Below are 57,671 nucleotides of genomic sequence, written 5' to 3'. Positions count from 1 at the left end.
AACGTCGATCAACGCCTGGCGCACCTTGGTGCGGGAACGAACCACCATGCCATCATAGGCAGGCAGAACAGTGGGGAGTTCTTCGGGAGTGATATCATCACGCACGTCCACGGTGAGGCCTGCGGCGCGCATTTGTTCGATATATTCTTTTTCGGTCTTGTCGCAAATTAAGATTTTCATGGGGTTTCTCCTTGATTGAGGCTGAAATTAATAACAGGAACCCAACCGACGAATCGGCTGAATTCCTGTTTGGAAAGTCACATTTACCACGCCTGTCATTCTAACAATGAGAAAAATCTTTGTCAACGACATACATCAGTATGGAATCATGTATATTGTTCTTGTAGATTTGTCTGACAACCATTTATAATGAAATGAATGTAAAAGAAAACAGAACCAGTCAAACGGTCAGGAATGAACCGTAAAAACTTTCATAGCAAAACAGGAGTAACCATATGTCTGATCTCAAACGTGCATACAACTTCAATCCCGGTCCCGGTGCGCTACCTCTTGAGGTATTGCAACAGGCACAGGCAGAATTGCTCGACTTCAAAGGTACGGGCATGTCCGTCATGGAAATCAGTCATCGCTCGAAGGAATTCGAAGCGGTCATCCAGACAGCCGAAGCGGATCTGCGTGAACTGCTCGGCATTCCATCGAATTACAAGATCATGTTCCTGCAGGGCGGGGCCACTTTGCAATTTGCGATGCTGGCGATGAACCTGCGCCCTGCCGGCGCTTCTGCCGATTACATCGTGACAGGCACATGGAGCAAGACCGCGATCAAGGAAGCGAAGAAACTCGGCACAGCCCGCGCCGCCGCCAACACCGAAACGGACGGATTCAACTGCATCCCCGCCAAACTCGATCTTGACCCCAAAGCAGCCTATTTGCACTTCACCTCCAACGAGACCATCCACGGCGTGGAATTTTTCACCGAGCCGACCCCGCCCGATGGCGTGCCGCTGGTCTGCGATACTTCATCCAATTTCATCAGCCGCCCGATTGACGTTTCGAAATATGCCTTCCTGTACGCTGGTGCACAGAAAAATGCTGGCCCCTCTGGCGTGACCGTGGTCATCGCCCGCGACGATATGATCGAACGCACTCCCGAAAACCTGCCTGTGATGTTGGATTACAAGACCCTCGCCGCAAGCGGATCCCTGCACAATACACCGCCCAGTTTCGCGATCTATATGGTGGGGCTCGTCTTCCAATGGGCTAAGAAGCAAGGCGGACTCGCCGCCATCGAAAAGACCAACCGCGTCAAGGCTGGCATGGTCTATGATGCCATTGATCAAAGCGGCGGTTTCTATCGCGGACACGCGAAAGTTGATGCCCGCTCGCTGATGAACATCCCCTTCCGCCTGCCCAGCGAAGAATTGGAAGATACCTTCGCCAAGGAAGCCAAGAAGAATAATCTGATCGGCCTCAAGGGACATCGCTCTGTCGGCGGTATGCGCGCATCTGTTTACAACGCCGTGACTATCGAAGGCGCAACGGCGCTGGTCGATTTCATGAAGGAATTCCAGAAGAAGAACGGATAAGCGATCAGTAAATAGTGGTCAGTAAAAAGTGAATAGTAAAAGCCTCCGGGTTTCCATTGGAAATCCGAAGGCTTTTTTGTTAACTCGACTTTGTACCGGTCAAACTAAGCGTCAGCGCTGGTTGATTTTCGAGCCTCTTCTGCCTGTTCTTTCAGGATTTCTTCCCACCACAATCCCATCCTCAGGAGTGTATCGCCGTGCTCGTATGTGTGCTGAAAAGTCTTGGTGACCACCATGGAAAGCGGCTTTTGTCCCCACAATGTCTCACGCGGCATATCCCAATCCGCATCCGTTAGTTGATTGAGGAGTTCGATCTGTTGCTGCCGAACGCGGCGGAAGTTTGCGATCAAGGTGTCAAATCCACGATCCTGCACTTTAGCCCAGGCCTCGTCATCGTCGGGCCAATCTTCGTCAATTTGCTCTATCTCCAGCCAATCGATCATTGAGGGTAATGCAAGGCATCTTTCATATTCGGTCACGTGCCAGACATGGCGCGCCGGTGACCAGGTGCCAAGGTAGGTGGGATCAGGCGGAAGCTGCTCGTGAAGATGTGAAGGGATTCGAGAAAGCGCCCACTCAAAACCATCTGCACTGGCTTTGAGTTGATAACGAAACCAGGGTATCCAGTCTGTCATTTTTGGCCTCTGAAATTCATGTTGGATTCCCATTGAAGTTCGGGATTCTTCTGTAATAGCACAAACCTGTTTTACACCCAATCTTTTTAAAAACCACAACCAAGTTTATGCTTCATCCATTGCAAAGGCGATGGCCTGATCGATATTCATAGCCGCGCCGGTCTTTTGCGCTTTTGCAAATTCATCCGGGCCAAGCGCAGATTGCATCATCGCGCGGTTGCGTTCCACTTCCACGCGGTCGGCGGGCCACCAGGCGCCGCCCGTGATCTTCAACACAGACTCTGCCGCACTGAGCATAATCGCTCCCCATTCGGTTTGTCCTTGCTGCGCTTTCAAACCAGCCAGCCCAGCAAGACATTCAGCGATTCCGCGCCGATTGCCCAAACGGCGGAACATCGTCAGGCTTTTTCTGAATTGTGATTCAGCCAGCTCGAGATCTTCTTCGTGCTGGGCGATGTATCCGAGGTTGTGCACGAAGCGTGCTACATCGCCGCGGTCACCCGTGGCGCGCAATAAAGCCTCGCTCTCTTCGTAATATTTCCGTGCAGCATCAAACTGACCTTGTGTGCGTGCAACTTCACCGAGATTGTTAAGCGCGAAGGCAATTAACCAATTTTCGCTAATTACACGGGCTTCAGCAAGAGCTTCCTCATGATAGGCACGCGCCTTTTCGGGGTTTCCCAATCCGAGCTCAGCATTTCCAAGATGGACTAGTGTAATCGCATGGAATGGGGCAACGCCCTGTTCCTTAAACAAGGCGACGGCTTGCTCGAAGAAGGGTTGTGCATCTCTATCCCGCCCCATATTGATTAACACCACTCCATTCCCCATGAGGATAGGTGCAAGCCATTGTTTATCTCCAAGTTTTTGTTCAAGCGCCAGGCCTTCCTGTAATCGCGCCAAGCCAATATCCTGTTTGCCCTGCCAGACCGCCAGCATGCCGCTGGACATCAGCGCCATCACGCGGGGAAGCGATTCCGCCTGCATGAAGGGCGACGTCAATAATCGATCTGCCCACATAACGCCCTCAATAAAGTAGCCGCGACGGTACCAAAACCAGAATAATATAGAGACCAAACCAGCGCCAAATTCAACTCCACGACGATTGGTCAGGCACCATGCCAGAGTAACCCGAATATTATCGTGCTCGCGTTCGAGCCAATTCAGCCATTGCGTGGCATTGGCAGTATATAACTGCATGAAACCCATTTTGTTGGCAATGGCATCGCCATAATACATGGCATGTTGGGCTCGCAATGCTTCCATCTCCCCACCTGCAGAGAGACGTTCAAGCGCATACGCACGAATGGTCTCAAGCATTCCAAAGCGCGGCTCGCCATCAGCGGTCTCCTCCTGCCGCACGAGACTGTTATTAACAAGAGAGGTAAGGCTTTCCAATATATCGAGCTTGCCATCTGGGTTACATACTGCTTCAACTGCATCGAATGTGAAGCCGCCGACGAAGACGCTCAGTCGGGCGTATAAAATTTTCTCATCCTGATTTAGCAGGTCGTAACTCCACTCGAGCGTGTTGCGCAGAGTCTGATGACGCGTGGGCAGGTCACGTGCGCCGCCTGTCAGCAGTTTGAGTTTGTCGTCCAGGCGCGCAAGGATCGCCTGCGGTTGCAGGAGTTTGATGCGGGCGGCAGCAAGCTCAAGGGCAAGTGGAAGCCCATCGAGACGGCGGCAAATTTCGGCGACAGCAGAGGCGTTGTTTTCCGTCAAAACAAAATTCGGATGCGCTGTCCGCGCCCGTTCAACAAAAAGGATGACTGATTCGTTTTCGAGTAAATTTTCCCACGCTGATTCATCGTCAGCTTGCGGCAGATCCAACGGCGGAACGGGGAACTCGCGTTCGCCAAGCAGGTTGAGCGCAATGCGGCTACTGGTGATAACTTTTAACTGTGCAGCCGCGATCAACAGTTCTGCCACGACGGGCGCGACGGAAACAAGTTGCTCAAAATTATCCATCACCAACAGCATGCGTTTGTCGCGCAAATAATCTTTGACATTTTCAAGCAGGGGACGCCCGCCCTCACGAACGGCGAGCTGTTGGGCAACGCGCGAGACAAATTGATTGGTATCGGTATCATCGGCGAGCGGGACGAAATAAACCCCGTCAGGAAATTGATCGAGCAATTCCTGCGCCACTTGCAAACTCAAACGAGTCTTGCCCGTGCCACCAGGCCCCAAGAGGGTGACGATGCGCGTGTCTGGGTTGAGCAACGATTCTTTGATCACTTTGATCTGTTTTGTGCGCCCGATGAAGGGCGTGGGTTGAGCGGGAAGATTATTTTTTAGCCGCTTCGTTTTGTTGCGCTTTGCGAATCGTCGCTCTTTGATTTTCATCGTAAAGCAATTCCACATTCGTAGGCATGGGCAGTTTAAAGATTGTGGCATAACGTTTCAGGTTGGCAGCGGCATACATCAATCCAGCAAGTCGCTGTTCATCGGGTTGACCTGCTTTATGAGTATATGCCAACCCAGCCGCGACACCCGCCAGCCAGTACTGTCCCCATAAATCATCATGCAGACTTGGATGATTCGCTTCGACCCACGCTGAAAACGCGCTTCGCGCCGACCCGATCACTGCACTCACGCCCGACACTTCGATCGGCACCTTGTACGGGTCAGGCACATCTGCGACTGCCAACAACATAAGAAAATTGGAAAGCTTCGCAAAAGAGACCTGCGACATCGCATGCATTAGATAGGACATTTCCAAATAGCGCTGGTCATACAAAAGCGGCATGCCCTCTTTGAAGAGGGCGAAGTCAATCAGATAGTAGCCTTCAAGTGATTCTTTGTCGTCTGCAAATTTGACCAAAATATTATTCGTGTTCAAGTCGCCGTGGATGAAACCAGTAGTGATATCGATGGAACGTGCCTTGCCCCACGCCTCGGGCTTGCGCGCATACAACAATGGATTTGGAAATACGTGTCCGTTGATGAGCAAGCCTGCAATATCGGGATCAACCTTGCAGGTCTCCTGCAAAAAACGTTCCGTATTACCGCCCGCATCCAATCGAAAGCCGAGCCAGTTTTTCAATACCATCTGAGGATGAACGGCCTGCTCAAAGGCCGAATCTTTATTCCACTCTGAAAGCAGAACCGTATTTGTTTGTGCAAACAGGGTTTTAAGCTGACTTTGTCGTTCATACTTCGATAGGGGTAAATAATTGAGCAAGGACTGGCCCGCAATGCGGTAAAAAATCGCAACAGCGCCTTCAAGCTCAACCCGGTCGTATACCAACTCGGCAATATGCTCACGTGCAAACTCAGGTGTGGATTTTGTCAATACAGTGTTATGCCGAGTTACTTCATCCGACTTTGCATTTTTCCCCTTGCGATCCAGCTTCAGAATGCAATGCTCGACGCGTTTGGTCTCACCAAATGAAACGCTGACAAGATAGACGACGGCACCCGACCAGCCTCCAACCAATAATTGAAGTGGTGCAACGGTGATCTTGTAGGTGCCCTCTGCCAGCCGAATCACATGCTGATATTCTTCTGGCAGGGATTGAAAATCGGTTGTCAATTCAGGCATGGCTGGCCTCTGCAATCAATTAATTTATAAGTTTCCTGGAAATTAAACGAATCCTGCACAAACTCACAATAAAAGGAACACAAATCGTATTTTACTAAAACACTGAACACTTCCCAAAGACGCTGGATAATGTATATTTTACTTCAAGGCATAAACAGGTGGTGTAATCGGTGAGGCAGTACGAAGCGATAGCCATAAGGATGACCAGGCTGAGGGGATTTCTTTTCAACCGCAAAGAACAGATATCCAACGGTCTGCGTTCACAAGCGGGCGCATAGGATTCCCCGCCCAAGCAAGAAGGCTTGGAAAACTCTTGGGATGTGCGCATACCCGAGTCGGCAATCCCAGCAGCCTGTGTACGCTTTGCCAGGTTGAAAAGACCCAATTGCCGATGGGGTTTTCTAATAGCTGACCAGCGGTAATTTATTGAGCCATTTTTTCTCTGTCAATTCCTTCAATACAAAATCAGCCCCATCTGCACGGGAGAGTTGTGTACCCGACTCTTTACTGACAAAACCGATTTGATATTTGCGCGTATGTTCGCCATCCATCAAGCGCGGATAACGCACAACTGTCCATTCCAAGTCAGAAGCCTGAATCACTTTTACATTCGCAGCAGAATCTAATACTACATCCTTTGCCAGAAGATTAAGCAGGAAGCCAATAAAATGGTCAATCAGTTTGGGCTGATCTTCGGGCTGACGAACACCTGCGCCCGTTGTTGAAACCAGACGACGTATCCTATGCTTTTTCATCCCTGCCACGATATTCTTTGCAGAAATCTCCATCATATGGGGAACTGGCGGGCGCGACGGTCCTAATGCGCTGATTACCGCTTCCTGCCCTGCAATTGCATTTTCGACTGCAATGGCGTCCATCGAATCGCCTTTGAACACGGTTAAATTTGCATGTTTGACCCCAAATTTTTCTGGTGAACGGACAAAGGCAGTCACAGTATGTCCTGCTTCCAACGCTTGCTCCACAACTTTCAACCCCACTCCGCGAGATGCTCCAAATACAACGATTTTCATTTTTCTCCTTTAAAATTTATTGTGACAATAACACTTTGAGATGTTTCGCTACTGTGCGTAAGGGATCACCTGAATGATGCGTGCGGCTCAATATGATTCCGCCTTCAACTGCGGCAGTGATAAATGTTCCCAATTCTTCCGCTTTTATCTTTGTAAGCCCGCTTTCAAGTAGTTTTTCTTTGAATGCTGTTTGCAGCAAGGTGTATGCCTCTCGGCAGGCCACATTAATGCGTTCGGATTTGGTAGCGGTTTCCATGGCTACTGATGTTAGGGGGCTACCTGCCGCGAATCCCGATGATTCCACATGGTCAGCGATATTCAAAATGAAGTCATGGATTGCCTTTGCTGCGTTGCTATTACCGCTTAATCCGTTTTGTATCCGCTCGGCAGTCGCTTTGCCTGATTGCAAAACCGCTTCAGATGCAATTTGCTCCTTGCCTTCAGGAAAATAATGATACAACGACCCTTTTGGAGCGCCGCTTTCTTTAACGATCTCATTTAAACCAGTCCCGTGATAACCCTGTTTTTCCATCAAATCACAAGTAGTCTGTAGAATATGCTCGCGGACATTGCTCATTTCAGCCTCAATCTCCTGTTTGAATAAATCATGTCATTTGTCATCTTTTCAAAACTGCACAACGACGCTATTATAACGACTGGTCTATATATAGTCAAGTACAGGAGAACAAAAAAATGACATCCCCAATTTTAGTGACTGGTGCGCTTGGTAACGTGGGCGCGGAAGTAGTAAAGCAGGTTTTAGCCAGAGGTGGTAAGGTGCGTGCAGCGGATATGGACGTAAAAAAACTCAGGGAGAGATTTGGCAATTCGGTGGAATCGGTTCGCTTTGACTTTACTGATTCCACTACCTATGCGGCGACCTTCAAAGATGTGAAGAAGATGTTCTATATGCGTCCGCCGCATTTGACTAATGTCCAGCGCGACATGAATCCGTCTATGGATGCGGCAAAACAGGCGGGTGTAACGCACGTTGTTTTTCTTTCGTTGATTGGAATTGAGAATGCGAAATACGTCCCCCATTACAAAGTAGAAACTTATCTTCATAAAATCAACATGCAGACCACCTTCCTGCGTTGTAGTTTCTTTATGCAGAACCTTAATACCACGCATCGCAAGGAAATCAAGGAGCGCAATGAGATTTTTGTCCCTGTGGGGAATGCGAAAACCAGTTTCATTGACGCCCGCGATATTGGCGCAGTTGCGGCTTTGGCATTGACCGAGGAGGGACTCGCGGGAAAAAATTACGATTTGACTGGAATCGAGGCTCTCGATTATTGGGAAGCAGCGAGGATTATGAGCGAGGTATTAGGGCGCAAGATCATTTATCGCAATCCGAATCCTTTTTATTTTCTTTCTGAAACGATTCGAAGAGGAACACCTTTTATGTTCGCTCTCGTACAGATGGGGTTATACACATCCACAAGATTTGGGATGGCAAAAAACGTAACCAGTGAAGTGGAAAAACTGACAGGGCGCAAACCGATCCCATTCCTACAATACGTGATCGATTACAGAGACAATTGGCTTTAGTACCCATCGGTTTGCGTTCGCGAAGCATGATACTGGGGCGGGCGTGGACAATACTTGTAAATCGTGCAGCGCACGCTTTGTTGGGCGGCTTGGGACTAGAAGCCACTTTTTCTATGCTGCTCAACAATCGCCATTATCGCATCAACCACATCTTCAGCATGGCTACCCAGAATATTGTAATGATTTGTGTCCTTTACAAATATCTGTTTGCCTTGCTCTGAGAGCATGACTAATTCGGATTGTGTATTCTGCCATGCTTTCATCGCCTCTTCAGAAGAAATGTTTGGGGGTTTAGGCAGCATGTATTCTTGAGTATCTACGGTAATTACAGCAAGTGGCAAGTTGCCAAGTGGGGGAAGCCTGCCCGTATCGGGAAGAGTAAGCGGTGTTTCGTTGGCATAACTGTTCAAGATTGCCTCAGTCGGGCTTTCAACTAAAACCAATCCTGCCATGCGATCCAAATGCTGGTGCGCGTATCGCAATACAATCGCGCCGCCAAACGAGTACCCCACCATGACGTAAGGTGGTTCAATGGGTGCAAATTCCAATAATTTCTCTAAATCCTGTGTACGTGGCGGAATCGTTGGGGTGTTTAATTCCGCACCAGTACTTTTACCTGTCCCTGCGCGGTCATAGCGACAAGTGCATGTTCTCTGCGCTAACTGAGCTTGAATTGCAATCCATGGTGAACTGTCAACACCTGGCCCTGGAGATTCTAAGATAATCGAAGGGCTACCTTGTCCCATACAGTTTACCCAAAGCCCAATGCCGCCTCCAATATCAACCATTTCCTCTTGATTTGTCAAAGCAACCTCCTTGACAGACTCTTTTTTAGAACACATAAGTAATACGATTGAACCACCCAACGGCTCGCGTTAGCGGTTGGCGGGCTAGAATCTGTCCAAAAAGCTGCACGCTGTGTTGTGTGGCATTTACGGAAAAGCCCTCTTGTAGAAACTAAGATAGAAACTACAAAAAATCGTTTCGTTAAAAAATCCCGCAAAAATCAGGGCAGTCACATAATCTAGAACAGACTCTGATACTAACGTTATTCCACAACTCATCAGCTGGCATTTTCAAGAATTGTGTCCACGACGTTTGAGAGGGGTGCCGTTGCATCGATTATGATTGCGTTCTTGGGAAGACCCTCTTTTGTCTCATGTTGTAATCGCGCAAAGGATTCTCCTTCACTTGCCGTTCCTCCCCACTCGTTTTCAGGTCGGGCGGCAAGACGCCGGTTCAGCGTATCCAGATCGATCTCAAGAACAAAAACTTCATCGAACAGACCGATGAAGCGGTCGGAATTCCTGGAGCCACCGCAAAAGAATGTTACCGCATGGTTTTGATCGGCCACCAAAGCTCTGACCTTCTCAACGTCCCATATCCAAGTACGATGCTCGTCAGAGCTACCATCCACAGGCCCCTCAGTTTTTAGATCGCCCCAATAGGCCAACTCCTCATCGCCGTGGATGGCGTGGTAGCCGCGCCTTTGCAGCTCGTCGCAGACCGTAGTTTTACCGGCACAGGAAACGCCGTCGATTAAGTAGTTCTTCACACCCATGTTTCGTTTCCAATAAATAAGAGAGTCAAAGATACCCAACGGTTTGCGTTACCTGCGCTGGGGCAGGGACGGCGAAGCCGTCCAACCAGAAAAATGCTGCGGCGTAGAAAACTGCTTGGGATTACCGCAGAATCCCCAGCGTCAGGTATACGCTTTGTTGGGCGCTGCCAACTTGTGCAACATACATTATGGGTCTCTAGCCCATTGAATAACAGGCGTTATCCACTCATCTAAAGGTTTGTAAAGGATGCCGTGTCCTGTTCCTATGTTTAGAACAATTTCATCGTATCTGGAAAGTCCTTTATTGCCTTCGGAAAGCATAAATACTTCTTCGCATGAGCCACCATATTGATAATCAGCAGAGTCGTAAATTGATAGGACTTTCCCGTAAAGAAAGATACGGTTTTGTTTGAGGTCTGCAACAATCTCAGAGTTACAAATTCCCATAATGACAAATTTTATTTCTTGGTTCTCAAGGAAGTGAGAAACATAAATTGCAATGAACGCTCCTTTTGATGCGCCCACAACTGTAATGTTTGTTGCAGGAACACCAGCATTCAGTAAAGTCGTGACTTGTTCTTGAATCCTTTTTGCATACTCAATGGGGTCAGTGTTTTTGACCCGCTGCTCACTAATGACAACAACTCCATAACTGCTAAATCTCTCTAAAATGGGCTGATATTCATATTCGCCAAAAACAGGATCCATTGCTGGAATACCTTGTTCTTCAATAATTCTCCCATGAATGTAGAAAAGATAATGTTTTGTCGTGTCAATCGATTTTGGAAAAGAAAATTTTGATAAATCAAAGACAGGTGATGGTTGTTCTGAAGTTGAAGTGAGGACTACTGAGTTTGTTGGTCGGATTGATGCTAAAGTGGCAGTTGGCATTGGTGTTTCTGTTGAAGTTGCTGTTGCAAGTGGTACGCAAGAAACAAAAACGATAGCAAGCAAGACCATGAGTAGTTTTTGCATTTTCATTATTGTCTCATCGTTGTTTGCGAGAAAGCGCCGAACGGTTTGCGTTACCTGCGCTGGGGCGTCCAGCCAGAAAAATGAAAAGGCGTAGAAAACTGCTTGAGATTGGCGCACGCGAAGCGCCCCAGCGCCAGGTGCACGCTTTGTTGGGCAGGCGGCTTTTAGATAGGCTTCAAGATAACTACTCGCCGCTTTCCTATTTGAAATTGCTCAACACGTTGAAAACCTTTATGCGATACCTTTTGCTGCTTATCGGAAACTATTGCCACAATGCTTGATGTGGAAAGGATGTCAATAAGTGCATTAAGCATTAACCATAGCGGGTCTACTAACTCACTCGAATTCAAGCCGTGCCAATGAGAGTGTTGTCCATAAGGAATATCTGTAAAAACAATATCTACCGATTTGGCTTTTACGTTTTTGATAATCGCTTTACTGTCTGTGGCGCTTGCCTGAAATACCCTTGTGATTAATGGGTGTTCTTGAGCAAAAGCAGAGATTCTGTTTTTCAAAATATATCCACTTGCTAAAGCGTCTTTGTGAGAATCTTTATTGTACAACTCGAGCATTTTAGAGATTTCGCTGATGCGTTTATCCAAACCAGCGACACCAAGCAACCCGAGATTCTGGCTTGCCAAAGCGACTGCTTTTTCATCTATATCCGAACCAATTACTTCTTGAATATGCTCTCTGTGCAAATAAGCCAAAACACTAAGATGATAGGCTGCGCCACAACAGGGGTCGTACAGGGTGCATGGCGTTGAAATATTATATATTGTTTTTCGATTTGCTACACAACGTTGGAATATTTCACTTGCCAGCCTGACAGGAAAAGCAGGATGTCCCGACAAACTGTAAAACACTCGCCCACTGGAGAAATCTGAATAGTCCAGTTGTTCTTTTACATATTTATATTGCATAAGTTTTTACCGATTGCTCAATACGATAGCCTGCCCAACGGTTTGCGTTACCTGCGCTGGGGTGGGGACGGCGAAGCCGTCCCCACGAAAAATGCTAAGGCGTGTAAAACTGCTGGAGATGCCCGCAGCATCCCCCGGCCCCGGTGCACGCTTTGTTAGGCGCATTTTTGCTGCAAAGATTTGTTTTTCTATTTTCAATTTCTTTAGCCATTCAAGGTGAAGCTTGTAGTAATTGTACTGTCAATCGTTCATCAAAGAAGTCTGCGCCAAGTGGATTGCAGGCAATTTTGCAATTTGGCGGACAATATTTTCCGAACCTTTGCCCTATTTTATCAGTCCAATATTTAGGATAAAGCCATCTCCATTCTTTATTAATTGAAACCTGAATTGATTTCGGATAACCCAAATTAGAGTCGTAATCTGCTTCAATGCGAGTTCGCCCTTCACAACCACATTCAAAAATGCAATCAGGCTGAGAGATGGATTCTTTGATATTTGCAAATAAATCAGTTATTGTTTCTCTCGATGATTCAGATGGGCAAGTGTCTGTTGAATTTATTTTTATGACCATTTCATTTTGTATTTCGACATCGTATATGCAACCCATAAGTTTGCTGGATACAACCAAGCGATAATTTGAAAAAGTGCGATTTTCCCATTTTTGCTTTGCCACTTGGTATTTCGTGAAATCCTTATAAGTTTGCGATTGAAATAGAAATAATCCAAACATCAAAAGAATAACCCAAACACCCACCAACCTGAGGAATTTTTTTATTTGGGTTTAATCACTCATTCACGACGCGGCCTAACTATGTTTTATACAGCTTCGCGCTGTAAAATACCCTCGTGCGGGGTGTTATACAGACTCAAGCTGTATAACACCTTATATATTGCATAACAGCATTATACAGTCACGGCCAGAAAGGGACAAGAAAAGGGATTTCACGAACGCACTCCATAAAACAAACTGTGAATAGACAAGTCTTGGACTTGTCTATTCAGCAAACAACGCCTCCCAAGCCCTCTCATCCCCCGCCAGCAGGCCCAGGCCGCTGCGCACGGGCATCTCGCACGGCTCCGCACCCACCGCCCGAGCAGCCTCCGCCGCCGCAGGCGAAAAATAAGCCACCACCTCACAATGCAATCGCCCCTCCGACTCATGCCGCGTAAACACCGCCATATCCGCAGGCATCCCAGCATCCCGAAACAAAGGTAGAAAAAACTCCTCGATCTCAGCCGCAGGCATCGCCGCCATGATCCCATCTCCGAGCCCCTTTGCAAACCATTGTTTCATAGAATCCCGCTCCCAATGCCTGTCTGGCGCATCGCGATCCGCACAATATCTTCAGTCACCGTTTTTGAATTCATAATGAACGTATGCAGTGCCGGCACCGTCTGCACTGGGATATTCGGCAAAAGCGTCTCATTCACCATCAGCAGACCATCGTTCGGCTCCTCCCCGAAAGGCGAAAACCGCCCCCGTGGACCAGCCACCCCTGCGTAAATTTTCGTCGGCACATCGGGAACAGGCAGCGAGGTCATGAACGAATCGCTCGTCAGCACCCGCCCCATCCTCCCCATAAAGAAACGCGCCACCCCACGGCGGCCAAAAGTCCGCGCCGCCTTGCAAACCCGCGTTGGAGGAGCCAGAAAAAAACACGCCTTCGGCTTATGCATCAGCCTCGGCAAAACAGCCCGCGTCAAAACCGTACCGAGAGAATGTCCCACAATAATATAATCCCCCGCCCCCGCGCGCCTGTTGATAAACCGCTCATACCGCAAAACACAATGCTCCCAACTCTCCAGCGCCACCATATACCCAAAAAAATGCGGACGAATCCCCGCCGCCAACAGCCTCGCCCCCAAAATAGACATCGCCATCGGCTTCCGCCCCATTCCATGAATCAAGATCGCATCCATAATTAGATCTCCTTCCTAAATTATAAGCCCATCACCACCGTCACTCGCACGTTCACATTGCAAACACACCGGCAATATCACCTACGAACCCTGGGCCAAAATCCACAAAAATTCGCGCCAACCCCCCCGAAAAATTTCCACCCATCCTCATCCCTGTATTGCTCCACACAACCTTCGTGACCCTTGGTGCCCATTGTGGTAGAGCCTTCAACCCATATCAAAAAATCAAAACTAATGAAACTGTAATCCAAATCTCATCCACCGCAAAGACCCGCCCCCTCTTTTCTGGTTATAATACCCAAATGGACTTTTTCTTTCCCGAAGACAACCTCACCCGCGCCGTCCCCGAAGAAACAAAGATCAACTCGCTTTCCGCCCAACCCTACCCCGATGGCCGCCGACTGCGCGTCAACCTCGAAGTCACCCCCTTTCAAAAACGCCCCTACATTGAAATCATCCTCACCGACGCAAATGGCAGCGAAGTCTCATCCACCAGCATCGTCGAACCGCTTTCATGGAAGCTCGAATTCACCATGCACATTCGCGGCGAACTCAACAACCCCTACAAACTCAACGCAAGACTCTACTACCCAGACGGACCCTCCAACGAACCCATCACCTATTCATTCGATGTGGAACCGCATCCTGACGACCCCCAGCCTGCTTCAACTTAATTAAAATTATCCATGCCTGTGCATCACACCACATCACCCGCAAAAGTATTCTTTGCTTTAACGATTCTCAGCGCCCTCTTGCTCGGCTGCGCTCAACCCACACAGGCCACCCCCGCCCCCGATTCCACCCTCGAACTCATTCTCGATATCACCAGCACACCCAGCGTCATCCGCTACAGCGGCGAAGGCAACCTCGTCTTCCTCTCCATCGAAGAAAACGGCTACGCCCACCTCTTCGTACAAAGCAACCCGCCGCAAGACCTGCCCCTCACCCGCATCACCACAGGCAACTGGAACGACATCGCCCCCGCCCTCAGCCCCGACCGCACCCAGCTCGCCTTCGCCTCCGACCGAAACGGCTTCTGGGATCTCTACGTCATGGATCTCCAAAGCGGCAGCGTCAACCAGATCACCAACTCACCCGAATACGACTCAGCCCCATCCTGGTCGCCCGATTCGCAATGGCTCGTCTTCGAAACCTACACCAGCGAAAACCTCGAAGTCTCCGTCGTATCCGTCAACGACCGCACACAACCCATCCTTCCCATCACCCAGCACCCCGCATCAGATCACTCGCCCGTCTGGGCTCCTGATGGCCGTCACGTCGCCTTCATCTCCACCCGCGGCGGCGATAGTGACGTCTGGCTCGCCAACCTCGACCTCACCGGCGAAGACCGATTCCAAAACCTCAGCAACACTCCCTTCGCCTCAGAAAATTATCCCGTCTGGAATTTTGACGGCTCGCAATTATTATGGGCATCCATCTCACAAACCATCGGCTACAGCGGACTTTACATCTGGAACGCAGCCGACCCCGAGCGCACCGCCTACTGGGTCGGCGACGGCATCTGGGGCTCATGGAATGAAACCGCCGAAAAGATCGTCGCTGTTACCAACGGCTCCAATCAACAATACATCACCTCATACGATATCAAAGGCACATTATTGCTTGCGCCTACACCGCTCCCCGGCCGCGCGCGCGGATTGACCTGGGGCTTCGCCGATCTATCGAATCCGCTTCCCGCTACTTTTACACAAGCCGCCGAATCAACTCCGCCCGCGTTATGGTCGCCGCAGATCACCCCCGAAGCCGATGTGCCCAATCAACGCTGGCATGTAGTCGAGATCACAGATGTGCAGGCGCCTTATCCGCAGTTACACGACCTCGTGGATGAATCCTTCAACAGCCTGCGCAATCGCGTCATCATCGAAACAGGCTGGGACGTACTCTCCAGCCTTGAAAATGTCTTCATCCCGCTCACCACCAGTCTCGACCCCGGCCTCGAAGAAGATTGGCTCTACACCGGCCGCGCCTTCGCCATCAACCCGCTCATGGCCGATACAGGCTGGATGGTCACCCTGCGCGAAGACATCGGCGCACAAACCTACTGGCGGGTCTACGTCCGCGCCACCATTCAAGATGGCTCACTCGGCGAACCGATTCACAACGCCCCGTGGAATCTCAGCGCGCGCTACGAACTTAATCCGCGCACCTATGAACAAGGCGGAGAATATGCCGCCGTCCCATCAGGCTACTGGATCGATATGACCGCACTCAGCAATGCCTACAACTGGGAACGCTTACCCGCCCTCCCCAACTGGCGCACCTATTACGCGGGCGCCCGCTTCACTGAATTCGCCCTCACCAACGGATTAACCTGGTACAACGCCATGCTCGAGTTATATCCAACCGACGCGCTCGTCACACCCACCCGCGTGCTCGCCCCCAGCCTCACACCCACCCGCACCCCAACCCCCACCGAAACGCCGCGCCCCACGCGTACACCGCGTCCAACCCGCACACCCACCTTATCGCCCACGCCAACATTATCGCTGACCCCCACGCTATCCCCCACGGTGACAGAGACTCCCACTCCCACCCAAACCCCGCCGACGATCATCCCCTAAGCGGAGCCGCACGCACTTTGCGGCGAAGTCGAAGGGCAATTTCGCTCGGCGAGAAGATCATTCAAATTGAAAATCAAAACCTTACTGACCGCTATTCTATTTCTACTGCTCTCCGCCTGTGCGGGTTCGAGTAGTGCGGCACCCAGCCCAACACCGGTAATTGCCGAAGTGGCCGACCTGCCTCAGGTCACGTTTGAAGCGCCGCAAACCCCTTCACCGGAACCCTTTCAATTCAACCTCCCAACCCCGGGCGCAGAACCGATCTCAGGCTGGCGTCCTCCGCTGTATCCTGTGCCGTGGGCCATGTCACCGTATGACCATTTTTATTTCATACGCCCCGTCGCCGCCGACCAGGTCAACTGGCCCATCGCAGATTATCGCTACGGCGGGATTTTCTTCGCGCAAGATATCATCCACACCGGCATCGACATCGATGCTGAAAAAGGCGCGCCCATCATGGCCGCCGGGCCTGGCACAGTGGTCTGGGCAGGCTGGGGGCTGTTCACCGAAACCCCGACAAATGACTCAGACCCATACGGGCTGGCCGTTGCCATCCGCCATGATTTTGGCTATCAGGGCCAGCAGCTTTACACCGTCTACGCCCACATGGACGAAGTCATCGCGGTCGTCGGTCAGCACGTGGAATCAGGCGACCTGATCGGGCTGGTTGGCGCAACTGGAGCAGTCACCGGGCCGCATGTCCATTTTGAAGTAAGGCTTGGCGAGAATTCGTTTCACTTCACACTCAACCCCGAATTGTGGACTGCTCCGCCGCAGGGCTGGGGTGTGCTCGTAGGCCGCGTGATGGATGAAAAGAAAGATACGATGCGCCACAAGGAAGTGCTTGTGATCTCCGAAGAAACGGGGAAGACCTATCTGGTGCGGACCTACGGCAGCGGCGGTGCAGCCAATGCCGATCCATACTACAACGAAAACCTCGTCCTCGGTGATCTGCCCGCCGGTATCTACAAACTCATCATCATCTACGATGAAGAGAAAAAGCCCGGCCAAACCTGGGTGGAGATCTTCCCCGGCCAGGTAACCTACTTCACCTTCGAAGGCGAAAACGGATTCGACTCCACCCGCCCGCCCGCCCCCACGCTGGAGTTTTTGCCCGCCTTACCCGCCACACCCACACCTGTTCGATAAACAACCTCTTCTCAAATTTGCTTTTATTCGTACTCAACTTTCTGCTTTAGCCGCCGTCCTCGGCGGCGTCTCACTACCATAAAAAAGCCCTCTCTCCACCTTGACGCACTGAACATCTGTGCTATACTCTCGCCACACAACAACCCTTAACCCTTTGCGGCACTTCGTGTCCTTTGTGGTTATAATTTTTTCACCTATAAAACTTGTATTGGAGACCTAACCCATGGCACGTAAATCCTCTCGCGCAACAGAAACACCCGCACAAACTCAAAACATCGATAACGCCAAACGCGCTGTCCTCGACAAGGCCGTTGGCGATATTTTAAAACGCTACGGTGATGGCTCGATCATGCGCCTCGGCGAAGCGCAGGGCATGGTGACCGAGGTGATCCCCACCGGTTCCCTCTCCCTCGATATTGCCCTCGGCGTCGGCGGCATTCCGCGCGGACGTGTCATCGAGATCTACGGCCCTGAATCATCCGGTAAAACCACACTCTGCCAGCACATCGTTGCAGAAGCCCAGCGCCTCGGCGGCACCGCCGCATTTATTGATATGGAACATGCGCTCGACCCAAGCTACGCCGCCAAAGTCGGTGTGGATATTGACAACCTGCTCGTCTCCCAGCCAGACACCGGCGAACAGGCGCTTGAAATTGCAGAAACCCTCGTGCGCTCCGGCGCCGTGGATGTGGTCGTCGTCGACTCGGTCGCCGCGCTCGTTCCACGCTCTGAAATCGAAGGCGACATGGGCGATGCCACCATGGGTGTGCAGGCCCGTCTCATGTCTCAGGCGCTGCGCAAACTCAGCGGCGCGATCAACCAGACCAAGACATCGGTCATCTTCACCAATCAACTTCGCCAGAAGATCGGCGTCATGTTCGGCAATCCTGAAACCACCACAGGCGGTCAGGCGCTCAAGTTCTACGCCTCCGTCCGCCTCGATGTCCGCCGCATTCAATCCATCAAGGTTGGTGAGGAAGTCATCGGTAACCGCACCCGCGTGAAGGTTGTCAAGAACAAAGTTGCGCCCCCGTTCCGCACCGCCGAGTTCGACATCATGTTCAACGAAGGCATCTCAAAGGCTGGCGATATTCTCGATCTGGCAACCAAGTTCGAGGTCCTCACGAAGCGCGGCGCGTTCTTCTCCTATGGAGATATCCGCATCGGTCAGGGACGCGAAAACGCCAAGGATTACCTCCGCGGCAATCTCGATATGATGACCGAGATCGAAGGCATCATCCGCCAGAAAGCGCTCAGCGGCGAAATCGCCCTCCCGCTTGATATCGGCGGTGCCGAAATCGGAGCCGAAGACGCAGGCGGCGCGGAAGAAGAAGCATAAATCACACAGAGACACGGCAGCCGCCGTGTCTCTTTTTTTGTTATGATGAAGCCCATGCGCATCTTTCTTAACCGAATCCTGATTCTGCTCCCGATCCTTTTTCTCCCCGCAGCCTGCGGACCCCAAACCACGTCCACGCCGTTTCGCCCACCCACGCAACCTCAACCGACACAGATCGTCATCCTCGCCACTACCACGCCCATCCCCTCATTCGTCACCTTCGTCCCAACCGACACCGCTGTGCCGACCGTCCCCGGCCCATGCATCAACAGCCTGAGCTTCCTCAACGACATCACCATCAATGACGGCACAACCGTGGCCCCCAACACCGCCATGGACAAACAATGGCTCGTCCAAAACAGCGGCACCTGTGACTGGGACTCTACCTACCGCCTGAAATGGATCGGCGGCGACCCCATGGGCGCAGCCCAGGAACAACCCCTCTACCCCGCCCGCGCAGGGACTCAAGCCACTCTCCGCATCCTCTTCACCGCCCCCGCAACCGAAGGCCCCTACGAAAGCGCCTGGCAAGCCTACGACCCAGAGGGAAATCCATTTGGCGACCCGATATTTATCAAGATTGTTGTCGTGCCTTGAGATAAAAAACGTCCGATAATATCATTTGGTCAAAAATGTTTGGTTCGCATTGAATTCGGAATATATGTTTTTATCGCATTAAATTACATAAACAAAGAGATTACGCCAAGGACATTGGGGCAAACAGGCTTTCCGTTGAAAGAAAATGGATACGCTAAACGAAACCCTCCGTTTTTTGTCAAACCACGAAAATTTTTGGACTATCCACTAAGACAGTTGATTTCCCAGATAGTGGCGACAGGTCATTATGAAGACATGAAAATCTATCGGCTTTACATAAAACAGGTCTCGGCGCCTATTCTTCTCAGGTCACTCCCAAGGCAAAAATTGCCCTGACATACAGTTTACTAGTAGATCGCTGCATACAAGCATCTGGGAATTTATTATGGAAATAACAAAGCAACAGGTAATGCATTTCAAAACATTCTTTATTACATGGAATATCTTGGAATGAAACCATTGACCTTGTTGCTTACACAAAAATCACCCCTCCAGCGCTTGATGTTAATGATTTCTAACCAACCAGTATTGTATATTAAATCCAGATGGAATTTACTGGAGTATCTGGTTTACTCGAGATGTACTTTCGTGGACATAAAATATATATTCTTAATCCTGCAGAAACAAGACAAGCGCTGGGCGCCCTTAGGTAAAATCAGCTCAAACTCAGCTTCTGTTCTAGGCAGTGAGACGCTCAAAAGAGTAAAAATGCCCAACCCATCCGAATTCCCCAATGTCTTCGAAAAACTAAAAGCCATTCTCAAACCTCGTGCTAAAATAGCTAATCGTCAAAGTGGATTCCCCCGCCGCATACTCGCTTGAAGGTCCATACAGTGAAAAATGGAAAAAAGAACTCTTCTTCGGCTCGGTACAGGTCAAAAAGAATTACGTCTCGTTTTACCTCATGCCCGTTTACATGTACCCCGACCTGCTCAAAAAAATCTCCCCTGAACTCAAAAAACACATGCAGGGAAAATCCTGCTTCAACTTCAAAACCGTCGAAAAATCCCTGTTCGAAGAGTTAAGTCAACTCACCAAACAGGGATTCGAACGATTTATGAAGGAAGAATATTCTTAATTCAATTCACACTCATAAACCCAAACAACCTCCACATCCCGCGCATGAACTTATGCCCGCCATCGGGATTCAAAAACTGATTCGGGCACGACCCCGGAATGACCGTGATCCCGTTCGCCTTGCACATCTCCACCGCCGACTGCGAAACGCTGGTCATGCCCGCCGCCAAACCTGGTTTTGTGCCCATCATGCAGTGCATCCACACATGCTTGATCCCCAGATCCACACACTGCTGCACCAGTTGCTCCGTCACCTTCGGGCTGGCGAGGATGAACACCGCATCGGGCTTCTCTGGAATCGACTTCAAATCCGCAAAACATGGATCGCCCTCAAAGGTCGAAATCCGCGGATTGACCGCGAAAACCTGATAGCCCGCACCCTTGAAGTTTTTATAACTCAAATTACAGCCCGTCTCGCGCTTGTCTGAAACACCCACCACCGCAATCTTCTTCTGCGCGAGGAAATCTTTTACAAGTTCGTCTATTTTTGCCATTTCAAAATTCTCCTTGATGGAACTTACGAAATTATAGGCACTCCGTTCCACAAAATGCAGGTGACAAAAATCACCTTTATCTCCTTCCAACCGAAGTTCAAAACACATCACCACAGAAATTGTAAAGCGCATTTCTCCGTGAACTCTGTGCGCTCTGTGGTGAAATCTCTCCACAATCCCACAAAAAACAGAAATCCAAAAATGGTATCATTGCGCCCATGACCTCCACCCAAAAACGTGTTTTCACCATCCTCATTTTGATCAGCATCGCCTATTTCGCCGCCTTTATCCTCCCCAACAACACCGGCGCCAAAGACCAGATGATGATCTCGCTCTTCGAGCCTGACGAATTCGCGCAATACCCCGTCATCATCAAAATGCTCAACCCCGGCGAAACCCTCACCGCCACCATCTTCAACTTCATCGCCTACGACCACTACTACTACGGCTCGCCCTTTTATTTCTCCAGCGCCCTGCTGCTCCTGCCCATCAAACTCTTCGACAGCCTGCGCAACACCACCCAACTCAACATGCTCCTGCTGCGGCAAGTCATCGGCGTACTGCCCATGCTCGGCGCGCTTCTGCTGCTCACCCACCTCCAAACCAAATTTAGTGACTACGCGAAGTCTATTGGCCTTTTTGTTTTTCTGCTCTCGGTCTCAGCCGTGGTCGAAAATAATCTATGGTGGCACGTGGATAGTCTTGCGGTCTTCTTCATCGTCCTGACTTTGTTCTTCCTCGATCGAGATGACCAGCGCTTCGGCATTAACTTTGCCCTCGCCGCCGCTTCCACCGGACTGGGAACTGGCACCAAAGTAATCGGCCTTTTCTTCGTTTTGACCATTCCCACCTACCTGCTCGTCGGCATCCTCTCCAAAAAATTGACCTGGCGAGACGCCTTCTTCAAAGGACTCGTGTTCGTCGGCATCATGGCCGCAGCCATCGTCATCTCTAATCCTTTCCTTTTATTGGCAGGCCAACGCGAAACGATGATCAACACTCTTTCACGTCAGGCCTCCTCCCAAACCGAAGGCTGGACTCTGGCGTATGCCAAAGGCCCCGCTTCATGGCTCCACATCATCGAAGAACTTTACGGCAGATTACTCTTCGTGGCGCTGTCGCTATTTGCGCTTGGGCTCGGCATCTGGCGCAGTCCGAATCGGGTTCGTCACCTTCTCATCGCAACCTGGGCATTTCCACTCGGCCTGTACATTCTCTTCACCACTGCCATCAAACCGACGCATTTTTTCCTGCCCATTTTGCTTCCCGTGTACAGTAGCCTGGTCGTATTCTTTGAATTCCCACCGTTCAATTCCGAGAAGCCACGCAGTTCTGCTTCGCTGGCTTGGGGTGTGGTCATTGCTGCAATTATTGTCTGGCAGTTTGGCATCTATCTCAACAAGGATGTGGAACTGTACCGCGAAGTGCTCACCCGCGAAGAAAATGAAGGCTCCCTCGTTTTTTACGACACCCTCGAACGCGACTACCTTCCACGCATCACCGCCACCGAGCCGCTGACCGTTTTCCGCGACGTGCGCATGTACTTCCCCGATAACTCCCGCTGGAACATCCGCACCTATTGGAACAGCAAATACAGCACCATCGAAAAGATCCGCCCCGATATCATGATCCTCTGGTCACAGCGCATCCTCGATTACACCCAGGAAGGCGCACTTGAAAACGCCGTTGACCCTGATTCATTTCAAGACACCTACACCTTTTATATGGATGTCAAAAACGAACAGGTCCGCGGCTATCACCTGATCTACCGCAATGCCGAAGGTCTGATGTTCGTCAGCGACGAGATATACGAACTATATTTCAAATAATGTCGAGTGCGTCGCACCAAACAGGTTGGATCATCCTTTTAAAGGGAAGAATCCAATCGGACAGGATTATCCTGTTCAATCTGGTGCGACGCACCCAGCCTTGGTTACTCCACCTTCAATTCTTGCAGCCTCGCCGCCAGCTCAGCTTGGATTTCCCTGTAATCCCGCTTCCCTGCCAGATTTTCCAATTCAAACGGATCATTGACCAGATCATACAATTCCACTTCACCGGTGCTGTATTCAGTGTATTTCCATTCGGCGGTTCGGATCGAATAAAACTCGGGAATCATCGAGCCGACACCTTCTTCCGTGGGCCAATGCTCGAACAAAATATCCTCCCGCCAACCCGTTGACGGGTCTTCAAGGATCGGCACCATGCTGATTCCGTCCACGTACCCAGGCGCAGAGATACCAGCCCAATCAGCAATTGTGGGAGCAAGATCAATGTTTGCGACGAGATGCGAATCCACGCGCGGCGCATACATCCCCGGGGCATGGACAATGAACGGAATTTTGACACAGGCTTCATACGGACAATTCTTCGCCGCGCCGAAACGATGGTCACCCAAAGTCAGGCCGTTATCAGAAACGTAAACGATGATGGTGTTTTCATCCAAGCCTGCCTTCTCAAGTGCAGACATAATGGAAGCGACGCCGTCATCCACGGAGAGCAGTGAGCGGAGAATCTGCTTGTGTGCAGTATCAACTTCATCGGGAGAAAGAGGCGAGAGATCCCCGATGTAGTCAGGCTTATCGCGGATGTCATCCTCATTGAAATTCGGCGGACGATATTGAACCCAATCCCAATATTCGCCAGCGTTGGCACGGAAGGTATCCTTGTGCCGCGGCGCGGCGATGTATGGGCGAATGCGGATTGTAGTAACCGACCATCATAAAAAATGGCGTATCGCGTTCATCGCGAATGAATTCCAAGGCATCGTTCGTGATGACATCGGCGCTGAAATTATCCTTCGAGCGTGGGTACTCCACAGCGGTTCCATTTTCTGAAAGACTGAAATCAAAAAAATACTGCGTGCTGCCTACGTCATCATCGGCGGTGAGGTTCTTGCTGAGAAAGGCCTTCCACACATCCCAGCCTGGAGGGACAACCCCATAAGGTTCGATATCTTCATAGCCATTCAGGTATTTTCCGAAATACGCGGTGCGATATCCCGCTTCTTGCAGCCAGACGGCCACACATTCTGAATCGTCATACTTTGGCGCGCCGCCCAACGGCATGCGGTCTGTATAGACTTCGTGATTGTGAACATACTGACCCGATAAAATACTCACGCGGCTCGGGCAGCACAACGGCGTGGTGACAAATCCATTTTCGAACACAACCCCGTTCTTCATCAATTGATTTTTCACGGCGGGCATGTAATCCACCGTATGATATGGCTGGTCATCGGTGAGCACCACAATGATATTCGGGCGCGGATCATTCAACCGCTCGGACGATGCAGGCGATTCAATCTCAATATCGAAGACCGTGGGAAGGTGGTCATTGATCGGCGTGGGCGGGGCATACATGGTCGGCGCCGTCGCAGGAGCGCAGGAGGTCAACACAGTGATGCAGATCAGGCCGATCAAAAGTGATTTTGTAATTCGCTTCATTCATTCTCCATGTAGGTGGATTGCGAAGTGAATTGTAACAAGAACTTATAAATTCAGTCTGCATCGTGATAAACTCGGACGATGGAATCAAAAATTCAAGTCTATAAAAATCTTCAAGAATTAAGCATCGCCGCTGCGGATTTATTCGCCGCATCGGCGGAGCAGGCTATCAATTCGCGCGGACGTTTTCTTGCGGCGCTTTCAGGCGGAGGCACACCTAAACCGCTGCATGAATTACTGGCGGGCGCGCCGTATCGCGACCAAATTGACTGGAAAAGAACGCACATCTTTTGGGGCGATGAACGCTGCGTGGCAAAAGACGATTCAGGGAATAATTATTATCAAGCGAAACAGGCATTCATGGATAGCGTCCACCTGCCTGCGGAAAATATTCACCGCGTCATCTCTGAACTGGAGCCTGATTCTGCCGCCGATGAATATGCCAGCCAGTTGAAAGCGTTCGCTGAAGCACCTCTCGATTGGCCGCGCCTTGACCTCATCATCCTCGGCATGGGCGATGACGGGCATACGGCTTCATTGTTCCCCGGCTCGCCAGTGGAGATCAATACTCCCACCGTTGCGGTCACAGCCAATTATCAAGACCGTCCTGCGATGCGGGTTTCGTTGACTCCGCTGGTGATCAATGCAGCGCGCCGCGCAGTGTTTCTGGTCAGTGGGCAAAGTAAGTCTGAGACGCTTGCCCGCATCTTACATGGGGAATACCAGCCAGAACAGCTTCCCGCCCAACGCATCCGCCCCACCGATGGAGAAGTCATCTGGCTGGTAGATGAAGCGGCAGCAGGCAAATTATAAAAAAATTTATCCTCTCCGAAATCAGGAATGCGGACCTTCGTCTGCGCTCGGTAGTGAGAAGGAAATAAACTTTAGGAGCAAAGAAAATGGAACTCGCAATTATCGGCTTGGGCAAGATGGGATTGAACATGGCAACACGACTCGTGCGTGGAGGTCATCGCGTGGTTGGGTTTGCGCGCAGCAAGGAAACCGTGGAAGAAGCGATCAAACACGGTGTGGATGGCGCATTTTCTTTGGAGGAATCGGTCAGCAAGTTGACCTCTTCTCCAAAAATCGTCTGGGTGATGGTTCCTTCGGGTAAAACCACCACAGAGACCATTGAAAAGGTTGCGTCGTTGTTGAAGCCAGGCGATATCATCATCGATGGCGGCAATTCGAATTACAAAGAAACGATCGCACATGCGGCCATGCTCGAAGCCAAAGGCATCGAATTCGCAGATTGCGGAACCAGCGGCGGCATTTGGGGTCTCACCGAAGGCTACAGCTTGATGATCGGCGGCAAGGTGGAAGTGACCGAAAAACTGAATCCGATCTTCGAAACCCTTGCACCAGCGAAAGACCTCGGCTGGGGTCGCGTCGGTCCGCATGGCGCGGGTCACTATGTGAAGATGATCCACAACGGAATCGAATACGGCATGATGCAGGCCTTCGCAGAAGGTTTTGGCATCTTGAAAAGCAAAAAGGAATTTGGATTGGATCTTTCGCAAGTCTCACATATCTGGCAGCATGGCAGCGTTGTCCGCTCGTGGCTGCTTGATCTCGCGGCAAATGCGCTCGATGAAGACACCGAATTGAAGGATATCAAACCCTGGGTGGCTGATTCTGGCGAAGGCCGCTGGACAGTCTTTGAATCCATTGACCTCGACGTCCCCGCGCCAGTCATCACCCTTGCGCTGCAAATGCGTTTCGCCAGCCGTGATGAAGAAAACTACCCCGCCCGTATGCTGGCCGCCCTACGAAATCAATTCGGCGGACATGCCATCAAGAAGGCTGAATAAATCAGACAACTGACGATAGACCATTGACCATGGGAACTTTTCCATCGTCTGTCGTCTGTTGTCCATGGTCAATTTATTATGAACAACCCATCCAGTAGTAATGGCTTAATCACAACGATCATCATCTTCGGTGCTTCGGGTGACCTGACGCAGCGTAAACTGATACCGTCTCTTTTTAATTTATTCCGCAAGCGACGCACACCGAAAAAATTTCAGGTCATTGGCTTCGGCGGAACCGCTTTTACCGATGAACAATTCCGCGAACATTTGCATACAGGACTGAAAGAATACGCTGGGTATTCCTTTACCGAGGAAGAATGGAATATCTTCGCGCCCAATTTATATTACCTGCAAGGAAAATACACGGAAGCAGGCGATTTTACAAAACTCGCCGAGCATCTCACCGCATTGGAAAACGGCGATGCCAACCGTCTGTTCTACATGGCGCTGCCGCCCACACTCTTCCCCGCTATCATTGACAACCTCGGCACGTCAGGTCAACTGCACGAGAATGGCGGCTGGCGGCGCGTGGTTTTGGAAAAACCCTTCGGCACCGATCTGCAATCGGCCCAGCAATTGAATCTGCAGGTTCATAAAGGACTGAACGAGTCCCAGATCTACCGCATCGATCATTATCTCGGCAAAGAGACTGTGCAGAACATTTTGTTCACACGCTTTGCCAACACGATCTTCGAGCCGCTCTGGAATCGAACATACATTGACCATGTGCAGATCACCGTTGCTGAAAAAGTCGGTCTCGAACATCGCGCGGGGTTTTACGATGGCATTGGCGTATTGCGCGACATGTTCCAAAACCATCTCTTGCAATTGCTCACTCTGGTCGCCATGGAGCCGCCCGCATCGTTCAGCGCAAGTCATTTGCGCAACGAGAAAGTGAAAGTTCTCAGCGCGATTCAGCCTATGACGCCCGAGCAGGTTTCGGCAAATACGGTCCGCGGACAATACAAAGGCTATCGCAGCGAAGCACAGGTCAATCCAAATTCCACCACGCCCACGTATGCGGCGCTCCGTCTTTACATCAACAATTGGCGCTGGAAAGGCGTACCGTTCTATTTGCGGTCAGGAAAAAATCTCGCTGAAAAACAATCGCAGATCATCATTCAATTCAAGGAACCGCCGCTGGCCATGTTCCCCATGCAAACCATGAAGCCGAACATACTGGTGCTTTATTTGCAACCTGATGAAGGGCTGCATGTCCGCTTTGAGGCGAAAGCGCCAGACACCGTCGCAGAGACGCGGTCGGTGGATATGGAATTCCGTTACTCGCAGGCGTTCGGCCAAACCGCGATTCCCGAAGCGTATGAAAGACTTTTATTAGATGCCATTCAAGGGGATGCTTCGCTCTTCACACGCGCAGACGAAGTGGAGACAGCATGGTCATTGATCGACCCGATCTTGCAAACATGGGAAACGCATCAGACTCCGTCGTTGGCTGTTTACAGACCCGGCAGTTGGGGCCCCCCTGAAGGATACGAACTGCTCGCCCGCGATGGGCGGCGCTGGCTCAATGAAGAAGCCAGCATGATGTTGGAAAAGTAACCAGATGAAATCGGGATGCCATGCGGGCATCCCGATTTCTTTATTTATTCCGCGGGAGGCAACGTAAAAAAGAAGGTACTGCCTTTGTTCACCCCTTGCGACTCCAGCCAGATCCGCCCGCCGTGGACCTCGATCACGCGTTTTACGATCGCAAGTCCAATACCCGTCCCTTCCATTTCAGGGTTCAATCGGCTGAACAGATTGAACACGCGCTCATGGTGCTGCGGCTCAATCCCAGACCCATTGTCTTTTACAAAAAATATGGGATAGCCTTTTACATCGTCCCTACCTGCAAAACCGATCTGAATATGCGGCTCGGGCTGGTCTCCCATAAATTTTATGGAATTAGAGACAAGGTTCTGTAGCACCTCCACGATCCGTATACGGTCACAGTGAATAGCGGGCATATCCTCCTGCACTTCGAATTTGATCTTCTCGCGCAGCGGCGGACTTAGGATCAAATTGAATGTTTCCATTACGATCTCACCAAATTTAATATCCTCCAAAGAATTGATCACTCGACCGACGCGCGAAAGTTCAAGCAAATCGTTCAAAAGGTTTTGCATCACCTCGGCCGCATTGACAACACGCTGCATATCCTTCTCAAAGCGGGTTAAGTCCCCTTTTTTGGCATCCTCCCATAAATACCCAACAAAACCTCGAATGGTCACAAGCGGCGATTTCAGGTCATGGGATACCGTATAGGAAAATCGTTCCAGTTCCGCATTTTTCGCTTCCAACTCATTGATCAAACTGGAACGCTCATCGAACAGGCGCGCCGTCTCGATGGCATTGCCAACCTGGTCTGCCATGGTTTGCAGAGCCGTAATATCTGCGTCGGTAAATGCCGCCTCGACCACCGATTGAATGGTCATGGCACCAATCACTTGTCCACGTGCACGCAACGGCAAAGCAAGCTCTGAACGGGATAATGGCAAAACAGGGTTCTTGAATCGAATGGCCTCCTTGCCCACATCCAGCGCAATCCGCGCTCGATCATTCGCCACACACCAGCCGATCATGGAGGTGTTGCCAACTTCCAATGCATGCTGTGCCGCCAAAAGCTGTTTCCCCGCCTCTCCTGTGGCAGCACGCAAAACAGCCATCTCGCGTTTCTCGTCCACCAGGAAGATACCCACATAGTAATAATCAAAATGAGAGCGGATCAATTCCACAACCTTTGGCAACAATTCACTCAATTCCAAAATGGATGTCGCCGCGCTCGAGACCTCGCTGGCCGTCTGAAGTTGATTGGTGCGGCGCAGGAGCGCATCGAGCGTATCCAACTGCGCGCTTTCAGAGTTCTTGCTGTTCGTAATATCGGTCCACACGCCCAACCAATATTGAGGCTGTCCCATTTCATTACGGACAAGAGTCGCCTCATCGCGCACCCACACAACCCGTCGATCTTTCGCCACCACGCGATATTCCATGCTGAACGGCTCACCTGTCTCAGAAGTCCGCTTGCTTTCATGAAATACTCTTTCATGATCTTCCGCAAACAGAATCTCCATCCACAGGGAAGGATTCGTCATGAATTCCTCCTGCGTATACCCCAATATATTCTTCACCTGTGGGCTGACGTAAGTGGTCAGAACATCAGGCGACAGATCGTTGATATACGTCACAGAAGCAATGTTTTCCAAAAATGTGCGGTACTGGGATTCACTGGCACTTGCCCGCTCAATAGCCTTGCTGGTCGTATCCACCGCCGTCTTTTGAATCAGGATAATAACAAAAAAGAAAAAAATATAAATAAACAATCTGGCAATGGGCGGATAATCAAAATGCTCCGGGAGAAGGGAATTCGCTTCGGCATAGGCCAAAAAACCGCCAAAACCAGCTGTAAGAATAATAACGACTGTCCCCGTTCGCATCCCCAGGACGAGAGCGGCAATCACAATAACAGCCGCATACCCAACAAAGATCGGCGCGTTCACGCCGCCAGCTGTATATGCCCCAAATGAAACCATCAACCAGAGGAATGCCACCAGTGTCAATCCCGCAAAGCGCTTTTGTCCTTTGTGGATCAACCAAATGACCAAGCCACAAATGACCGAAACACTAGCGCCGAAAATAAGAGCCCGCCATATCAAAACATGAAACACCATCCATGCAGAGAGAACGAACAGGGTGCTCAAAAACAAAAGACCAATGGCAATCGAATGCAACAGGCCGCCCGAAAGTTCCTTTTCTGATTCGCGGGGAATTACTGCAAAGGTCTCTTTTTTCATATCCTAAAGTTTACAGGTTATTTTACTGTAATTTCTTCACCTGCTTTTGGCAGGCGAAAATCCCCACCATCTTGTCATAAAAAGGCTGGCGATCATGCGATCGCCAGCCTTTTTATCAAACCTGACTTGTTATTTTCCAATCAGCCGAGCTGTTCTGGCAGGCAGTTTATTAATTGTCACCAGTCATTGAAGGAGCGGGTGCCTTGGAGCGCATGACAGCCCAGGCGAGCAGACCGATCAAGGCGATGGCGATAGCCCAAACAACCACAAGCGCGCCACCAGTTGCACTTTGATATTGCACCACGATCGGGGCAATGATCACCGCAACCAGATTCACCACTTTGATCATCGGGTTGAGCGCAGGGCCAGCAGTATCCTTGAACGGGTCACCGACGGTATCACCCACCACACCAGCCTTGTGACGTTCAGAGCCTTTACCGAGGTTATTCGCAGGATCTCTGGGTTCGTCTTCGATCAACTTCTTGGCATTATCCCATGCGCCACCGGAGTTATTGAGGAATACAGCCAAAAGCTGACCGGAAACGATGATGCCAGCCAGGAAACCGCCAAGGGCTTCCACTTGAAGGGTCAAACCGACCACAATCGGGGTCACAATGCCGAGCAACGCGAGAGAAACCAATTCCTTCTGCGCGGCGGCGGTGGAAATGTTCACAGCCTGCTTGTAATCGGGCTTGATCTTGCCTTCCAATACACCAAGCTTGAACTGGCGGCGGACTTCCAACACGATCAGGGAGGCAGCGCGTGTCACAGCCTGAATGGCGAAGGAGGAGAACAACCACGGCAAAGCGCCGCCGATGAGCATACCCACGAAGATCTGCGGAACATCCACGCGGATACCAATTGCCTGAATTTGCGCCTCAGGGGGAATACCCTGACTGGCTTGAGCGCGGGACACATCCACAAGGAAGGAGCCGAACAGCGAAACCGCCGCAATTACCGCAGAACCGATCGCCACGCCTTTGGTAATCGCCTTGGTGGTGTTACCCACTGCGTCAAGGTCGGCCATGATCTGCTGGGCATCCTTGGTCGCCTTGTCTGTTTGACCAGACCAGGACATTTCACCGATACCATTCGCATTATCAGCAATGGGTCCGAAGGAATCCATCGCAACATTGTTACCAGTGAGGGTCAGCATACCGATACCGGTCATCGCCACACCGTACAAAATGAAGGTCGCCCTATCCACACCTTCGACGCCAGGAATGGAACCGAAGATAAAGATGGAGGCGATGATCGTCAAAGCGATCACGAGCACAGACCAAACGGAAGATTCAAAACCAACAGTAATACCGTTCAAGATCAAGGTCGCAGGGCCTGTATCGGCGGCTTTCTTGATGTCGTTCACCGGAGATGCATGCGTACCTGTAAAGTATTCGGTCAAACGGTCGATCAAAATCGCAAGCAATACACCCACACCTACTGCTGTCGGCATACGCCACCATCCACCCCACTCATTCATTTCGGGGGTGTTCAGGTAGACGAAACCAGCAATGAAGAACAACACGGCCGAGATCATGGCAGAGGTGAGGAATCCGCTGAAAATCGCCTTCATGGCATCTTCGCTCTTGCCGGTCTTGCCAGCCTTAACAAAATAAGTTCCAAAGATGGAAGACAACACACCAATACCACGAACCATCAAGGGGAAGATGATCCACTCAAGACGATCCGTCACATGCCAGAGAGCCAGGCCGAGGATCAAGCCCGAAACGATGGTCACTTCATAGGATTCGAAGATGTCCGCAGCCATACCAGCACAGTCACCGACGTTATCGCCTACGAGGTCAGCGATCACAGCGGGATTTCTCGGATCATCCTCAGGGATACCTGCTTCAACCTTACCCACAAGGTCAGCGCCGACGTCAGCAGCCTTCGTAAAGATACCGCCGCCCACACGCATGAACAGCGCAAGCAGCGTACCACCGAAGCCGAAGCCAAGCAGCGCATCAGGAGCGGCAATACCAAGGATAATGAAGATAATGGTGCCACCGAGCAGACCAAGGCCGTCAGTGAGCATACCTGTGATGGTGCCGGCGCGATAAGCAATGCGGAGGGCATCGCCGAATGAGGTTCTGGAGGCGGCAGCCACACGTACATTACCTTCCACGGCCATACGCATGCCAAGCTGACCTACAGTGAGCGAGAAGCCAGCGCCCATCACAAATGCGAGGGAGCGTGCAATACCGATCATGAGCTTAAGCTGTTCGTCGCTCATGGTTGGGAATTGCCTTTGCGCTTCGGGGGAAGGTGGCACAACATAAACGGATAAGAATAATGCCACTGTCAAAATGGCAATTAAAGGCAAAATGGAGCGCAACTGCTTACGTAAATAAGCATCCGCTCCATCTTTAATTGCACCCCAAACTTCCTGCATCTTTTCGGTGCCTTTATCTTCGCGAAGAATTTGGGAGCGTAGAAAAACCGCGTATCCCAAACCGAGCCATGCAACTGCAAACACAGCCCAGATCGCGATCTGTTCAAAACTGGTAAGTCCCATTGTAAACATGCGGGGGATTCCTCCTAAGGAATTATTGGAATGTAGGCTTTCGCCTTAAGCAGGGGGATTTTACAGTCGCAACATGAATGTGTCAAGAAATGTGGATATCGAATAATATTTTATTGACACAAGTTGACAGCAAGTCTCAAATCTGATAATATCTAGCGGAATTAGACGTAAACTCAGAATCAGGAGAAAATCATGCTTCAAGAAATTGAAACTCAATTGTTCACTTTAACTCCTGCCGCCAGCGAGGCTGTAAAAGATATTCTCAAGCAGCGCAACCTTGAAGGCTATGCCTTGCGGGTGTATGTTGCAGGCGGCGGATGCTGTGGCGTAAATTTCGGCATGGCACTGGATAACAATTTCCGCAATGTGGACACCACATTCGAAGCCAACGGCGTCAAGGTTGTGGTTGATGAAGTTTCCATCGACTATCTCCGTGATGCAACAGTGGATTTCGTGAACGACCCCCAACACGGTCAGGGCTTTGCGGTAAGCAGCCCCAACGCGAAGGGTCATTCCCATGGCGAAGGCGGATGCGCCTGCAGCACCAGCGGCGGAGGTTCGTCCTGCGCCTGTGGCGGCGGTGGTGCCTGCGGTTGCAGCAACTAATACGTTGAATCAAAAAATGACCGGATAACACCGGTCATTTTTTATTTAATATCAATGTTATCTTCCGCGCAGGAAGGAAATGATCGTTCCCAGCGCCCCAATGAAACCAAAACCAAAGATCAACAAACCAACGGGGACACGGTTGTTATTTGTAATGCCGTCGACAAAGGTAGCCACTACTAGTGGGGCGGGCGGGGTGAAGGTCGGCAGACGGGTGGGTTCGATAGGGGTCGAAAACGCTGCGACCAAAGTAGGGTTAATATTCACGATGGGAGTGGAGGCAGGTGTCGGCGTTGGCGGTGCAGGCACCAGCGGAAGTTCACCAAACTTCACAACCTTTACATAAGGCGCGTAGACCCAGGCAACTGAATTGGGCACACCGGGATAATAGATTTGGATCCAATTCTTATCTTCAGAGTAGCCATAAGCAGGGACTTCTTGACCTGCCAATAACACCCCAATGGCTGGATACAAATAGATGCTGGGGCCGGAATAAACATATTCCTGCGGATGCCCTTCGTCCAAATACAAAGCCACGGTAGCCCCTGAAGGTGTACCAGTCACTGTTGGAATGGAGCCTGTCGGCTGCTGGGCATGTGCGGAGGTCTGCAAAGGGGAATGAAACGCAAACAGCATCCCCAAAAACATAACGATAAAGAATGTTCCAAAACGGATCTTGCGCGTGAGTATCATTTATTACCGGCGTAAAAATAGGGAAAGCAAAAAGCCGATCACACCCAAAATGGCGAGGGCAACAATAATAATTGCCAACGAGCCTGATTGACCGGAAACTGCTGAAGGTACCTGTGTATAAGAAGGGACAACCAACGAAGGCGGCGGTGTAAAAGTGGGCAGACGCGTATTGGTCGGGACAATATTGAACTGCGCGGCGAGAGTTGGGTCAATGGTGGCGGTTGGGGGTGGCACAGGTGTGGGAGGAGGCTCAACAACCAAAAGCGTCCCTGGGGAAACCTGTACAAGCGGAGAATATACCCAGCCTTTATCGTAGGGAGCGCCGATGTATTCGATCTGAACCCAATCACCGCCCGGTGACCTACCTAGGGCGGGGGCGGTTGACCCACGCAGCAAAGTACCAACGATAGGATAAATAGAAGAGCTTGGGCCCATCCGCACGTTGATCTGCGGCTCATCGGTGATGACCGTAATGAACATCCCTGTCGAGGCAGGAGTCACTGTCGGTTGCTGGGCCAGGACAACGGTCGAGGAGGACGCGAAAAAAAACGCCCAGAGAAAAAACAGGGCAATAGAGATGACTATCAGTGTGGGTCGAAACCAGAATCGCTTCATTTCGTAAGTAACTCTTAAGGAGAATCGCAAAGGCGATTATAATCTACTTCATGGAACGACGAATTTTTCACGGAAAGATCAAGCCAGTGGATATTGCCCAGGCACTGCTCGGCGAATTCAATCAAGGTAATTTGAAGGCGCAATCGCTCGGACAAAGTGACAAGATGATCGTTCAAGTGGGCACGCATCCGGGGGCGATGTCTGGCGGGCAAACCGCCATGACCGTGACCATTCAGAAGCACGAAGACGGCATCATGGTGGAATTGGGCCAGCAGGCGTGGCTTGGCGTGGCTGCCAGCCTGGGGATGAGCGCCCTTGCCGCTTTGAGAAATCCTTTCAGCCTGCTGGGGCGACTGGATGATATCGCGCAGGATATCGAAAACCTGCAGCTCAGTGAGAAGATATGGCAGGTGATCGATCAATCGGCCCGTTCGACTGGCGCATCAACCGAATTATCAAACCGCCTCAAGAGATTGACTTGTGATTACTGCGGTGTGGCCAATCCGGTTGGCGAGCCATCCTGCGGAGCCTGTGGTGCTCCGCTCGGAAAATCTCAGCCCCGTACCTGTCGAAATTGCGGATATGTGGCGCGCCCCGGCGACAAACGATGTGAAAACTGCAAGCAGGACCTTTAGCAATTTGATCGGGAAAAGATGAATCTGAAAGAACTTGAAGCCCGCCTCCAGTCTCTTATTGAAGTGGATCTATTGAAGCTGCTCCCCGGCCGAAAGGTGGAGGATGTGGTCGTTCAGAAACTGGCAGCGGCGATCCAGCTCAATACAACAGAATCAAGCGACGGCGCGATGGTTGCGCCCAATGTTTACACGCTTGTCGTGCATCCGAGCGAGGCGGTCAAGTGGCAGGATCAACAATTACTTACAATCCTATTGCATTCCATTACGGCAGTAGCCCAGGAAGCAGGGTTTAGGATTACAATATCTCCAACAATCACCATCTCGACAAATGAGAAGCTTTCTTTAAATGATGCTCAAGTCGTAGCATCGCATCGGATAGAAACTATGGCAGATACTAACGCAACCCCTCTTGATACCGGCAACCTTGAAGATTACAGCAAAATTCCCGAAAACGCCTTTCTAATTGTGGAGGGGGTCAAGGTATTTCCGCTCAAACTACCTGTGGTCAATATCGGGCGAAGGCTGGATAATCAATTGATCATCGACGATCCCCGTGTTTCACGCAACCACGCCCAACTGCGCGCGATCAAAGGCAGATTTGTGGTGTTCGACTTGAACTCGACCGGCGGAACGTTTGTCAACGGACAGCGGGCCAGTCAGGTCGTGCTCTATCCCGGCGACGTGATCTCGCTTGCCGGTGTAGCCCTGATCTTCGGGCAGGACAACCCGCCTCCCCGCCCAGACCTGAAAGATACCGCTCCCTTCCAGAGCGCCACGGCAGAGCGCCCCACTGCGGCGCTAAAAGAACACTCCACGGCTAAATTAAAGAGAAGATGAGCGCTCCGATCATATTGGCTTTACGCCTTATGATGGCCCTCGCCCTGTATGGATTTCTGGGCTGGGCGCTTTTTATATTATGGCGTGACGTTCAAAAACAAGGCTTTTCGCTGGCAAACAGACGGGTTCCAGGGATCAGTCTCACGATTCGACATGGACGCGGGGCACCCATCGTAAAGAACTTTACCCAACCAGAGATCACACTCGGGCGCGACCCCGGATGCGACATCCCTCTGATCGACGATACGGTATCCACCCGCCATGCGCAGTTGACCTATCATCACGGACAGTGGTGGCTGGAAGACCTCGCGTCCACAAATGGCACAGGCTTGAATAACATCATGGTCACCATGGCAACTGTGCTCACATCGGGCGATGAAATCCACTGCGGCGACACGCGCCTGATCGTAAATCTTTCAACAGACGCTTTCGTATCACCCACACAAAGAGTGGAGAGGCAAAAATAATGGAAAAAGTATCCATTGCAATCATCGGCGGCTCGGGCCTGTATCACATGTCTGGCCTGCAAAATGCGGCAGAACATAACATTGACACACCTTTTGGAAAGCCCAGCGCACCCATCGTCGTTGGCACCTTGGAAGGGATGCGCGTTGCCTTCCTTGCAAGACATGGGATCGGCCATCACATCACGCCGACCGAAGTTCCATACCGCGCAAACATCTACGCCTTGAAACTGCTCGGCGCGGAGCGAATTATCAGCATCAGCGCCTGTGGATCTCTGCGCGAAGATTACGCCCCCGGCGACATCGTCATCCCCGATAATATTTACGACAATACCAAGGACCGCGCCCGCTCATTCTTCGGTGACGGTCTCGTGGCGCACATCGGCGTGGCTGACCCGTTTTGCACTGACCTCTCAAACGACCTCGAAGCAGCTGTCCGCGCTACAAATGCCAAAACCCATCGCGGTGGGTCATTCATCACGATCGAAGGTCCGCGCTTCTCCACAAAAGCGGAATCAAACGCCTTCCGCGCCTGGGGCATGTCCATCATCGGTATGACCGCCTCCCCGGAAGCCTTCCTCGCACGCGAAGCGGAGATATGCTATGCCACCATGGCACACGTCACCGATTACGACGTCTGGCACGAAAGCGAAGAACCCGTCACTGTTGAGATGGTCATCCAAACCTTGAACAAGAATACGCAAAAGGCACAGGAAGCCATTCACAACCTCGTCCGCGGATTGAACGCACAGCGCAATTGCAAATGCGGTGAAGCGTTGGCCACGGCACTGATCACGGACCCGAAGGTCATCCCCGCCGAAACCCGCCAAAAACTTGACCTGTTGGTTGGAAAATATCTGAAATAATTTCAAACAGAAAATTCGAGCAAATCCACAAATTTAGCAAGACTGTTCTTTTTTATTGCATTAACGCCAAGACGCAAAGAGGTCTTTTCATTGCGTCTTGGCATGTTTGCGTTAATCCTCCCCCAATCTCCCGAAGAAATCCAATTTCCACCTGTATTCAAAAATGATGTACCATTAACGGATGCATGACCAAATTCAAACCCGCCTGCTTCGCTGGGTTGGGATCTTTCTCCTCATTCAATCCACGATCCTTACGCTGGCACCCGCCGTGCGCGAACGCTCATGGGATGTCGATTACAGGTTCTCGCATTGGATCGGCTTTATCGCGTGGGCTGTGTTCATGACCGCCGCCCACCGTGCATCCATTAAACACCTGCCCGAACGCGATCCCTACCTGCTGCCAGCCGCGGCATTGCTCAGTGGTTGGGGCTTGCTCACCATTTGGCGGCTAGATGAAGTCTTCGGACTTCGACAAACCATCTGGCTCGGAATCAGTGTGACGGTCTTCATCCTCGCGATGGTTCTTCCGCAAAATCTATTTTTCCTCAGGCGTTATAAATATGTATTACTCGGCGGCGGATTGCTTATCACCGCGCTCACATTATTACTCGGCACGAATCCGCTTGGCGTCGGTCCGCGTTTATGGCTGGGATGCTGCGGTGTTTACTTTCAGCCCTCTGAGCCGCTCAAACTATTGCTGGTCATTTATCTCTCCGCCTATCTCGCAGACCGCATCAACATTCGTTCGTCCTCCCTCTCCCTGCTCATCCCTACATTGGTTGTCACAGGTGTTGCACTTTTACTCCTGCTCGTTCAACGCGACCTCGGCACCGCATCCATTTTTATTTGCATTTTCACTGTCATTATTTTTCTTTCCACAGGTAGACGGCGCCTTTTGTTTGGCGCTGTCTTCTTTTTAGCGCTTGCCCTTTTTGTGGGATATTTTTTCATCGACATCATTCGCATCCGCGTAATGGGCTGGCTTGATCCTTGGGCCGACCCATCGGGGCAGTCCTATCAGATCGTGCAATCTCTTCTGGCAGTTGCAAACGGCGGTACCATCGGCCGCGGACTTGGATTGGGCAGCCCGCTGCTCGTGCCCGTTGCGATCTCTGATTTCATCTATGCGGCGATTGCGGAAGAAACGGGCTTGGCTGGGACCATCGGCCTGCTCGCCACCATTTGGTTGATCCTCGCCCGGGGCATGATCTCCTCACTTCGCGCCGCAGACAGATTCCGCCGTTACCTTGCCGCAGGCATAGTGACCTATCTCGGTATTCAAAGCCTGCTTATCATCGGCGGCAATTTGCGGCTGGTGCCGTTGACTGGGGTCACGCTTCCATTTGTGTCCTACGGCGGCTCCTCGCTGTTGACATCCTTTATCGCCCTGTTCATATTGCTTGTCATCAGTAATCTGGAAGACAGCGAACCCGCCCAATTGCAAGACCCCAAGCCATATACTTTTCTTGCTGGCCTGCTCGCCCTCGGACTCGCCACCTGCGCATTGACCACTGCATGGTGGGCCGTGATCCGCGCACCTGACCTGCTCAACCGTACCGACAATCCACGCCGCGCGATTGCAGACCGCTACGTGCCGCGCGGTGAATTGGTGGACAGAGACAATCAACCCATCAACATCACCGAAGGCGAAAGCGGAACCTATCAACGCGTGTATCTTTATACGGAACTCGCTCCCATCACGGGCTACACACACCCGATCTATGGTCAGGCAGGATTGGAAGCCACACTCGATGATTATCTGCGTGGCTTGCAGGGAAACCCAGCCAGCCTGCTATGGTGGGACCGTCTCGTTTATGGCACGCCCCCGCCCGGGCTGGATGTGCGCCTGAGCCTGAGCCTTGCCCTACAATCCAAAGCAGACCAGTTGTTGGGCGGTCATAACGGCGCGGTCATTCTCATGAATGCGGAAACGGGCGAGATCCTTGCGATGGCATCGCATCCCAGCTATGACCCGAATAAATTGGATGAAGAAGGTGAATCGCTTTCACAGGCGACAAATTCATCCGCCCCACTGGTGAACCGTGTAACCCAAGGTTTGTACCCAATCGGCACATCCATGCTGCCGTTGATCCGCGCGAATTTTGGAGAAACACAGCCAACAGACAGTGACTTGAAAACGTATTATCAAAAATTGGGTTTATATCAAGCGCCGCAGATCAATATGCCCGTGGCATATGATACGGAAAATCCATCGGCATATGAATTGCGGGTCAGCCCACTGCAGGTCAGTCTGGCGGCATCCATTTTGAGCAACCACGGCATGATGTCAGTGCCGAGCATTGCCACCGCAGTCAACACCCCCGAGCAGGGATGGGTAGTGCTTTCCACAGCGGAGAGTCGGCCTGTTGAGGTGATTCAGGCCGAGGCGGCGAATGAAGCGGCACTGTCCTTCATCCTCGAAGGCAAGCCATTTTGGAGTCATGTGGGTCAAGCCAGTGGATCAAACGACACGGTCGTCACATGGTTCCTTGGCGGCACCCTGCCCAGCTGGAGCGGCGCACCTCTGACCATGGTGGTGACACTCGAAGAGAACAACACGTTTCTGGCAAAGTATATCGGCGAAAACCTGCTCGATGCCGCGACGAGCAGGTAAAAAATTTGACAGACTTATAACAACAGCGCAGTAAATTCTTTTTATTCCTCAGGTTTCTCCAGCTTTTTAGTCAGCATCAACAATATAACCGATACAAAAATCAAGACCACCGAGAGCGCCAGCGCCACGCCGATGTTGCGCTCAAAGCCGAGATAGATCGCCATGGGCATGGTTTGGGTCATGCCTTCCAGGTTTCCTGCAAAAAGGATCGTCGCACCGAATTCACCCAGTGCACGCGTCCATGTAAGAATGGCCCCGCTGGCAAGCGCCCGTGCAGACAATGGAAGCATGATCTCCGAAAATAACTGCCACTGATTTGCCCCCTCTACACGTGCAGACTCTTCAAGCTGTTGGTCAATATGCGCAAACCCGATCCGCGCCGAGCGAATGAACAACGGAGCGGCAACGAATAATTGTGCCAACACCACGGCGGCTGTTGTAAACGGCAGGCTGATCCCCAGAACGTTCAAGGCCGAGCCGAGTAATCCATTACGTCCGAATGTAATCAACAACGCCACGCCCGCCACTGAAGGCGGCAACACGATGGGCAGGTCGAGAATCAACTCCAGCCATGCTTTGTGGTTTAACTTCCAACGCGCCAGCATGTAAGCAAGCGGCGTACCAAAAACTGCCGCAATAAGCGTAGTGATCGAACTCGTTAGCAGGCTTAGCCTTAACGCTTTGAAGGCTTGCTGCGAAAAGGCATTGTCGAAGAAATCCAAGTTAATGGAACGCAAAATGATCGCCATCAATGGAAGCGCAAAAAAAGCCAGTAAGATCGCCCCTGGGATGATGAATATCCATTTTGAATATCTTTCATCCAGAAAGCGGGTAACAAATTTTCGAAGTTTATCCATATGATAAAAAGTCACGGGGTTGTCCGTGTCTTTCATTTTACTAAATCTTATTTAACAGGGGTGAATCCCCATCTGGCGAGGACCGCCTGCCCCTCTGTCGAGAGCACGTATTCGATAAATTTCGCAGCGAGGTCGGCGTTCTTCGATTTTGCCAGCGGCGCGATGGGATATTTGGCAATCACATTCAAGTCTGTAGGAATTTCAATGAATTTCAACTCGGGCGCCGTCACCACATCGGACAAATAGACAATGCCCGCATCTGCTTCGCCCAACAAGACCTTGGCAAGTACCTGCTTGACATTATCTTCATTGGAAACAACATTCGCAAAAACCTTATCTTTGAAACCTGCTCCAAAGAACACGTCCATGAGGTCGAATGCCTGACGCGCATATTCTCCAACAGGGACCTCCTCTGCCGCGAGCACCAATTTGACACCTGGGTTTGCAAGGTCTTCCAAATTTTCCAGCGCGGCGGGGTTATCCACTGGCAGAATGACTATCAGTTCGTTCGTCAGGAAGATTTGCGCCTCACCCGCGCCGACAATTGATTCAGCCACGAGGGCATCCATTTCCTTTTCACTGGCAGAAGCGAACACATCCGAGGGTGCGCCTTCTCCAATCTGGGTTCGCAGGGATTGAGAGCCTGCAAAGTTGAAGGTCGTAACCACCCCAGGGTTGGCGGCATCAAAAGCTGCACCGATCTCTGTGAAGGCATCGGTGAGGGAGGCGGCGGCGAAAACTGTCAGCGTACGTTTTGAGGCTTCGATATCAGAAACGGGCGCCGGGTTGAAGAGAGCGTCGCAGGCTGTCAAAAAAAATACTGGTATAAAAATAAAAGAGACAAGTCGTTTCATGATTATTGTTCTCAGTCTAATAAAATTCGTTTTAAATTAAGTATGAGGTTGCAGATTGCGGCAATCAAGTTAAAACACAAAGCAAACCGTTCTCTGTGCATCTTTCAAACGTGCGATCATTCTACAACGCATGCGCCTATTATGACATACTCAAGGAAGATGTCTTGAAAAAAGACACGATAAACAAAACAGGACAGGTTTGGCAACCTGTCCTGTTTTGTTTATCTATGGATTGAATCTGACGGGTCAATTCGTACCGACATTGGGTCCCGCATCGATGACTTCCTGCGGAGTGCCGACTTCGAATTTTCCGAAATTCTGCTTGAAGCGCATCGCGAGGTCTTTGTAGCGGCGGTCGTATTCTTTTTGGTCATGCCACGATGAAGCGGGATTCAAAACTTCATCGGGCACATCGGGGCATTGGGTTGGGACTTCGAAGCCGAAGATCGGGTCATGCGCGAATTTGACGTCGTCCAATTTTCCGTTGAGTGCGGCATTCAACAAAGCGCGTGTGTAGCGGATGGAAATGCGCTTGCCCACACCGTACGGTCCGCCGACCCAACCTGTGTTGACCAGCCAACAAGTCACGCCGTAGCGCTCGATCTTATTCTTGAGCAATTCTGCATATTTATATGGATGATGCACCATAAACGGTCCGCCGAAGCAGGCGCTGAAAGTGATCTCGGGCTCTTTACCCAACCCGACTTCTGTCCCTGCGATTTTGGAAGTATAGCCACTGATAAATTGATACAAAGCCTGGTTCGGGGTCAGACGCGCAATAGGCGGCATAACTCCGCTGGCATCGCAAGTGAGCAGGATGACATTCTTTGGATGTCCCGCTTTCTTTTCGGGGACGGCATTGTCAATAAACTCAAGCGGATACGAAGCGCGGGTATTTTCGGTGATCGTGTCATCGTCGAGATCGATCAAGCGTGTGACGGTGTCGAACGGGACATTTTCGAGGATCGTGCCGAAGCGTTTCGTCGTGGCGTAGATCTCTGGTTCCGCAGATTCAGACAACCCGATGACTTTTGCGTAGCATCCGCCTTCAAAGTTGAACACGCCATTGTCGCTCCAGCCATGCTCATCGTCACCGATGAGGCGGCGAGTCGGGTCAGCCGAAAGCGTGGTCTTGCCCGTTCCGCTTAATCCAAAGAACAGCGCAACATCATCCGCGTTATCAGGATTTACATTTGCGGAACAATGCATCGAAAGCACACCTTCGAGCGGCAGCAAGTAATTCAAGATCGTGAAGACGGATTTTTTGATCTCGCCCGCATAGGCCGTATTGCCGATGATGGCGAGTTTCTTTTCAAAGGACAGACAAATAAACGTTTCGCTGTTGGTGCTATCCACCGCGGGCGCGCCTTTGAACGACGGCATGGCGATGATCGTAAACTCAGGCACGAAGCGTTTGTATTCTTCGAGTGACTGCGGCAGGATGAACATGTTGCGCACGAAATGACTGTGCCATGCCAGTTCGGTCACAATGCGGACAGGCAGGCGATAGGATTCATCTGCGCCGCCATAGACGTCCTGCACGAAAACATCGCGCCCCTGCAAAAAACCAAGCATTCGGTCATATAGGACCTCAAACTTATCCGCTGCAAACGGACGGTTATATACACCCCACCAGATGTTGTTCTCTGAATCGGTATGCCGCACGACGAATTTATCGTTCGCGCTGCGGGCGGTATGTTTCCCCGTGTTCGCAACAAAGGGGCCACCCGCAACCAATGCGCCTTCATTGCGGAAAATCGCTTCTTCCACAAGCGCCTCGGTGGGAAGGTTCCAATAGGCAAGCCGTAAATTCCCAATTCCGTTATTCGATAAGTTGTAATCCGCCTTACGCACTTGCGCAGCGGCTTCGGCGGGAGTTTTGATGTTTAGTAGGTTATTCATAAGTTTCCTCGCGGCAAAGATAAATAGAGATTAGAGAATTAGAGAATAGCGACTATCAACCATCCTCTACTCACTATTCTCTGCTCTCTTACATCCAGTCCCGTATCATCTTCTTATCGCCAATGTAAATTTCATTGGGAGAAGTCGCATCGAGCGCCCATTTGATGCGGGCGATGCCTTCGGTGATGTCTTTCACACTGCCCGCAAACGAAATGCGGATGTGACCTTCCATGCCGAATTCCTTGCCTGGCACGGTGACCACCAGCGCCTTTTTCAGCAGGAACCTGGAAAGCTCGACCGAATTCGTATTGAAGGCGCGCAGGTCAAGCAACGCGTAAAACGTACCCTTCGGCTCGATCAGACGCGCGCCGTTGAAAGTGCGCATTTCCTGCAAAACCACCTCATGATTATTTTGAATCTGCAAACGCAGCGCCTCCACCACCGACTGCAAGCCGTTCAGCGCACCTTCTGCCGCGGCCTGCGCGATGGGAGAAACACAAGAAGTCGTCTGTGCGAGGACATTGGTCATCACCTTGATGAGATCGCGCGGGGCGATCACCCAGCCGATGCGGAAGCCCGTCATGCCGTAGATCTTCGCCACGCCGTTGACGACGATGATGTGAGAATTGTCCACTTCTTTTTTGGTAAATGAATACGCGGGGACAGCAACATTGCGGCCAAAAACCAATTTATGATAGATGTCATCGCAGATCATGAAGATGCCTTTGCGTTCGCACAACTCCACGATCTTTTCGATCAATTCAGGCGGGTAGATCGCGCCTGACGGATTATTGGGGCTGTTGACAATGATCGCACGTGTAGATGAAGTAATGGCCCGTTCGATATCTTCAAAGCGCGGAGTGAATGTCCCATCTTCGGGGGTGACCACCACAGGGACACCGAGACACATTTTGATCATCTCAGGGTACGAGACCCAGTAAGGCGCAATAATGACAACCTCATCCTGCGGGTTCAAAATGGAATAAAAGATATTGAAAAGCGATTGTTTCGCGCCATTGGTAATGATCACATTTTCAGGCGCAACAAGTCGGTTGTAGTTTTCTTCGGTGTAACGAATGACCGCCTTCTTCATGGAAGGGAGGCCATCGGGCGGTGTGTATTTCACTTCCCCACTGCTCAACTTTGCGCCAGAAGCCAGAATCGCGGCAATGGGCGTCTTATTCTTTGGCTCACCGATCCCCAAATTGATCACGGCTTCCCCACGCTCACGCAGCAGGCGCGCTTCCTCGTTCAAGGCAAAGGTTGGCGATTCGGCGATCTCAATTGCAAGCTTACTTAGTTTCATAAGTCTCCTTGATTTCGTATGGTTAAACAAAAATCTGGTCAGGCAAAAGCCGACCAGATACAATTCCATAACCGCAGGAAGAAAGCGGCACTGACAATCAACTTGTCAGGCATGGCGTTCATGTCGTCATTATACTATACGGCCTTTAGAGGGCTCCTGAACGAAAATCCCTGTTTCGTTGTAACAAATGTAACGCAAACTATTCGCAGGTGAAGGTCCCTGCCGCCACATCGTTGGCTTGATTCCAAAGTTTGTCGAATTCCTGCAAATACAGGGCGGCGATTTCGGCGTTATCTAAAATGACCACATTCTCTTCATTCGATTCATCCGCATTCGACGAATAATTCAGCGAGCCTGTCACCACGATGCTGTTATCTACAATGATGATCTTGTCGTGCAGAAAACTGCCGTTGCCATCCTGCCGCACGGGCAGGTTCGCGCACCACATCGTCCGCAGTTCGGAGCGAGTGCCGTTGCTGCCAAAAGTTTCGAACACGCCTTTCACGTCCACACCTGCTTTGGCGCGGTCGATCATGGATTGTGCCAGCGGATAATCGGTGAAACTGAAAGCCAGAAAACGGATGCTTGTCTGCGCGTCATTGACCAGCGCGATCAAATTGCTGATGGCATTATCTTCAGGCGAGAACAGCACTTGGATCGGCGTCCCATCCAAAATCGCCCATTGATTATTCAGCGTGGACGGCGCACGCGGCCCAAATTGTCCGCCCCACATTTCCTGAAATTCACGCTCAAAAATGAACGCCATCTCAGGCGAACGCATGACCACTACATTGTTATTCTGCTTGAAGATACCGTTGACCGTGATATTGGTGGAGCCTGTCCACACGATCTGTTGATCGAAAATCCAGAACTTGTTGTGCATCAAGGCGGAACGCCCCGCATCATCCTTGACCTCGATGCCTGCTCCCGTTAAAAGGGAAAATTGTCCACGCCCGGGCTGGATGTCGTACTCGAGGCCGTTTTCATCGTCGGTGATCCATTTCACATCCACGCCGCGATTTTTTGCCGCGATCAAGGCTTCGGCAACAGGCGTGAGGTTGAATTCAAACGACGCAATGTGAATGCTGACCTGCGCATTATTAATGAATTCGATCAATATTTCTTCGATGGACCCAGCAATGATATCTGGATTATTGACTGCGATCGGGTCGGTAAAATAGACCTCCCACCATTTCGCCAATGGAACGAGTGTCGGCGTTTCGGGCGCGGGGATAATGAATTCAGGTGTGGGTGTTTCAGTGACAGGGACAATGAACTCGGGCGTATCGGTCACTGGAATGATAAATTCGGGCGTCTGACTCGCGTAAAAAGGGATTTGTGTGACGAACTGCGGAGTCGATGGCAGCGGCTCACAGGCGGCAATCATGATAGATGTGATGATGAGCAGGAAAAGGATTTTTTTCATGGCGGTGTCACAAACCTTTGAGTCGGAATGCGGGCTTCAGTCCGCTTTTATGAGAAAAGCGCGGACTTGTAAAGTCCGCGCTCCCCACAAGTTAGGCAAATATATCACGTCTCAGAATTTACTATTCCAGCGCCGCAAAATCCTGCGGATTGCCCAGGGGCAGAATGGTTGCGCCATCGGCAATGCGTTTGACAAGGCCTCCGAGCACGGCACCCGTTCCAACTTCGACGAAGGTGTTGATTCCATTTGCAGCCATGTACTGCACCGATTCGGTCCAGCGCACACGGGATTGCATCTGCGCGATGATATCGGCGCGGGCGGCTTCGGCATCAGCCAACGGCGCAGCGTGGACATTTCCAATGACGGGGATATTCAGCGTGGCGAATTTCGCCGAGGCAACGGCGTCGTTCCATTCGTCTTGAATGGGAGCCATCAGAGAGGAATGTGCGGCAATGGATACCGCCAGAGGCAGGGCGCGTTTTGCGCCAGCAGATTTGGCACCAGCCATCGCCCGTTCCACGGCAGCTTTTGCGCCAGAGATGACGACCTGACCGGGGCAATTGTCATTGGCCACCTGCACAGATTCACCCTCGGCGCTGGCTTCAGCGCAGACTTTGTCGAGGGTGGGAATATCCAGGCCGAGGATGGCGGCCATGCCACCGGGGGCAAGCTGGCCTGCGTGTTTCATCAATTCGGCGCGTCTGCGGACGAGGCGCAGGCCGTCTTCGAAGGTCAAGGCTCCAGAGGCGGCGAGGGCAGATAGCTCTCCCAGCGAATGACCCGCTAACATGGCAGGAGCAGTTGTCAGATTGGGATAAAGATCCGAGAAGGCGCGGAAGGCGGCAATCGAATGGACGAAGAGCGCGGGCTGGGTGTTGACCGTGTCGTTGAGTTCGTCGGCAGCGCCTTCCATCATCATGGTGGAAAGGGAAAATCCGAGGATGGAATCGGCTTCTTCGAAGGTTTGTTTTGCGATGGGGTGTTGCGCGGCGAGGTCTTTGCCCATGCCGACGGTTTGCGAGCCTTGCCCGGGGAAGATGAATGCGGTGGTTTGTAAGTTGAGTTTCATGTGGTCTCCATTTTAGTAGACCCTAAAGGTTTTAAAAACCTTTAGGGTCTTTGCCAATTAAAACACAAACGGGTCGTGAACGTCACGACCCGTTGAGATTTACTCGCTGGCTTTCTTTTCTTTTTTGACCTGAATTACTTCACGGCCATTGTAGAAACCGCAGTTCGAGCAAACGGTGTGCGGCAGGCGCTTGGAACCGCAGTTGGAGCAGGTGACGGTGTTGAGCTGGGTCAACGCGTCATGTGCGCGGCGGCGGTCGCGGCGGCCCTTCGAGTGCTTGCGCTTTGGATGTGGGGTCATGAAACTTTCTCCTTTATACATACATCAGACGGGCGCGTGGTGGCCCGTCTGTTTGGTTACGAACTTTAAGCGGGCAGATTATAGCGGTAGGATGCGGATGCGTCAAGGAAAACTTGCAATTCAGCGAATCAGCGAGTCGGAAATTTAACCAGAGATGAACGGGGATAAACAAAGATAAAAACCTGTCTGTTTAGACAGGTGACAAATTCACACTATGTGAATAAAATCTCATTCATTGTGGGGGTGACTGGAACTACCCACCACGAACAAACAAAAAAGGAGACTTCATGAAAAAGACGCTATTTGCGGCGTTGCTCGTCGTCACATTGACAGCCTGCGCCCCCGCCCCACCCACAACCGACATACAAAGCACAGCCTTCGCCATTGTGCAGACAGGCGTTGCCCTCACCCAAACGGCGATGCCTACTGCCACGCCAACATTCACGCCAACGGCCACACCGACAGCGCTTCCCACATTCTCGCCCGTGCCAACGGCAGTGCGCCCCATCTTCACGCCAGACGCCATTCAACTGGAAAGATGGCAGGAATACCAAACAAAATTAGCAGATGCTCTTAACACGCCCATCGATTCCATATGTGAATGGGATATTTTAGGGCGCTCTGGTCAGGAGGTATATGTGTGGGCTATATGTGGTTCCACAGGAGGTGGTGACGATGGAGCGGCGGCAATTTATCTCAACACGGATGGTTCCATTCAAAAAATAAAAACCCCTAGATATTGGTTGGGAGATCACGGCAACTTGATGTCTAATGAAGACGAGTTATTTCCAGCAGATGTAATAGAAAAACTTGATTTGTATTGGAAAGATTACTTCTCACTTTACGGGCAGGCCAGAGGAAATAAAAAATTACCTTCATTACAGGCTGGCAAACCCCGGCACCTTGCCCTGGGTCGTCCTGTTGGGGACACCGACAGGAACTCCAATGCCATAATACATTTCATCAATCATAGAGAAAGTCGTATTTACATCATTGCAAAGCAACAAGGGAGTTAACATGAACAAATCCAAGCACTTTCTGTCGCTCAAGGCGGCGTCCCCGCCGCCGAGGACGGCGGCTTGAGCATGAGGAAATCCAAAAATCTTTGTTCATCTTTGTTTATCTCTGGTGCATCTAAATTCCAAAATTCCCGTCACCTGTTTGAAACAGGGAACAGATAGTAAAATCATCCTCGTGGAAATTCAAATCGCAGTCGCCAAGATCAACAAATACGCCGTCTCTGAAAGCGGGGATACGCTCGAAGTGGTGGAACGCCCCACCGGCGGACTCTCCGTTGTGCTGGCAGACGGTCAAACCAGCGGACGGGGCGCGAAAGCCGTTTCGATGATGGTCGTGCGCAAGGTCATCGGGCTGATCGCCGAAGGCGTCCGCGATGGAGCCGCCGCCCGCGCCGCATCTGACGCGCTGTTTGCTGAGAAACAGGGAAAGGTCATTTCCACCCTCAACATCGCCTCGGTTGACCTGCACAGCAACACCATCGTCCTCACCCGCAACAATCCTTCACCCGTGTTCATCTGTCGCGGTGAACAAATCGACGCGCACATCGAAGAAAGCGAACCGCTCGGCACATCGCGCAACGTGCGGCCAGTCATCACCGAAGTGGCCGTGGAGCCTGAACTGGCCATCGTCATTTTCACCGATGGCATCGTCCACGCAGGGAAACGCCGCGGCCAACCCATGGACGTGGCCGAGACTCTGCGCTCCCTTATGGAAGATCAAGACCCCTCCCCGCAGCAGCTTGCAGATTCACTCCTCGCCCATGCCGTTCAACTCGATGATGGCCGCCCCGCCGACGATATCAGCGTGTTGGTGCTGAAAGTCTCTCCGCGCGCAGGCGACCATGTACGGCGCATGAACGTCAGGCTCCCATTCAATGGCTAGTACGGCCCACTCCCATCATTCTGGTTCACGCAAACATCGCTGGCGCCATTTTCAGGCATCCATCCGCGATACCACGATTCTGCTTGGCGAATTCCGTTCTGCCCTGTTGTGGTTTTCCGTTGCCATCCTTGGCGGGGGAATTCTTTATGATTTTCTTGCGCGGCTATTAAATGAACCTGTCAACAGCCTGGCCGAATCCATCTACACCGTTCTCACGATCACCTTTTTACAACCGCCCAATCGGGATTTTCCAACCCACGTCGTTTTGCAATTATTTCACTTCTTAATGCCGATCATCGGCATCATCATGCTCGCGCAGGGATTGGCCGATTTCGGCAGCCTGCTCTTCAATCGCCGCTCGCGCAACAAGGAATGGGAAATGGCCGTCGCATCCACTTTGAAAAATCACATCATCCTCGTCGGGCTGGGACACCTCGGCTATCGTGTCGCGCTCAAATTGCATGAAATGGGCGAACAGATCGCCGCCATCGAATTCAACGCCGACGCCGACACCCTCAGCGCCGTGCGCGAGCTGGGTATCCCCGTTATCCACGAAGACGCCACACGCCCGTCTTCGCTTGAAGCCGCCAACGTAAAATCCGCGCGCACCATTATCATGGCCAGCCAAAACGACGCCATGAATTTACAGATCGCCCTCAAAGCCCGTACCCTGAATAAAAACATCAAAGTCGTTGTCCGCATCTTCGATGAGGATTTCGCCCACTCCCTGCAAGACCAATTCGGATTCGTAGCCCTGAGCGCCACCGAAATGGCCGCACCCGTTTTTGCCGCCGCCGCTTCGGGCGTGGATATTACGAATCCCATTTCGGTTGAAGGTCAATTGCTCAGCCTGGCGCGCCTCACCGTTTCAGAAGAGGCACCCTTTGCCAACAAAACCGTCGGCTACGTGGAAGATAACTACCATCTCAACATCGTCCTCCTCCGCCACGACCATCAATCTGAAATGCACCCCACCGATAAAAGTCCGCTGCATGCGGGGGATACGATCGCAGTGCTCGGCGTGCCTGAGCAACTCAGTCAACTGCTGCATGACAATGAAGGATGAAGACAGTACCCCGCTGATCGGCATCGTCGGCCCATGCGGGTCGGGAAAATCCACGCTCATGCGCGGGCTGGAAACACACGGCTATCGCTGCCGCCACATCGCGCAGGAACATTCCTATGTCAAACACATGTGGCAGGTCATCACAAATCCAGACATCCTCATCTTTCTACATTCCTCGTTCGAAAACTCCACCCAACGCAGAAAATTAAACTGGTCAACCGCCGATTACGAAGAGCAGCAGCGCAGGCTCTCGCACGCCCGCGAACACGCCCACATCGTCATCGATACTGATCTATTAAATCCTGATGATGTCCTCGCCCGGGCATTGACCTTCCTAAAGGAATTTATTCAATGAAAAAGATTTTCCTGCTCCCAATCCTTGCGCTTCTTTTCCTACCCGCCTGCCTACCAGCCAGACAAGCGACAGAATCAACCCCGCAGCAGAATCCAACCCCAACCGCAGACCCCGCCGACCGTTCCATTTATAAAGATGGTCTCGCGCCCGCATATCAAAGCGTATTAAATGAACTCCCCACAGCCAGTCTCTACGAAATCCATTTCACCATCGAAGGCGACCTTTACCATGTGAAAGGCAGTGAAACCGTCATCTACACCAACGCGGAAGATATCGCATTAAATGAAATCAAGTTCCGCCTGTTTCCCAACATCCTCGGCGGGAAATGCACGTGGACGAAGTCAACGCGGGTGGAACGATCATTGTCCCCAATTACACGCTTGATGACAGCCTGCTCACCGTTCCACTGAAACAACCGCTTCAACCCAAAGAGTCCATCACTCTGAGCATGGACTTCACCGTCACCGTGCCGCAATCGGTCGAATTGAATTACGGCGTGCAGGCCTACTTCGATGAAGTACTCACGCTGGCACATGCCTATCCCATGATCGCTGTCTATGATGACGAAGGCTGGAATGCCGAGATCCCTCCGCAATCAGGCGATGTGACCTATGCCGACATGTCATTTTTCCATGTCACAGTCGATGCGCCGAAGGAATTGGTGTTGGTCAGTGTCGGGCGGGAGATTCACCGTCACGCGGAGCGTAACGGAAACAGGCAAACGGTCCAGTATGCCGCGGGGCCTGTGCGTGACTACTATCTGGCGGCGAGTCCAAACTACGAAGTCGTCACAAAGGAAGTGAACGGAGTCACAATTCGATTCTATGCGCCCGCCGATCAAAAATCAGGCGCTGAACGCACGCTCGAAATCGCAGCCAAATCCATTGAGGTTTTCGAAAATCGCTATGCCGCCTATCCCTACACCGAATTGGATTTTGTCTCCACGCCCACACTGGCGCTGGGAATCGAATACCCCGGGCATGATCGCCATCGCCGACAGGATCGTTTCGCCGTATCACGAATATCTCGAAGGAACCGTTGCGCATGAAGTGGGGCATCAATGGTTTTACAACCTGATGGGCAATGACCAACTCGATGACCCGTGGCTTGATGAAAGCCTCACTCAATTTGCCACTTTGCAATATTTTTCAGATCAATATGGGCAATCGGGGTACGATGGTTTTCGATATAGTCTGGAAGGCCGCTGGTCACGAACCAACAATGCGAAAATCCCTGTCGGGCTGCCCGTGCGTGATTACAAGGATATCGAATACGGCAGCATCGTCTATGGCCGCGGCGGACTCTTCTTCGAAGCCCTGCGCGATGAAATGGGCTCGGACAATTTCGATGTTTTCATCAAGGCCTATGTGAAAAATAATTCCTGGGGCATCGCCACTCCCCAAAAAATGCAGGAATTGGCCGAACAAAATTGTGCCTGCGACCTCACTGCCCTCTTTAACGACTGGATTTACCCATAATTTATTCATTCAGAGTATAATGGCGTCCGCGCCAGCCCCAAGCTGGCATTTTCGTGGATGGAGTTAAAACATGCGTAATAGAAATAGCTGGTTAATCTTTATCACTCTACTCGTAGCCTTTTCGCTATGGATAGACCTCAGCAAGAATATCGTTATCTTCAACCCCTTCAACAACACGCCAATCGTTGAACGCAACGTGGATGTCAAGCTGGGTCTTGACCTGCGTGGAGGCCTTCAGGCACTCCTTGAAGCCGACGTGCCCGCGGAAACCACCGTCTCTGCGGAAGAACTGCAAAATGCGACGAACATCCTGCAAAACCGCGCGAACGCCCTCGGTGTAAGCGAAATTATGATGGTCACCGCAGGCGACCGCCGCATTGTGGCAGAATTCCCCGGCATTACCAACCCGGAAGAAGTGGTTGCGGCTTTGAAGCAAACTGCTTTGTTGGAATTCGTTGACATGGGTTCAAATCCTGTCGCCGCAGGTACGATCATTAAAACGGACTTCGGCCTTGAAACCCCCGGACCAACAACCACCGATAGTGGTGAGACCATTTACCACACGGTCATGACCGGTGCCGGGTTGGACACCGCCGGTGTTCAAAGAGACACAAATACGGGCCAATTTTTGATCTCCTTTACTCTAAGGCCTGATTCGACTGATATCTTTTCGGAATATACCTCCACTCATATCGGTCAATACCTCGCGATCGTACTGGATAAGCAAGTTGTTTCCGTCCCCAGCATCAATCAGGCCATCACAGATGGTCAGGGACAGATCTCCGGCAGCTTCACTCAGGATGCGGCGCAAACATTGGCTGTTCAACTTCGCTCAGGTGCCCTGCCCATTCCGATCAAGGTTGTTCAAAGCCGCACCATTGGCGCCACCCTTGGTGAAGAAAGCATCCGCAAGAGCGTTCAGGCGGGTATTATCGGCCTGATCGTGGTCATCCTATTCATGGGCTTCAATTATCGCCTGCCCGGCGTCATCGCTGATCTGGCCTTGATCTGTTACGCCCTATTCTCTTTAATGCTCTTCAAGTTGATCCCCGTCACATTGACTCTGCCTGGTATCGCTGGTTTCATCTTAAGCGTAGGCATGGCCGTGGATGCGAACGTGTTGATCTTTGAGCGTTTGAAAGAAGAATTAAGGGCTGGCCGTAACCTGCGTCAGGCCATTGATCTCGCCTGGAGCCGCGCCTGGCCTTCCATTCGCGACTCAAACACATCCACACTCATTACCTGTGCAATCCTTTTCGTCTTTGGCAATACATTTGGCGCCAGCATCGTGAAAGGCTTCTCTGTCACATTGTCTTTGGGTGTGCTGGTCAGTTTATTTACGGCCATCATCGTCACACGCACATTCCTGCACAGCGTGCTGGACAGAGTCAAACTCGCCGAACACCCGCGCTGGTTCGGTCTTTAGGAGCGCGCAATGAACATCATCAAGAATCGTTACATCTATTTCTTCATCTCGCTGATCGTAATTATCCCAGGCATCGTGTTTATGGGATTGAACTGGCAGCAGACCTCCGGCCCCTTGCAACTTGGCATTGACTTCCGTGGCGGCTCTTTGCTTGAAGTACAGTTTGAAGGCGAACGCCCTACTGCGGAACAAATTTCCACACTGTACAAGGAATTCTCCACTGAAGAACAGCCTTTGGCCGACCCTGTTGTCCAATCCTTGGGCGAAAGTTCAATTTCAATCCGTTCACGGGCAATGAGCGACGAAACCAAAGGCTTGCTCGTCGCTGAAATGGAATCCCGCTTCGGCTCCAAGGTTACTGTTGAAAACTTCACCTCCGTCAGCGCCGCAGTTGGCGCGGAAGTGACCCAGGCCGCCGGTATCGCCATTCTTTTCGCCGCCGCCGCGATCCTGATCTACATCTGGTGGGCATTCCGCAGTGTGGAACATGCCTATCGCTACGGCACAGCCGCCATTCTCGCCATGCTTCACGATGTGCTGGTGGTTCTCGGCGTGGAAGCCATTCTCGGCTATTACCTCGGCTGGGAAGCGGATGCGCTTTTCCTGACCGCCCTGCTTACCGTCATCGGTTTCTCCGTGCATGATACCATCGTGGTGTTCGACCGCGTCCGTGAAAATTCCCTGCTTTACCGCAAGATCGAATATGAAAAGATGGTCAACCATTCCATCGTACAGACGCTGGATCGTTCCATCACCACGCAGTTGACCGTGATGTTCACCCTGTTTGCGCTGGTCTTGTTCGGCGGTGACAGCATCCGCCACTTTGTGGTCATTCTGCTCATCGGTATTTTCAGCGGAACTTATTCCTCCATTTTCAATGCGGCTCCCATTCTTGTCGTTTGGGAAAACCGTGAGTGGACGACCTGGTTCAAACGCAAAGAAGAAACAGCGATCTAATTTTTACAGAAAAAAGGACATCGTGTTTCGATGTCCTTTTTTGATTCTACAAAACAGGAGATGTTATGACAGAAACCCTGCTCCTTTTTTTGCGCGGATTCCTGATCGGGATCTCGATCGCCGCGCCCGTTGGGCCAATCGGCGTGTTGTGCATCCGCCGCACGTTGACCGAGGGAAAGCTCAAGGGCTTTCTCTCTGGCATGGGCGCCGCCAGCGCCGACATGGTATACGGCGCAGTTGCGGCCTTCGGCTTGACGATGATCACCGACGTGCTGGTGGAGAATAAATTCTGGTTTCGGGTCATCGGCGGTTGTTTCCTTTTGTACCTTGGTATCAAAACCTTCCTCGAAAAGCCTGCCGACCATGCCGCGCAGGTCAAACAAAGCGGATATTTCGGGGCCTATCTTTCCACCTTCTTCCTGACCATTACCAACCCAATGACCATCCTGTCTTTTGCGGCCATTTTCGCAGGGACGATGAATATCGGAACAACAAACTCGCCGATGGTTTTGGTGGCAGGAGTGTTTGCAGGGTCGGCCAGCTGGTGGCTGGCTCTCAGTTTCGGGGTCGGTTTGATGCGCGACCGTCTGACCACAGTCCACATGGCGTGGATCAATCGTATTTCTGGCATTATCATTACAGCTTTCGGGGTGGTCTCTCTCCTACAACTATAATCATGGAAAATCAACGAGTTAGGAAAGATCTCCATGAGAAAAAGCGCATCATGCTGCTTATTAATTGCCCTGCTTTTTTTACTCCCCACTGCCTGCACCAACAACCCCACACCGTCGACACCCACTCTACAACCAACCTCCACCGAATCACCGCAGGAGCATTTTATTGTTTTCGGCGATATCTCTGACGACCCCGCCGAAGTCATTGAAGGCACCCAGCCGATCGCTGATTATGTCGCTGCCCAGCTTGCCGATTACGGCATAACAGGCGGGCAAGTAAAAGTTGCGGCATCCACCGAAGAAATGATCGAACTGCTCAAGAGCGGAGAGGTGGATCTATATTTCGACAGCACCTATCCCGCCACTTTGATCAGCGACGCCTCCGGCGCGCAGATCATTTTACGCCGCTGGCGTTTTGGGGTGGAAACTTATAACAGCGTGATCTTTGCCAGCAAAAGCAGCGGCATCACGGATGTCGAAGGTCTTAAGGGGAAAATGATCGCAATGGACGCGCCTTATTCCACTTCAGGTTTTATGCTTCCCGCCGTATACCTCACAGAAAATGGATTGAAGCTCGTCGGCAAACCCGATGGCAGCGCACCCATTGGAAGCGATGAAATTGGTTTCGCATTCGCCTATGATGATGAAAATATCCTGCAATGGGTATTAAGCGGAATCACCCCCGCAGGCGTAACCGACGATTATCATTTTGATAAATCATTTCCACCCGAAGCCACCGCGCAATTGGTGGAATTGGCCCGCACCGAATCCACACCGCGGCAGGTTGGTTTGGCACGCGCAGGCCTTGAACCCGAATTACTGCAAGCCATTATCCAGACCCTGATTACGATGCACGAAGATCCAAACAATCAAACGATTTTGGATAAATTCCAGACCACGCGCTTCGATAAATTTCCCGAAGGCATCGAAGCCGCCACGGGCCGCATCCGCGAGATGATGGAGATCGTCAAGGATATTCCGCTCCCATGATCAAAACGCAAAGCAGAGGACGAGGTCATTGACATTCGTCCCACTCGGGCCTGTGTGGACCAGATCACCTAACGCCTCAAAAAACGAATACGCGTCATTTCTCGACAAGTGGTCTGCCACGCTCACCCCAAGCGACTCAGCCCTTTGAGCGGATTCACCTGTCACCACTGCGCCTGCGGCATCTGTGGGGCCATCTTCGCCGTCAGTGGCAATTGAGATCAACATCACGTCCTTCAAGCCAGCCAGTGTATCCACCGCCGCAAGTGCAAATTCCTGATTCCTGCCCCCTTTTCCATCACTTTTCAATGCTAAACCATGCCGAAGGGTGACAGTTGCCTCTCCGCCCGCAAGCAAACAAAACGGACGCGCATGCCCGTCAATGATTCTTTTAATTGCAAAGCAAACGAACGCCCAAGGACGCTCGCCTCACCCTGTAAATCTGCGCGGATTACCTGAACTTGAAAACCCTCCTGCTGTGCCTGAACTTGTGCGGCATGTAAAGCGATCTCGTTGCTGGCGATGACGGTATTTTGCACCCTGCTGAAAATCGGATCGTCAGGTTTCAAGGTCTCGACCAAGGCTGGTAGAATGGAGGCGGGGATTTTATTTTTCAGGTCGTATTTTTCGATGATGGCCAATGCATCTGCGCAGGTCGTTGGATCTGGTGCTGTGGGACCTGAGGCAATCGCCTCCAACGCGTCGCCAACCACATCAGAAAGTAAAAGGCTGATCACGCGTGCGCCGTTGGCATGTCGCACTACGCCGCCGCCTTTGAGACCGTCGAGGTGACGGCGCAGGATGTTGATCTCGTCGATGCGCGCGCCACAGGCAAGTAAAGCAGAAGTGAGCGATTGCAAATCCGTGAGAGGGATGCGGGGTGCGGTCATCAATGCGGAACCGCCGCCTGATATCAGGCAGACCAGCAGGTCATCCTGTTGCAATTGCGAGAGGAAATCCAATGCGGCAGTCCCAGCGCCGAGGCTTGAATTGCCCGGGATGGGATGATCTCCTTCGATAACCGTGACAGGTTTCAGGTCAAGCGGCGAAGCGTGCTTGGTTATGATGAGGCTGTCGGTCAGGTCGGTTTCGTCAGCCAATGCCGAGGTCATCGCGCAGGCCGCTTTCCCCAATCCAAAAGCAAAGACACGTCTTGCAACCGGTAAAGGGTTTTCATACAGGTATTTTTTCACTGCCTCGCCCGCTTCAACAGCATTGAATGCAGCAGCCAGTACGCGCATCACTGAAACCCCGTTCGTGTGTAAATAAAGGGAATTGG

Annotated in this window: 58 protein-coding genes (2 of these 58 cut by a window edge); 29 read left to right on the top strand and 29 right to left on the bottom strand. The window is 51.4% G+C overall.

All coding sequences use genetic code 11. The features are described 5' to 3' along the window. Positions 1-180, bottom strand: partial view of a hydroxyacid dehydrogenase gene (locus IPI86_RS04670; protein WP_345296823.1) — the beginning only. 720 nt of this gene lie to the left of the window's left edge; 180 of the gene's 900 nt are visible here — the first part of the coding sequence; its start codon is at positions 178-180; its stop codon lies beyond the left edge, outside the window. 275 nt (positions 181-455) lie between these two features. Here IPI86_RS04670 and serC point away from each other — a divergent pair, with 275 nt between their 5' ends. Next, positions 456-1,547 (top strand): 3-phosphoserine/phosphohydroxythreonine transaminase, encoded by a 1,092-nt coding sequence (serC, locus tag IPI86_RS04665; protein WP_345296822.1) that lies wholly within the window; start codon positions 456-458, stop codon positions 1,545-1,547. A gap of 104 nt (positions 1,548-1,651) precedes the next feature. Here the strand turns inward: serC and IPI86_RS04660 are convergent, their stop codons facing one another. The 5 genes from IPI86_RS04660 to IPI86_RS04640 form a co-directional block, all read right to left on the bottom strand. Beyond that, positions 1,652-2,182, bottom strand: a complete 531-nt coding sequence (locus IPI86_RS04660; RefSeq protein ID WP_345296821.1) for a DinB family protein — start codon at positions 2,180-2,182, stop codon at positions 1,652-1,654. Positions 2,183-2,287: 105 nt separating this feature from the next. Beyond that, positions 2,288-4,531, bottom strand: a complete 2,244-nt coding sequence (locus tag IPI86_RS04655; protein WP_345296820.1) for a tetratricopeptide repeat protein — start codon at positions 4,529-4,531, stop codon at positions 2,288-2,290. Continuing rightward, the gene (locus tag IPI86_RS04650; RefSeq protein ID WP_345296819.1) at positions 4,473-5,729 is read right to left on the bottom strand and encodes a hypothetical protein; all 1,257 of its coding nucleotides are present in this window, start codon (positions 5,727-5,729) and stop codon (positions 4,473-4,475) included. The genes IPI86_RS04655 and IPI86_RS04650 overlap by 59 nt, the downstream gene beginning before the upstream one ends. 401 nt (positions 5,730-6,130) lie before the next feature. After that, positions 6,131-6,760, bottom strand: coding sequence for an SDR family oxidoreductase (locus IPI86_RS04645; protein WP_345296818.1), 630 nt, complete (start codon positions 6,758-6,760; stop codon positions 6,131-6,133). 16 nt (positions 6,761-6,776) lie between these two features. After that, positions 6,777-7,337: a TetR/AcrR family transcriptional regulator gene (locus IPI86_RS04640; protein ID WP_345296817.1), complete on the bottom strand. Its 561-nt coding sequence runs from the start codon at positions 7,335-7,337 to the stop codon at positions 6,777-6,779. 116 nt (positions 7,338-7,453) lie between these two features. Between IPI86_RS04640 and IPI86_RS04635 the strand changes: the two genes are divergently transcribed. Further along, entirely contained in the window at positions 7,454-8,311 is an 858-nt protein-coding gene (locus IPI86_RS04635) for an SDR family oxidoreductase (RefSeq protein WP_345296816.1), read from the top strand. A gap of 95 nt (positions 8,312-8,406) precedes the next feature. Here IPI86_RS04635 and IPI86_RS04630 read toward each other — a convergent pair whose 3' ends face one another. The 7 genes from IPI86_RS04630 to IPI86_RS04600 form a co-directional block, all read right to left on the bottom strand. Beyond that, positions 8,407-9,117, bottom strand: a complete 711-nt coding sequence (locus tag IPI86_RS04630) for an alpha/beta hydrolase (RefSeq protein WP_345296815.1) — start codon at positions 9,115-9,117, stop codon at positions 8,407-8,409. Positions 9,118-9,374: 257 nt separating this feature from the next. Continuing rightward, positions 9,375-9,872, bottom strand: a complete 498-nt coding sequence (locus tag IPI86_RS04625; protein ID WP_345296814.1) for an AAA family ATPase — start codon at positions 9,870-9,872, stop codon at positions 9,375-9,377. A gap of 186 nt (positions 9,873-10,058) precedes the next feature. After that, positions 10,059-10,853, bottom strand: coding sequence for an alpha/beta hydrolase (locus tag IPI86_RS04620; RefSeq protein WP_345296813.1), 795 nt, complete (start codon positions 10,851-10,853; stop codon positions 10,059-10,061). 158 nt (positions 10,854-11,011) lie between these two features. Next, positions 11,012-11,770, bottom strand: a complete 759-nt coding sequence (locus IPI86_RS04615) for a methyltransferase domain-containing protein (RefSeq protein WP_345296812.1) — start codon at positions 11,768-11,770, stop codon at positions 11,012-11,014. Positions 11,771-11,981: 211 nt separating this feature from the next. After that, positions 11,982-12,443: a DUF6174 domain-containing protein gene (locus tag IPI86_RS04610; RefSeq protein WP_345296811.1), complete on the bottom strand. Its 462-nt coding sequence runs from the start codon at positions 12,441-12,443 to the stop codon at positions 11,982-11,984. A 321-nt stretch (positions 12,444-12,764) separates the two neighbouring features. After that, a complete protein-coding gene (locus tag IPI86_RS04605) occupies positions 12,765-13,064 on the bottom strand; it encodes a hypothetical protein (RefSeq protein ID WP_345296810.1) in 300 nt (99 codons plus the stop codon). Continuing rightward, positions 13,061-13,690 carry an alpha/beta hydrolase gene (locus tag IPI86_RS04600; RefSeq protein ID WP_345296809.1) on the bottom strand — a complete coding sequence of 210 codons (630 nt, stop codon included), beginning with the start codon at positions 13,688-13,690 and terminating at the stop codon, positions 13,061-13,063. The genes IPI86_RS04605 and IPI86_RS04600 overlap by 4 nt, the downstream gene beginning before the upstream one ends. 302 nt (positions 13,691-13,992) lie before the next feature. Here IPI86_RS04600 and IPI86_RS04595 point away from each other — a divergent pair, with 302 nt between their 5' ends. The 6 genes from IPI86_RS04595 to IPI86_RS04570 all read left to right on the top strand — a co-directional run bounded on the left by IPI86_RS04595 (position 13,993) and on the right by IPI86_RS04570 (position 20,435). Next, positions 13,993-14,364, top strand: coding sequence for a hypothetical protein (locus IPI86_RS04595; protein WP_345296808.1), 372 nt, complete (start codon positions 13,993-13,995; stop codon positions 14,362-14,364). Between the two features lie 12 nt (positions 14,365-14,376). Beyond that, on the top strand, positions 14,377-16,272 hold the full coding sequence (locus IPI86_RS04590) for a hypothetical protein (protein WP_345296807.1): 1,896 nt from the start codon (positions 14,377-14,379) through the stop codon (positions 16,270-16,272). A gap of 66 nt (positions 16,273-16,338) precedes the next feature. Continuing rightward, positions 16,339-17,421 carry a M23 family metallopeptidase gene (locus IPI86_RS04585; RefSeq protein WP_345296806.1) on the top strand — a complete coding sequence of 361 codons (1,083 nt, stop codon included), beginning with the start codon at positions 16,339-16,341 and terminating at the stop codon, positions 17,419-17,421. Between the two features lie 223 nt (positions 17,422-17,644). Then, the gene (recA, locus tag IPI86_RS04580) at positions 17,645-18,760 is read left to right on the top strand and encodes a recombinase RecA (RefSeq protein WP_345296805.1); all 1,116 of its coding nucleotides are present in this window, start codon (positions 17,645-17,647) and stop codon (positions 18,758-18,760) included. A gap of 54 nt (positions 18,761-18,814) precedes the next feature. After that, complete coding sequence (locus IPI86_RS04575; protein WP_345296804.1) at positions 18,815-19,357, top strand: NBR1-Ig-like domain-containing protein; 543 nt, start codon at positions 18,815-18,817, stop codon at positions 19,355-19,357. A gap of 793 nt (positions 19,358-20,150) precedes the next feature. Then, complete coding sequence (locus IPI86_RS04570) at positions 20,151-20,435, top strand: hypothetical protein (protein WP_345296803.1); 285 nt, start codon at positions 20,151-20,153, stop codon at positions 20,433-20,435. Position 20,436: 1 nt separating this feature from the next. Here IPI86_RS04570 and IPI86_RS04565 read toward each other — a convergent pair whose 3' ends face one another. After that, a complete protein-coding gene (locus tag IPI86_RS04565) occupies positions 20,437-20,928 on the bottom strand; it encodes a CoA-binding protein (RefSeq protein WP_345296802.1) in 492 nt (163 codons plus the stop codon). A 218-nt stretch (positions 20,929-21,146) separates the two neighbouring features. On the opposite strand from IPI86_RS04565, the gene IPI86_RS04560 reads away from it, so the two are divergent. Further along, complete coding sequence (locus tag IPI86_RS04560) at positions 21,147-22,757, top strand: hypothetical protein (protein WP_345296801.1); 1,611 nt, start codon at positions 21,147-21,149, stop codon at positions 22,755-22,757. Between the two features lie 104 nt (positions 22,758-22,861). Here the strand turns inward: IPI86_RS04560 and IPI86_RS04555 are convergent, their stop codons facing one another. Further along, positions 22,862-23,497: a sulfatase/phosphatase domain-containing protein gene (locus IPI86_RS04555; RefSeq protein WP_345296842.1), complete on the bottom strand. Its 636-nt coding sequence runs from the start codon at positions 23,495-23,497 to the stop codon at positions 22,862-22,864. A 28-nt stretch (positions 23,498-23,525) separates the two neighbouring features. Beyond that, a complete protein-coding gene (locus IPI86_RS04550) occupies positions 23,526-24,374 on the bottom strand; it encodes a sulfatase-like hydrolase/transferase (protein ID WP_345296800.1) in 849 nt (282 codons plus the stop codon). A gap of 81 nt (positions 24,375-24,455) precedes the next feature. On the opposite strand from IPI86_RS04550, the gene pgl reads away from it, so the two are divergent. The 3 genes from pgl (at position 24,456) to zwf (ending at position 27,745) form a co-directional block, all read left to right on the top strand. Continuing rightward, positions 24,456-25,187, top strand: a complete 732-nt coding sequence (gene pgl, locus IPI86_RS04545; RefSeq protein WP_345296799.1) for a 6-phosphogluconolactonase — start codon at positions 24,456-24,458, stop codon at positions 25,185-25,187. Positions 25,188-25,273: 86 nt separating this feature from the next. After that, the gene (gene gnd / locus IPI86_RS04540) at positions 25,274-26,185 is read left to right on the top strand and encodes a phosphogluconate dehydrogenase (NAD(+)-dependent, decarboxylating) (protein ID WP_345296798.1); all 912 of its coding nucleotides are present in this window, start codon (positions 25,274-25,276) and stop codon (positions 26,183-26,185) included. A gap of 78 nt (positions 26,186-26,263) precedes the next feature. Beyond that, a complete protein-coding gene (gene zwf, locus IPI86_RS04535; RefSeq protein ID WP_345296797.1) occupies positions 26,264-27,745 on the top strand; it encodes a glucose-6-phosphate dehydrogenase in 1,482 nt (493 codons plus the stop codon). 44 nt (positions 27,746-27,789) lie between these two features. On the opposite strand, the gene IPI86_RS04530 is transcribed toward zwf, so the two are convergent. Further along, positions 27,790-29,979, bottom strand: a complete 2,190-nt coding sequence (locus IPI86_RS04530; RefSeq protein WP_345296796.1) for an ATP-binding protein — start codon at positions 29,977-29,979, stop codon at positions 27,790-27,792. 169 nt (positions 29,980-30,148) lie between these two features. Continuing rightward, positions 30,149-32,503: a sodium-translocating pyrophosphatase gene (locus IPI86_RS04525; protein WP_345296795.1), complete on the bottom strand. Its 2,355-nt coding sequence runs from the start codon at positions 32,501-32,503 to the stop codon at positions 30,149-30,151. Positions 32,504-32,695: 192 nt separating this feature from the next. Here IPI86_RS04525 and IPI86_RS04520 point away from each other — a divergent pair, with 192 nt between their 5' ends. Continuing rightward, entirely contained in the window at positions 32,696-33,109 is a 414-nt protein-coding gene (locus IPI86_RS04520) for an iron-sulfur cluster assembly accessory protein (protein ID WP_345296794.1), read from the top strand. 57 nt (positions 33,110-33,166) lie between these two features. Here the strand turns inward: IPI86_RS04520 and IPI86_RS04515 are convergent, their stop codons facing one another. Beyond that, positions 33,167-33,802, bottom strand: a complete 636-nt coding sequence (locus tag IPI86_RS04515; protein WP_345296793.1) for a hypothetical protein — start codon at positions 33,800-33,802, stop codon at positions 33,167-33,169. Positions 33,803-33,805: 3 nt separating this feature from the next. After that, positions 33,806-34,417 (bottom strand): SH3 domain-containing protein, encoded by a 612-nt coding sequence (locus IPI86_RS04510; protein WP_345296792.1) that lies wholly within the window; start codon positions 34,415-34,417, stop codon positions 33,806-33,808. Positions 34,418-34,467: 50 nt separating this feature from the next. Between IPI86_RS04510 and IPI86_RS04505 the strand changes: the two genes are divergently transcribed. The 5 genes from IPI86_RS04505 (at position 34,468) to IPI86_RS04485 (ending at position 39,833) form a co-directional block, all read left to right on the top strand. Then, on the top strand, positions 34,468-35,052 hold the full coding sequence (locus IPI86_RS04505) for a zinc ribbon domain-containing protein (protein ID WP_345296791.1): 585 nt from the start codon (positions 34,468-34,470) through the stop codon (positions 35,050-35,052). 18 nt (positions 35,053-35,070) lie between these two features. Beyond that, the gene (locus IPI86_RS04500) at positions 35,071-35,889 is read left to right on the top strand and encodes an FHA domain-containing protein (RefSeq protein WP_345296790.1); all 819 of its coding nucleotides are present in this window, start codon (positions 35,071-35,073) and stop codon (positions 35,887-35,889) included. Further along, the gene (locus tag IPI86_RS04495) at positions 35,886-36,356 is read left to right on the top strand and encodes an FHA domain-containing protein (protein WP_345296789.1); all 471 of its coding nucleotides are present in this window, start codon (positions 35,886-35,888) and stop codon (positions 36,354-36,356) included. Before IPI86_RS04500 ends, IPI86_RS04495 begins: the two co-directional genes overlap by 4 nt. Further along, on the top strand, positions 36,356-37,219 hold the full coding sequence (mtnP, locus tag IPI86_RS04490; protein WP_345296788.1) for an S-methyl-5'-thioadenosine phosphorylase: 864 nt from the start codon (positions 36,356-36,358) through the stop codon (positions 37,217-37,219). Before IPI86_RS04495 ends, mtnP begins: the two co-directional genes overlap by 1 nt. A gap of 181 nt (positions 37,220-37,400) precedes the next feature. Next, positions 37,401-39,833, top strand: coding sequence for an FtsW/RodA/SpoVE family cell cycle protein (locus tag IPI86_RS04485; protein ID WP_345296787.1), 2,433 nt, complete (start codon positions 37,401-37,403; stop codon positions 39,831-39,833). A 41-nt stretch (positions 39,834-39,874) separates the two neighbouring features. On the opposite strand, the gene IPI86_RS04480 is transcribed toward IPI86_RS04485, so the two are convergent. The 7 genes from IPI86_RS04480 to rpmF all read right to left on the bottom strand — a co-directional run bounded on the left by IPI86_RS04480 (position 39,875) and on the right by rpmF (position 47,547). Further along, positions 39,875-40,705: an ABC transporter permease gene (locus IPI86_RS04480; RefSeq protein ID WP_345296786.1), complete on the bottom strand. Its 831-nt coding sequence runs from the start codon at positions 40,703-40,705 to the stop codon at positions 39,875-39,877. A gap of 32 nt (positions 40,706-40,737) precedes the next feature. Then, positions 40,738-41,544 carry a molybdate ABC transporter substrate-binding protein gene (gene modA, locus IPI86_RS04475; RefSeq protein ID WP_345296785.1) on the bottom strand — a complete coding sequence of 269 codons (807 nt, stop codon included), beginning with the start codon at positions 41,542-41,544 and terminating at the stop codon, positions 40,738-40,740. Positions 41,545-41,790: 246 nt separating this feature from the next. Further along, complete coding sequence (gene pckA / locus IPI86_RS04470; protein WP_345296784.1) at positions 41,791-43,446, bottom strand: phosphoenolpyruvate carboxykinase (ATP); 1,656 nt, start codon at positions 43,444-43,446, stop codon at positions 41,791-41,793. Positions 43,447-43,534: 88 nt separating this feature from the next. Then, entirely contained in the window at positions 43,535-44,752 is a 1,218-nt protein-coding gene (locus IPI86_RS04465; protein WP_345296783.1) for a pyridoxal phosphate-dependent aminotransferase, read from the bottom strand. A gap of 199 nt (positions 44,753-44,951) precedes the next feature. After that, positions 44,952-46,178 (bottom strand): phospholipase D-like domain-containing protein, encoded by a 1,227-nt coding sequence (locus IPI86_RS04460; RefSeq protein ID WP_345296782.1) that lies wholly within the window; start codon positions 46,176-46,178, stop codon positions 44,952-44,954. A gap of 121 nt (positions 46,179-46,299) precedes the next feature. Next, positions 46,300-47,247, bottom strand: coding sequence for an ACP S-malonyltransferase (gene fabD, locus IPI86_RS04455; RefSeq protein WP_345296781.1), 948 nt, complete (start codon positions 47,245-47,247; stop codon positions 46,300-46,302). 99 nt (positions 47,248-47,346) lie between these two features. Beyond that, positions 47,347-47,547: a 50S ribosomal protein L32 gene (gene rpmF / locus IPI86_RS04450; protein WP_345296780.1), complete on the bottom strand. Its 201-nt coding sequence runs from the start codon at positions 47,545-47,547 to the stop codon at positions 47,347-47,349. A gap of 287 nt (positions 47,548-47,834) precedes the next feature. Between rpmF and IPI86_RS04445 the strand changes: the two genes are divergently transcribed. The 11 genes from IPI86_RS04445 to IPI86_RS04395 all read left to right on the top strand — a co-directional run bounded on the left by IPI86_RS04445 (position 47,835) and on the right by IPI86_RS04395 (position 56,395). After that, entirely contained in the window at positions 47,835-48,563 is a 729-nt protein-coding gene (locus tag IPI86_RS04445) for a membrane lipoprotein lipid attachment site-containing protein (protein WP_345296779.1), read from the top strand. 178 nt (positions 48,564-48,741) lie between these two features. Beyond that, a complete protein-coding gene (locus tag IPI86_RS04440; RefSeq protein ID WP_345296778.1) occupies positions 48,742-49,449 on the top strand; it encodes a PP2C family protein-serine/threonine phosphatase in 708 nt (235 codons plus the stop codon). Continuing rightward, positions 49,442-50,515, top strand: coding sequence for an NAD-binding protein (locus IPI86_RS04435; protein ID WP_345296777.1), 1,074 nt, complete (start codon positions 49,442-49,444; stop codon positions 50,513-50,515). The genes IPI86_RS04440 and IPI86_RS04435 overlap by 8 nt, the downstream gene beginning before the upstream one ends. Then, complete coding sequence (locus IPI86_RS04430; protein WP_345296776.1) at positions 50,499-50,870, top strand: ATP-binding protein; 372 nt, start codon at positions 50,499-50,501, stop codon at positions 50,868-50,870. Before IPI86_RS04435 ends, IPI86_RS04430 begins: the two co-directional genes overlap by 17 nt. Next, on the top strand, positions 50,867-51,280 hold the full coding sequence (locus IPI86_RS04425) for a hypothetical protein (RefSeq protein ID WP_345296775.1): 414 nt from the start codon (positions 50,867-50,869) through the stop codon (positions 51,278-51,280). The genes IPI86_RS04430 and IPI86_RS04425 overlap by 4 nt, the downstream gene beginning before the upstream one ends. Further along, positions 51,202-51,918, top strand: a complete 717-nt coding sequence (locus tag IPI86_RS04420; protein ID WP_345296774.1) for a hypothetical protein — start codon at positions 51,202-51,204, stop codon at positions 51,916-51,918. Before IPI86_RS04425 ends, IPI86_RS04420 begins: the two co-directional genes overlap by 79 nt. Next, the gene (locus IPI86_RS04415) at positions 51,851-52,348 is read left to right on the top strand and encodes a M1 family aminopeptidase (protein ID WP_345296773.1); all 498 of its coding nucleotides are present in this window, start codon (positions 51,851-51,853) and stop codon (positions 52,346-52,348) included. Before IPI86_RS04420 ends, IPI86_RS04415 begins: the two co-directional genes overlap by 68 nt. 70 nt (positions 52,349-52,418) lie before the next feature. Continuing rightward, positions 52,419-53,774 carry a protein translocase subunit SecD gene (gene secD, locus IPI86_RS04410; RefSeq protein WP_345296772.1) on the top strand — a complete coding sequence of 452 codons (1,356 nt, stop codon included), beginning with the start codon at positions 52,419-52,421 and terminating at the stop codon, positions 53,772-53,774. Positions 53,775-53,783: 9 nt separating this feature from the next. Further along, positions 53,784-54,731, top strand: coding sequence for a protein translocase subunit SecF (secF, locus tag IPI86_RS04405; RefSeq protein WP_345296771.1), 948 nt, complete (start codon positions 53,784-53,786; stop codon positions 54,729-54,731). Positions 54,732-54,796: 65 nt separating this feature from the next. Then, positions 54,797-55,405 carry a LysE family transporter gene (locus tag IPI86_RS04400; RefSeq protein WP_345296770.1) on the top strand — a complete coding sequence of 203 codons (609 nt, stop codon included), beginning with the start codon at positions 54,797-54,799 and terminating at the stop codon, positions 55,403-55,405. 33 nt (positions 55,406-55,438) lie between these two features. After that, positions 55,439-56,395, top strand: a complete 957-nt coding sequence (locus IPI86_RS04395) for a phosphate/phosphite/phosphonate ABC transporter substrate-binding protein (RefSeq protein ID WP_345296769.1) — start codon at positions 55,439-55,441, stop codon at positions 56,393-56,395. Here IPI86_RS04395 and IPI86_RS04390 read toward each other — a convergent pair whose 3' ends face one another. Both IPI86_RS04390 and IPI86_RS04385 read right to left on the bottom strand, forming a co-directional pair. Then, positions 56,396-56,701 carry an MOFRL family protein gene (locus IPI86_RS04390; protein ID WP_345296768.1) on the bottom strand — a complete coding sequence of 102 codons (306 nt, stop codon included), beginning with the start codon at positions 56,699-56,701 and terminating at the stop codon, positions 56,396-56,398. It lies immediately after the preceding gene. A 2-nt stretch (positions 56,702-56,703) separates the two neighbouring features. Then, a protein-coding gene (locus tag IPI86_RS04385; RefSeq protein WP_345296767.1) for a glycerate-2-kinase family protein crosses the window boundary here: on the bottom strand, positions 56,704-57,671 show its 3' portion. It continues 25 nt past the right edge of the window; only the last 968 of its 993 coding nucleotides appear in the window; its start codon lies off the right edge, out of view; its stop codon occupies positions 56,704-56,706.

Origin of the sequence: Candidatus Villigracilis affinis (assembly GCF_016705895.1) — a bacterium.
Taxonomy (GTDB): Bacteria; Chloroflexota; Anaerolineae; order Anaerolineales; family Villigracilaceae; genus Villigracilis; species Villigracilis affinis.
This window is presented reverse-complemented; position numbering and strand designations above follow the sequence as displayed.

Coding starts and splice junctions, on each gene's coding strand:
- serC (WP_345296822.1), top strand. CDS start 456: ATGTCTGATCTCAAACGTGCATACAACTTCAATCCCGGTCCCGGTGCG.
- IPI86_RS04660 (WP_345296821.1), bottom strand. CDS start 2,182: ATGACAGACTGGATACCCTGGTTTCGTTATCAACTCAAAGCCAGTGCA.
- IPI86_RS04655 (WP_345296820.1), bottom strand. CDS start 4,531: ATGAAAATCAAAGAGCGACGATTCGCAAAGCGCAACAAAACGAAGCGG.
- IPI86_RS04650 (WP_345296819.1), bottom strand. CDS start 5,729: ATGCCTGAATTGACAACCGATTTTCAATCCCTGCCAGAAGAATATCAG.
- IPI86_RS04645 (WP_345296818.1), bottom strand. CDS start 6,760: ATGAAAATCGTTGTATTTGGAGCATCTCGCGGAGTGGGGTTGAAAGTT.
- IPI86_RS04640 (WP_345296817.1), bottom strand. CDS start 7,337: ATGAGCAATGTCCGCGAGCATATTCTACAGACTACTTGTGATTTGATG.
- IPI86_RS04635 (WP_345296816.1), top strand. CDS start 7,454: ATGACATCCCCAATTTTAGTGACTGGTGCGCTTGGTAACGTGGGCGCG.
- IPI86_RS04625 (WP_345296814.1), bottom strand. CDS start 9,872: ATGGGTGTGAAGAACTACTTAATCGACGGCGTTTCCTGTGCCGGTAAA.
- IPI86_RS04620 (WP_345296813.1), bottom strand. CDS start 10,853: ATGAAAATGCAAAAACTACTCATGGTCTTGCTTGCTATCGTTTTTGTT.
- IPI86_RS04615 (WP_345296812.1), bottom strand. CDS start 11,770: ATGCAATATAAATATGTAAAAGAACAACTGGACTATTCAGATTTCTCC.
- IPI86_RS04605 (WP_345296810.1), bottom strand. CDS start 13,064: ATGAAACAATGGTTTGCAAAGGGGCTCGGAGATGGGATCATGGCGGCG.
- IPI86_RS04600 (WP_345296809.1), bottom strand. CDS start 13,690: ATGGATGCGATCTTGATTCATGGAATGGGGCGGAAGCCGATGGCGATG.
- IPI86_RS04595 (WP_345296808.1), top strand. CDS start 13,993: ATGGACTTTTTCTTTCCCGAAGACAACCTCACCCGCGCCGTCCCCGAA.
- IPI86_RS04590 (WP_345296807.1), top strand. CDS start 14,377: ATGCCTGTGCATCACACCACATCACCCGCAAAAGTATTCTTTGCTTTA.
- recA (WP_345296805.1), top strand. CDS start 17,645: ATGGCACGTAAATCCTCTCGCGCAACAGAAACACCCGCACAAACTCAA.
- IPI86_RS04575 (WP_345296804.1), top strand. CDS start 18,815: ATGCGCATCTTTCTTAACCGAATCCTGATTCTGCTCCCGATCCTTTTT.
- IPI86_RS04565 (WP_345296802.1), bottom strand. CDS start 20,928: ATGGCAAAAATAGACGAACTTGTAAAAGATTTCCTCGCGCAGAAGAAG.
- IPI86_RS04560 (WP_345296801.1), top strand. CDS start 21,147: ATGACCTCCACCCAAAAACGTGTTTTCACCATCCTCATTTTGATCAGC.
- IPI86_RS04550 (WP_345296800.1), bottom strand. CDS start 24,374: ATGAAGCGAATTACAAAATCACTTTTGATCGGCCTGATCTGCATCACT.
- pgl (WP_345296799.1), top strand. CDS start 24,456: ATGGAATCAAAAATTCAAGTCTATAAAAATCTTCAAGAATTAAGCATC.
- gnd (WP_345296798.1), top strand. CDS start 25,274: ATGGAACTCGCAATTATCGGCTTGGGCAAGATGGGATTGAACATGGCA.
- zwf (WP_345296797.1), top strand. CDS start 26,264: ATGAACAACCCATCCAGTAGTAATGGCTTAATCACAACGATCATCATC.
- IPI86_RS04530 (WP_345296796.1), bottom strand. CDS start 29,979: ATGAAAAAAGAGACCTTTGCAGTAATTCCCCGCGAATCAGAAAAGGAA.
- IPI86_RS04525 (WP_345296795.1), bottom strand. CDS start 32,503: ATGTTTACAATGGGACTTACCAGTTTTGAACAGATCGCGATCTGGGCT.
- IPI86_RS04520 (WP_345296794.1), top strand. CDS start 32,696: ATGCTTCAAGAAATTGAAACTCAATTGTTCACTTTAACTCCTGCCGCC.
- IPI86_RS04515 (WP_345296793.1), bottom strand. CDS start 33,802: ATGATACTCACGCGCAAGATCCGTTTTGGAACATTCTTTATCGTTATG.
- IPI86_RS04510 (WP_345296792.1), bottom strand. CDS start 34,417: ATGAAGCGATTCTGGTTTCGACCCACACTGATAGTCATCTCTATTGCC.
- IPI86_RS04505 (WP_345296791.1), top strand. CDS start 34,468: ATGGAACGACGAATTTTTCACGGAAAGATCAAGCCAGTGGATATTGCC.
- IPI86_RS04500 (WP_345296790.1), top strand. CDS start 35,071: ATGAATCTGAAAGAACTTGAAGCCCGCCTCCAGTCTCTTATTGAAGTG.
- IPI86_RS04495 (WP_345296789.1), top strand. CDS start 35,886: ATGAGCGCTCCGATCATATTGGCTTTACGCCTTATGATGGCCCTCGCC.
- mtnP (WP_345296788.1), top strand. CDS start 36,356: ATGGAAAAAGTATCCATTGCAATCATCGGCGGCTCGGGCCTGTATCAC.
- IPI86_RS04485 (WP_345296787.1), top strand. CDS start 37,401: ATGCATGACCAAATTCAAACCCGCCTGCTTCGCTGGGTTGGGATCTTT.
- modA (WP_345296785.1), bottom strand. CDS start 41,544: ATGAAACGACTTGTCTCTTTTATTTTTATACCAGTATTTTTTTTGACA.
- pckA (WP_345296784.1), bottom strand. CDS start 43,446: ATGAATAACCTACTAAACATCAAAACTCCCGCCGAAGCCGCTGCGCAA.
- IPI86_RS04465 (WP_345296783.1), bottom strand. CDS start 44,752: ATGAAACTAAGTAAGCTTGCAATTGAGATCGCCGAATCGCCAACCTTT.
- IPI86_RS04460 (WP_345296782.1), bottom strand. CDS start 46,178: ATGAAAAAAATCCTTTTCCTGCTCATCATCACATCTATCATGATTGCC.
- fabD (WP_345296781.1), bottom strand. CDS start 47,247: ATGAAACTCAACTTACAAACCACCGCATTCATCTTCCCCGGGCAAGGC.
- rpmF (WP_345296780.1), bottom strand. CDS start 47,547: ATGACCCCACATCCAAAGCGCAAGCACTCGAAGGGCCGCCGCGACCGC.
- IPI86_RS04445 (WP_345296779.1), top strand. CDS start 47,835: ATGAAAAAGACGCTATTTGCGGCGTTGCTCGTCGTCACATTGACAGCC.
- IPI86_RS04435 (WP_345296777.1), top strand. CDS start 49,442: ATGGCTAGTACGGCCCACTCCCATCATTCTGGTTCACGCAAACATCGC.
- IPI86_RS04430 (WP_345296776.1), top strand. CDS start 50,499: ATGACAATGAAGGATGAAGACAGTACCCCGCTGATCGGCATCGTCGGC.
- IPI86_RS04425 (WP_345296775.1), top strand. CDS start 50,867: ATGAAAAAGATTTTCCTGCTCCCAATCCTTGCGCTTCTTTTCCTACCC.
- IPI86_RS04415 (WP_345296773.1), top strand. CDS start 51,851: ATGATCGCCATCGCCGACAGGATCGTTTCGCCGTATCACGAATATCTC.
- secD (WP_345296772.1), top strand. CDS start 52,419: ATGCGTAATAGAAATAGCTGGTTAATCTTTATCACTCTACTCGTAGCC.
- secF (WP_345296771.1), top strand. CDS start 53,784: ATGAACATCATCAAGAATCGTTACATCTATTTCTTCATCTCGCTGATC.
- IPI86_RS04400 (WP_345296770.1), top strand. CDS start 54,797: ATGACAGAAACCCTGCTCCTTTTTTTGCGCGGATTCCTGATCGGGATC.
- IPI86_RS04395 (WP_345296769.1), top strand. CDS start 55,439: ATGAGAAAAAGCGCATCATGCTGCTTATTAATTGCCCTGCTTTTTTTA.